General features: G+C 54.9%; 49 protein-coding genes (1 of these 49 running past the window's edge). 29 read left to right on the top strand and 20 right to left on the bottom strand.

Annotated features, from left to right (window positions below; genetic code table 11):
* From IE065_RS05895 to IE065_RS18255, 5 genes are all read right to left on the bottom strand, one after another.
* On the bottom strand, positions 1-223 hold a 223-nt coding region (locus IE065_RS05895; RefSeq protein ID WP_189512833.1), incomplete at its 3' end, for a hypothetical protein.
* A complete protein-coding gene (locus tag IE065_RS05890; protein ID WP_189512830.1) occupies positions 204-2,297 on the bottom strand; it encodes an ArnT family glycosyltransferase in 2,094 nt (697 codons plus the stop codon). The genes IE065_RS05890 and IE065_RS05895, both read right to left, overlap by 20 nt.
* A complete protein-coding gene (locus tag IE065_RS05885; RefSeq protein ID WP_189512828.1) occupies positions 2,294-3,283 on the bottom strand; it encodes a glycosyltransferase family 2 protein in 990 nt (329 codons plus the stop codon). Before IE065_RS05885 ends, IE065_RS05890 begins: the two co-directional genes overlap by 4 nt.
* A 7-nt stretch (positions 3,284-3,290) precedes the next feature.
* The gene (locus tag IE065_RS05880) at positions 3,291-5,189 is read right to left on the bottom strand and encodes a glycosyltransferase family 39 protein (RefSeq protein ID WP_189512826.1); all 1,899 of its coding nucleotides are present in this window, start codon (positions 5,187-5,189) and stop codon (positions 3,291-3,293) included.
* 96 nt (positions 5,190-5,285) lie between these two features.
* On the bottom strand, positions 5,286-5,630 hold the full coding sequence (locus IE065_RS18255; RefSeq protein WP_189512824.1) for a type II secretion system protein: 345 nt from the start codon (positions 5,628-5,630) through the stop codon (positions 5,286-5,288).
* A gap of 425 nt (positions 5,631-6,055) precedes the next feature.
* On the opposite strand from IE065_RS18255, the gene hemH reads away from it, so the two are divergent.
* The 3 genes from hemH (at position 6,056) to hemA (ending at position 9,027) form a co-directional block, all read left to right on the top strand.
* Positions 6,056-7,075, top strand: a complete 1,020-nt coding sequence (gene hemH / locus IE065_RS05870) for a ferrochelatase (protein WP_189512822.1) — start codon at positions 6,056-6,058, stop codon at positions 7,073-7,075.
* 82 nt (positions 7,076-7,157) lie between these two features.
* Positions 7,158-8,015 (top strand): cytochrome C assembly family protein, encoded by an 858-nt coding sequence (locus IE065_RS05865; protein WP_189512820.1) that lies wholly within the window; start codon positions 7,158-7,160, stop codon positions 8,013-8,015.
* Positions 8,002-9,027: a glutamyl-tRNA reductase gene (gene hemA / locus IE065_RS05860; protein WP_189512818.1), complete on the top strand. Its 1,026-nt coding sequence runs from the start codon at positions 8,002-8,004 to the stop codon at positions 9,025-9,027. The genes IE065_RS05865 and hemA overlap by 14 nt, the downstream gene beginning before the upstream one ends.
* Positions 9,028-9,127: 100 nt before the next feature.
* Here the strand turns inward: hemA and IE065_RS05855 are convergent, their stop codons facing one another.
* The 4 genes from IE065_RS05855 to hrpB form a co-directional block, all read right to left on the bottom strand.
* Positions 9,128-10,495: a TIR domain-containing protein gene (locus IE065_RS05855; RefSeq protein WP_189512816.1), complete on the bottom strand. Its 1,368-nt coding sequence runs from the start codon at positions 10,493-10,495 to the stop codon at positions 9,128-9,130.
* A gap of 1 nt (position 10,496) precedes the next feature.
* The gene (locus IE065_RS05850; RefSeq protein WP_189512814.1) at positions 10,497-10,982 is read right to left on the bottom strand and encodes a DUF4231 domain-containing protein; all 486 of its coding nucleotides are present in this window, start codon (positions 10,980-10,982) and stop codon (positions 10,497-10,499) included.
* 148 nt (positions 10,983-11,130) lie between these two features.
* Entirely contained in the window at positions 11,131-14,964 is a 3,834-nt protein-coding gene (gene dnaE / locus IE065_RS05845) for a DNA polymerase III subunit alpha (RefSeq protein ID WP_189512812.1), read from the bottom strand.
* Between the two features lie 146 nt (positions 14,965-15,110).
* Entirely contained in the window at positions 15,111-17,696 is a 2,586-nt protein-coding gene (hrpB, locus tag IE065_RS05840; RefSeq protein WP_189512810.1) for an ATP-dependent helicase HrpB, read from the bottom strand.
* 26 nt (positions 17,697-17,722) lie between these two features.
* Between hrpB and IE065_RS05835 the strand changes: the two genes are divergently transcribed.
* Positions 17,723-19,324, top strand: coding sequence for a S1 family peptidase (locus IE065_RS05835; protein ID WP_189512808.1), 1,602 nt, complete (start codon positions 17,723-17,725; stop codon positions 19,322-19,324).
* Here the strand turns inward: IE065_RS05835 and IE065_RS05830 are convergent.
* On the bottom strand, positions 19,318-21,438 hold the full coding sequence (locus tag IE065_RS05830) for an alginate lyase family protein (RefSeq protein WP_189512806.1): 2,121 nt from the start codon (positions 21,436-21,438) through the stop codon (positions 19,318-19,320). The genes IE065_RS05835 and IE065_RS05830 overlap by 7 nt on opposite strands.
* 6 nt (positions 21,439-21,444) lie before the next feature.
* Positions 21,445-21,687, bottom strand: a complete 243-nt coding sequence (locus IE065_RS05825) for a hypothetical protein (protein ID WP_189512804.1) — start codon at positions 21,685-21,687, stop codon at positions 21,445-21,447.
* 76 nt (positions 21,688-21,763) lie between these two features.
* On the opposite strand from IE065_RS05825, the gene IE065_RS05820 reads away from it, so the two are divergent.
* The 19 genes from IE065_RS05820 (at position 21,764) to IE065_RS05725 (ending at position 35,526) form a co-directional block, all read left to right on the top strand.
* Positions 21,764-22,042: a SlyX family protein gene (locus IE065_RS05820; protein WP_189512800.1), complete on the top strand. Its 279-nt coding sequence runs from the start codon at positions 21,764-21,766 to the stop codon at positions 22,040-22,042.
* A gap of 127 nt (positions 22,043-22,169) precedes the next feature.
* Entirely contained in the window at positions 22,170-22,922 is a 753-nt protein-coding gene (locus IE065_RS05815) for a putative 4-mercaptohistidine N1-methyltransferase (protein ID WP_189512798.1), read from the top strand.
* A gap of 98 nt (positions 22,923-23,020) precedes the next feature.
* Positions 23,021-23,302, top strand: coding sequence for an acylphosphatase (locus tag IE065_RS05810; RefSeq protein ID WP_189512796.1), 282 nt, complete (start codon positions 23,021-23,023; stop codon positions 23,300-23,302).
* A gap of 6 nt (positions 23,303-23,308) precedes the next feature.
* The gene (locus IE065_RS05805; protein WP_189512794.1) at positions 23,309-24,196 is read left to right on the top strand and encodes an ABC transporter ATP-binding protein; all 888 of its coding nucleotides are present in this window, start codon (positions 23,309-23,311) and stop codon (positions 24,194-24,196) included.
* A complete protein-coding gene (locus IE065_RS05800; RefSeq protein WP_189512792.1) occupies positions 24,193-25,038 on the top strand; it encodes an ABC transporter permease in 846 nt (281 codons plus the stop codon). Before IE065_RS05805 ends, IE065_RS05800 begins: the two co-directional genes overlap by 4 nt.
* 2 nt (positions 25,039-25,040) lie before the next feature.
* Complete coding sequence (locus IE065_RS05795) at positions 25,041-25,928, top strand: tetratricopeptide repeat protein (protein WP_189512790.1); 888 nt, start codon at positions 25,041-25,043, stop codon at positions 25,926-25,928.
* A 60-nt stretch (positions 25,929-25,988) separates the two neighbouring features.
* On the top strand, positions 25,989-26,681 hold the full coding sequence (locus tag IE065_RS05790; RefSeq protein ID WP_189512788.1) for an HAD family hydrolase: 693 nt from the start codon (positions 25,989-25,991) through the stop codon (positions 26,679-26,681).
* A gap of 6 nt (positions 26,682-26,687) precedes the next feature.
* Entirely contained in the window at positions 26,688-27,791 is a 1,104-nt protein-coding gene (locus IE065_RS05785) for a C1 family peptidase (RefSeq protein WP_189512786.1), read from the top strand.
* A gap of 42 nt (positions 27,792-27,833) precedes the next feature.
* Positions 27,834-28,628 carry a thiazole synthase gene (locus tag IE065_RS05780; RefSeq protein ID WP_189512855.1) on the top strand — a complete coding sequence of 265 codons (795 nt, stop codon included), beginning with the start codon at positions 27,834-27,836 and terminating at the stop codon, positions 28,626-28,628.
* Positions 28,629-29,243: a hypothetical protein gene (locus IE065_RS05775; RefSeq protein ID WP_189512784.1), complete on the top strand. Its 615-nt coding sequence runs from the start codon at positions 28,629-28,631 to the stop codon at positions 29,241-29,243.
* A gap of 188 nt (positions 29,244-29,431) precedes the next feature.
* On the top strand, positions 29,432-30,652 hold the full coding sequence (gene thiH, locus IE065_RS05770; protein ID WP_189512782.1) for a 2-iminoacetate synthase ThiH: 1,221 nt from the start codon (positions 29,432-29,434) through the stop codon (positions 30,650-30,652).
* A 2-nt stretch (positions 30,653-30,654) separates the two neighbouring features.
* Positions 30,655-31,161, top strand: a complete 507-nt coding sequence (locus IE065_RS05765) for a hypothetical protein (RefSeq protein ID WP_189512780.1) — start codon at positions 30,655-30,657, stop codon at positions 31,159-31,161.
* 575 nt (positions 31,162-31,736) lie between these two features.
* Positions 31,737-32,165 carry a ribonuclease E inhibitor RraB gene (locus IE065_RS05760; protein ID WP_189512777.1) on the top strand — a complete coding sequence of 143 codons (429 nt, stop codon included), beginning with the start codon at positions 31,737-31,739 and terminating at the stop codon, positions 32,163-32,165.
* A 3-nt stretch (positions 32,166-32,168) separates the two neighbouring features.
* On the top strand, positions 32,169-32,729 hold the full coding sequence (locus IE065_RS05755; RefSeq protein WP_189512775.1) for a DUF5063 domain-containing protein: 561 nt from the start codon (positions 32,169-32,171) through the stop codon (positions 32,727-32,729).
* 380 nt (positions 32,730-33,109) lie between these two features.
* Positions 33,110-33,457: a hypothetical protein gene (locus IE065_RS05750; RefSeq protein ID WP_189512774.1), complete on the top strand. Its 348-nt coding sequence runs from the start codon at positions 33,110-33,112 to the stop codon at positions 33,455-33,457.
* A 71-nt stretch (positions 33,458-33,528) separates the two neighbouring features.
* Entirely contained in the window at positions 33,529-33,777 is a 249-nt protein-coding gene (locus IE065_RS05745; protein WP_189512772.1) for a hypothetical protein, read from the top strand.
* Positions 33,778-34,058: 281 nt separating this feature from the next.
* Positions 34,059-34,373 carry a hypothetical protein gene (locus IE065_RS05735; RefSeq protein WP_189512768.1) on the top strand — a complete coding sequence of 105 codons (315 nt, stop codon included), beginning with the start codon at positions 34,059-34,061 and terminating at the stop codon, positions 34,371-34,373.
* Positions 34,374-34,482: 109 nt separating this feature from the next.
* On the top strand, positions 34,483-34,686 hold the full coding sequence (thiS, locus tag IE065_RS05730; protein ID WP_189512766.1) for a sulfur carrier protein ThiS: 204 nt from the start codon (positions 34,483-34,485) through the stop codon (positions 34,684-34,686).
* A 141-nt stretch (positions 34,687-34,827) separates the two neighbouring features.
* A complete protein-coding gene (locus tag IE065_RS05725; protein WP_189512764.1) occupies positions 34,828-35,526 on the top strand; it encodes a phospholipase D-like domain-containing protein in 699 nt (232 codons plus the stop codon).
* A 258-nt stretch (positions 35,527-35,784) separates the two neighbouring features.
* Here the strand turns inward: IE065_RS05725 and IE065_RS05720 are convergent, their stop codons facing one another.
* The 5 genes from IE065_RS05720 to IE065_RS05700 all read right to left on the bottom strand — a co-directional run bounded on the left by IE065_RS05720 (position 35,785) and on the right by IE065_RS05700 (position 42,969).
* Entirely contained in the window at positions 35,785-37,959 is a 2,175-nt protein-coding gene (locus tag IE065_RS05720) for a ligand-binding sensor domain-containing protein (protein ID WP_189512762.1), read from the bottom strand.
* Between the two features lie 4 nt (positions 37,960-37,963).
* Positions 37,964-39,775 carry a hypothetical protein gene (locus tag IE065_RS05715; protein WP_189512760.1) on the bottom strand — a complete coding sequence of 604 codons (1,812 nt, stop codon included), beginning with the start codon at positions 39,773-39,775 and terminating at the stop codon, positions 37,964-37,966.
* A 116-nt stretch (positions 39,776-39,891) separates the two neighbouring features.
* On the bottom strand, positions 39,892-40,827 hold the full coding sequence (locus IE065_RS05710; RefSeq protein ID WP_189512758.1) for a tellurite resistance TerB family protein: 936 nt from the start codon (positions 40,825-40,827) through the stop codon (positions 39,892-39,894).
* A 90-nt stretch (positions 40,828-40,917) separates the two neighbouring features.
* Positions 40,918-41,655, bottom strand: a complete 738-nt coding sequence (locus IE065_RS05705) for an RsmE family RNA methyltransferase (RefSeq protein ID WP_189512756.1) — start codon at positions 41,653-41,655, stop codon at positions 40,918-40,920.
* Between the two features lie 282 nt (positions 41,656-41,937).
* Positions 41,938-42,969, bottom strand: coding sequence for an MlaD family protein (locus IE065_RS05700; protein ID WP_189512754.1), 1,032 nt, complete (start codon positions 42,967-42,969; stop codon positions 41,938-41,940).
* 100 nt (positions 42,970-43,069) lie between these two features.
* Here IE065_RS05700 and IE065_RS05695 point away from each other — a divergent pair, with 100 nt between their 5' ends.
* Entirely contained in the window at positions 43,070-43,456 is a 387-nt protein-coding gene (locus tag IE065_RS05695; protein ID WP_189512752.1) for a cyclic nucleotide-binding domain-containing protein, read from the top strand.
* Positions 43,457-43,486: 30 nt separating this feature from the next.
* Positions 43,487-44,701, top strand: coding sequence for a serpin family protein (locus IE065_RS05690; protein WP_189512750.1), 1,215 nt, complete (start codon positions 43,487-43,489; stop codon positions 44,699-44,701).
* 148 nt (positions 44,702-44,849) lie between these two features.
* Here the strand turns inward: IE065_RS05690 and mutL are convergent, their stop codons facing one another.
* Positions 44,850-46,835, bottom strand: a complete 1,986-nt coding sequence (mutL, locus tag IE065_RS05685) for a DNA mismatch repair endonuclease MutL (protein WP_189512748.1) — start codon at positions 46,833-46,835, stop codon at positions 44,850-44,852.
* Positions 46,836-47,126: 291 nt separating this feature from the next.
* Here mutL and IE065_RS05680 point away from each other — a divergent pair, with 291 nt between their 5' ends.
* Together IE065_RS05680 and IE065_RS05675 are read left to right on the top strand one after the other, a co-directional pair.
* Positions 47,127-49,142 carry a thioredoxin domain-containing protein gene (locus IE065_RS05680; RefSeq protein ID WP_189512746.1) on the top strand — a complete coding sequence of 672 codons (2,016 nt, stop codon included), beginning with the start codon at positions 47,127-47,129 and terminating at the stop codon, positions 49,140-49,142.
* Positions 49,139-49,708 carry a DNA-3-methyladenine glycosylase I gene (locus tag IE065_RS05675; RefSeq protein WP_189512744.1) on the top strand — a complete coding sequence of 190 codons (570 nt, stop codon included), beginning with the start codon at positions 49,139-49,141 and terminating at the stop codon, positions 49,706-49,708. Before IE065_RS05680 ends, IE065_RS05675 begins: the two co-directional genes overlap by 4 nt.
* A 6-nt stretch (positions 49,709-49,714) precedes the next feature.
* On the opposite strand, the gene IE065_RS05670 is transcribed toward IE065_RS05675, so the two are convergent.
* Entirely contained in the window at positions 49,715-52,240 is a 2,526-nt protein-coding gene (locus IE065_RS05670; RefSeq protein WP_189512742.1) for an ABC transporter permease, read from the bottom strand.
* A gap of 47 nt (positions 52,241-52,287) precedes the next feature.
* On the bottom strand, positions 52,288-53,010 hold the full coding sequence (locus IE065_RS05665) for an ABC transporter ATP-binding protein (protein WP_229792064.1): 723 nt from the start codon (positions 53,008-53,010) through the stop codon (positions 52,288-52,290).
* Positions 53,011-53,032: 22 nt separating this feature from the next.
* Here IE065_RS05665 and IE065_RS05660 point away from each other — a divergent pair, with 22 nt between their 5' ends.
* Together IE065_RS05660 and IE065_RS05655 are read left to right on the top strand one after the other, a co-directional pair.
* Complete coding sequence (locus IE065_RS05660) at positions 53,033-53,743, top strand: arylesterase (protein ID WP_189512740.1); 711 nt, start codon at positions 53,033-53,035, stop codon at positions 53,741-53,743.
* Positions 53,740-53,949, top strand: a complete 210-nt coding sequence (locus IE065_RS05655; RefSeq protein WP_189512738.1) for a hypothetical protein — start codon at positions 53,740-53,742, stop codon at positions 53,947-53,949. Before IE065_RS05660 ends, IE065_RS05655 begins: the two co-directional genes overlap by 4 nt.
* Here the strand turns inward: IE065_RS05655 and IE065_RS05650 are convergent.
* On the bottom strand, positions 53,946-54,167 hold the 3' portion of the coding sequence (locus IE065_RS05650; RefSeq protein ID WP_189512736.1) for a hypothetical protein. The gene runs 27 nt beyond the window's last position; the window shows 222 of its 249 coding nt (coding positions 28-249); its start codon lies beyond the right edge, outside the window — the gene reads right to left on this strand; it ends in the stop codon at positions 53,946-53,948. The two genes, IE065_RS05655 and IE065_RS05650, sit on opposite strands and share 4 nt — an antisense overlap.

The following is a 54,167-nucleotide window of genomic DNA, read 5'->3' as shown; positions in this document are numbered from 1 at the left end:
CATAAAACCCAGGGTAATGGTCAGTAGCCGAACGCAGCTCAATCGCCCGTTCGTTCTCACCGGAAACCAGGGCCTCGTAGTAGGCGAGCTTAGAGTCCCCCCCCCCCCAGCGAAAAAATTCGTCCCAGCTAATCCCGTAATCCTCGAACGTCAGGGCAATAACCACCGTGAATAGCGCCAATAGCGCCACTGCACTGACGGCGCTATTGATTGGGCGATGCATTTTTTTCAAGTTGTTCGGCAAGGAATCGGCATTGATCGAATAATTTTCTCGTAGGAAAATCGTCCGGAAAACCAATTTCAGGCATGATCAGCATTTCCTTCACGTCGTCCTCAGTTAGACGGAAAATGAAAATCGTATTACCCAACACCACTTCAGGTTCTCGGGTCAGAAGATGCAATCGTAAGCGCCAGGCACGGTAATGCTCGAAGTTCCGCATTTTGTTATACCATTTCTTCGGGCCTTCGCGGTTCACAAAAGCCAACGCCGATTGCAGATTAGGTGACGCCTTGATGAGGCGGCTCATCTCAGAAATCAAAAAGAGATAGCTGGATTCATACTTCTGATCCCAATTGGAATAGATGGGGTCGTAAACGCCTTGGAGCATTGTCGCGCTGATCGCAAATAGACCAGGCTCAAGTCGAGTAACATCATAAGACTCGCGATTGAAGAGCCCGCGGCTTTCCCAGTAGCGAGCATCCATCTGGAGATAAGTGACACTCGACCACCCGAAGTAAGACAGCGTCACGGTGTCTCGATCTGCCCCGGAGTTGTTCTCCTTTAGCCAATCGTCGAGCAGGTAGAGGTCCTGTCCCCAATCCAATGAGCTGTCCACCAACAAAACGTGGCCATTTTCCGGTCCCCCCACCAAGCGATTGAAAAACGTCAGATAATGCGGAAACGCACTGATTGACTCCACGCAATAGCCAGCAATCAGCACCAGCAGTAAAGCCATTGTGGGCGCGCCGCGCGTCCGTGCAACTCGCCAAAGGCCACCTAGCAGGACAAACAGCACGATGTATATGGGCAAGATGTGCCGATGGCCAATGTTGAGCGTCGTGGTCAGTGCCACCCCACCGTAAACCAAGGCCATCACAATCAGTGGCACCCAGCCCGGCAGGGTCTTACTCCGCCGTAACCAGCGCCTCTTGTTCTTATCCAACAACAGTATGACTAGCAACAGAAGTAGGATCGCCAGCAAGGCCGTGGGGCTTTTCACCAAAAAAGAAACCAAGAAGAAATACCACCAGCCGGTCGAGCTGTATTGCCCCGCCAAAAAGGCGTCACGCGATTCACTGTGTTTGATTACGTGCGCGAAGCCATAGACGTAGGACTCAGGCAAAAGGTGATACTCCCGCGCCAAGTCGATGCCCGCGCCAATCAGTTCATTGTCCGGCTGAAGCTTTTCCCATGATTCAAAAAACTGCCCATAGTGTAGGTCGTCATTAAAGGCGGTGTAGCGGAAACCATAAAAGCTCCAAAGCACAATCCATGCAATCAAGCCCGTGGCAACCAGCGCACCAATCATCGCGCCCAATCGAGATGTCCAGCCTTGCAGCACGCGTTCTCCCCGCAAAAGCAGCGGCGTCTCCTTCGTGTAATATAATTGTGCGGCAACGAGCAGCAGGACCATTGGGACCATCAGCACCGCGTAATATTTCGACACGGCCAACAAACCAAACGCGACACCGGTTAGCCCAATCGACAACCAGGAGATCCGCTTCAGCAGCCACGACAACGCCCAGATAGCCCCGAGAAAGGCACCCGCGCCCAGAACATCAGAAGTGACCAAGCGACCGTGCGCGAGGAAGTCGGGATTAAAGCAATACAGGGTTAGCGCAAGCGCTCCACCACCATAGCCCCACAATCGACGAGCATAGAAGAAGACTAGTAACCCAATCAGCATCGCGGCCACGACCATCATTGCTCGGGCAGTGAACAGCATCCAATAAGGATCGTTTCCAATAACATAAAAAAATATCCATTCCAGATCCCAAACGTTCCCCGTCTTCCAGAAGGTATGATCGTGGGTAAACTGGTTTATGGGCTGAAAAAGCAGCGGGATCGCAGCGATGCGCTGAGGAAAATTGCCGTTTTCCGGTTGGAGCCGGTAGTCATTCGATTGCCAATAGCTGTAGCCCGCCGTCAGGTGAATGCCCTCATCAAAGGTGGGTGCCTTATTCACCGCACTGTAGAGTGCGCACAGACCAAAGACGCCCAGTAGTCCGACGACCAACAGTGCACGCAGCAAACGCATCGGCTCCACCAGCCGTGCGGGTTGCCTAGACTCGCTCATTTGCGAGGTTCCTCGCCGCTGCGGATTGAGACGCTCCCCTCGTCAGACGCAAAACCATGGGTCGCGCGCACAATAAAAAACGGCCGATTTTTGACCTCGTCATAGATCCGCCCTACGTATTCACCGACCAGCCCCAAGCCGATCAAGTTGAATCCACCCAGCACCAAAATAAGTGTAACCAACGTGGTGAAACCCGTGTCAGCGATTTCGATGCCCAAGAGACGCTTCGTAATGAAATAGCCCGCTAAAAGAAAGCCTGCTAACGCAATGACCAAGCCCAGACAGGTCATCATACGAAGAGGCTGGTAGGAAAAACTGAAGATAGAATCTAACGCATAAGAAATCAATCGCCTCAGACTTTGCTTCGGGGTGCCAGCGGCGCGCTCCTCACGATCATAGAGTACTTCCTGACGATGAAAGCCGAGCCAGTCACGCAAACCTGGAAAGAATCGGTGTCGCTCCGAAAGGCGTTGAAAATGCTGAGCAACGCGGCGATCCATCAACCCAAATACGCCAGTATTCGCGGACGAGGGCAAACTCCCAAAGCGTTCCAAGAATAAATGAAAAAAGCCAAAGGCCAAACGACGCCAGCCCGTTTCTGCCCGAGTGCGACGACGCGCTACCACAATCTCCGCGCCTTTCCTCCAAGCAGCCATCATCTCGTCCAACAACTCAGGTGGGTCCTGCAAATCTGCATCCAAAACGGCCACCGCTTGCCCGCTGGCAAAGCTAATACCCGCCGTAATCGCCGACTGATGGCCGAAGTTACGTGAAAGCTCGACAAGGATGATTCGGGAGTCTTCTTGTCCCCATTGCTGAATCATTTCTCGGGAACGGTCATCACTGCCATCATCCACCAAGATCGCTCGCCAGCGAGTCGATGCCTTATCCAGAGCCGCAGTCAATCGTTTGCGAAGCTCCGGCAAGACGTCTTCTTCGTTAAAAACGGGGATCACTACATCCAACTCGAAATCAGTCTGGTCCATCGAGAATTTATGGCAAAAGTCGAGCCAAGCGCTTTTGCTGTAAGCGCATGAAGTCCAGTTGTTCTGAACGAGTCTCCCCTTCATCTGCTTTCATTTCAAAGCGCTCTTTGATCCAGTCTGGTTCTTCAGCCTTGATATCCACCACTTCAGAAATACGGATGAAGATCACGTTATTGAAGGTCTTCTGGGTCATCGGCTCGAGTACGAAATCATCGTCTAGTCGGGCAAAGCGCCCACCTCTCAATACTCCATCAGAAAAGTCCTTCACGAAACCTTCTACCACGTAGATGTGATCGAAGGTCTTATTATTCAGGTGGAACTTCAAAAGTTCCTTTTTCTCGATTGCCCGTGCCTGAGTAATGGCGGGTACTTCATGCGTCACCCAGAGACCGGGTATGTCGATAAAGAGGTTATACTCGCCCTCATGCTCACGAATCACCTCACGTTTCCAATTGGTTACCGCGCCAGGGTCATAGCCCTTGGTAAACATGTCTTTGGAATAACGCGGTGCCACTTCCACAATTAGCGCGAGGCAGGTTAACGCAAAAACCCAAGGAAATATTTTGGCTGCACGCTTGAGTGAACCCAGAGACGCCACGCCGGGAAAAATCATCAACACCACAATTGGCAAGGCCAAACGCCGCGTCATGTTATCGTCGAAATCCCAGAAATAAAGAAGAAGAAGGCCCAGTAGCATCAGCACCCCTAAACTCGTAAAGGCCAACGCTAAATATTCCGCCTTGATCGGAGACTTTTCCCGCGCCTTTCGCAGCAACAGCACCAAAAAGAGGATCATGCCAATGAGTCCAAAAGTCGAAAGAAAAACGGACACTGGCTGCTCGTGACCCGTATCAAAGAACATCGATACACACTGGCCTAGATTACGTGGCAGAAACTCCAGTGAAAAGGGGGAAGCCGCCTCTTTGGACCCCAGTTGCCAAGTATTTTCCGGATCGATTTCAAACACCCGATACAACATCGGGACTGGCACCAGCAGAATAGGCGTCAGGAAAAATCCTCGGGAAAAGATTACCCCGCGCGAGCGATACCAACCCGTCATGATCACCAAGGCCACTGGCAGGATGAACAAGACCGATTCATAGCGTACATTGGCGAGAATCACCGCCGATAGACACAAAACGCTCAATAAACCTGGGCTGGGTTCTCGCAGATAAAGACATGAGGCCAGGAAGACCACCAATATCATTACAACATTCAAGGCTTCAAAACCACCGCCATGACAGCACTGGTTAAACATCGGAAAACAGGCCAGCAGAAGCATCGCCAACAATCCGCCGCGGGCATTCGAAACCAACACGCCCAGCACGTAAGACAGAATCAGCGCTACGGGAATCAGCGTCAGGTTGAGCGCAAAAGCATTCTCCGGCCGATAACCCGTGAAATCATGGATCAATGAGACCAGAAAGGGGTAAAAGAGCGGCCGCTTGTCGACAAAACCATCCAACGGCAAAAACACGCCATTAAGCTCGTAACCCCGCAGAATCGACATCGCCTGCTTGTCCAAGTGCAGATACATGGACGTACCGAGCAGGTTGATTTCGTCCATGATAACCTTGTAACCCACTTCCTGACTGGTCCACAGATAAATACTGAGCACACCGAGCACCGCACAGAACTTCCAATTGAAATATTGGCGAAGCCAGGGAAGTAAGTCCGCCCAGCGTGCACGGGTCACGCAGTAGGTTTCCCAAATAAAGGCCAGCAAGATCGCCAGCATGAAATAGTAGCCCCAATGCTTGATCAGGCCAACTGAACGCATCGCGCTGTAATGGAAGAAGCCGAAGTAAACAGCAAACGCTCCCAGGGCGATAAAGAGCAACAACTTTAGCCGCTTATCCCGCGACTGCAGCACGTCACCTCCAATTTGAAAAAGAGTGGAAATCATGGAATGCCAACACATTGGAGAATCATCCCAGCGCTGTCACTAAACAAAACGAGCCGCCCCGAAGGACGGCTCGTCGAAAAGCAAATTCTTTACGAATTAGTAGGTGAAGACCACTTCCATACCACCGGAAGTCGAAGCAGTGATGGTGCCACCGTTTTCGCCAACGATGATGCTGGTGTAAGTTTCGTCAGCAACATTCTGGATCGCTGCGAAGTAGTCACCTTCGAGCAAGGTGTAAGTAACTTGAGTAACACCTTCTTCAAGGATGTACTGCTGACCAGCGGAAGCAATTTGACGAAGGTTGTTGGTGATCGCCTTTTCGCGGGACTGTTCACGAACCTTTTGGAACGCAGGAATCGCCATAGCAGCCAAGAGGCCGATGATGACAACCACGATCATAATTTCAACGAGTGTAAAACCCTTCTTGGATTGAGTATTCATGATATTCAGGTGTTGTATGATTATTTATTTGGAAAGCCACCAGTCGAAAAGAATGGCAACGGTGTAGATAAAATAGATTTATTCCCTTAGATCAAGCTTTTAAAAAAGACCGAATCAATCTTTAGCGGTTTTACACTTTACTAACCAATAGCTTATGAAATCGACGGTTAATCAATAATTTTCCATCTATAAACTCAATAACATTACCGATACATTCAATCGGGAGATTCCATTTAGATAAGTTGGCTTCCCACTACAATAATCGAAAAATGTATCGAAAGATCGAATAAACTCCAAAACACTGTGCTGTGAGCCGGCCACGCCCATCTTGCGAATCCTCATTTATGAAACTCTGCTAAGGAACGCACAGGACGTAACATAGCATTCGAGGTTGATTCCTAGAATACACGTGCTTCATTCAAGCCATGGCAAAACTTGGCGTTCTATTGCTCAACCTAGGCTCCCCGGCCTCGACCGCAGTCCCCGACGTGCGGGAATACCTCAAGGAATTCCTTCTGGATGAGCGGGTCATTGACTCCCCCCCCCTAGTCCGCAATGCAATTGTCCGCGGACTCATCTTACCTACGCGCCCCCCCAAAACCGCCGCAGCCTACCAGCGCATCTGGACGCCCGAAGGCTCACCGCTCGTCACGGTAAGCGAGAAACAGCGTGATCTCGTCGCAGCTGGGCGGGACATACCCATAGCGCTGGCCATGCGTTATGGTGAGCCTGCCATCGCTAAGGTCATCGGCAAGCTCATCGCCCAAGACGTTGACCGGCTCTTCGTTATGCCGCTCTATCCGCACTATGCCATGAGCAGCTACGAAACCGTCGTGGTGCGCGTAATGGAAGAGATCGCCGCCCAAAAACCCGCCATGGACGTCACCCTGCTCCAGCCATTTTATCAGGACGAAGACTACATCGAAGCCATGGTCGCCAACGCCAAACCCTATTTTGACCAAGGCTACGACCATATTCTCTTCTCTTACCACGGCATTCCCGAACGCCATTTGCGCAAAGGAGACCCTTCGCACGCTCACTGTCTGGCCCGCCCAGACTGCTGTGAGAGCTGTCACCCCGCACACCACACCTGCTATCGGCATCAGTGCTTTGCAACCACGCGCGCCATCGTGGCCAAAGCTGGCATCCCAGCGGAAAAACACAGTGTTTCTTTCCAGTCTCGCCTAGGACGCGATCCCTGGCTTAAGCCTTACACCGATTTTGTTTTGGAAGAGCTTCCAGCTAAAGGCGTTAAGAAACTTTTGGTCATGTGCCCGGCCTTCACCACAGACTGCCTCGAAACGCTGGAAGAAATTTCCATGGAGGGCAAAGAATCCTTCCTTAAAGCTGGCGGCCAGGAATTCGCCCAGATCCCTTGCCTCAACGCCTCCCCCCCCCTCATCAAATTCCTCAACGGGCGCATCGACCAGTGGATTGCACAATGAAGTGCGCAAAGTCCTTGAGTTTAATGATTCCCAGTGCGGAAATTCCTAATTCCGCAATTGGCAAACCGCATTCCTCACTCGAATGAACTTCTGGCAAGATCGTGCATTAACGGGCACTGGCTGTGTATTCTACGGCTTGGCGTTTCTTTTTGCGTTGATTCCGCTGCTCCGACGCAAGGAGTATCCTCATTTGCTATTCTTGGCGCTGCTGATCGGCGGTTTTGTCTTCCAAAGCTTCGGGCTGTATGTACGCGGGCTGGAAGTCCACGCTATCCCGCTGACGAACACTTTTGAGGTCTTCCAAGTCCTTGCTTGGGCCTCTGTCGCACTCAACTTCATTCTGCGGCAGATGTTCCAATTACGCCTGCTTAACTTCTTTTCCTCGGCCTTTGGCTTTGGTCTGTCCTTTGTCTCGCTGGCCGTGGCTAGTTGGGATGACGAAGGGCCACCGCTGGAAATCACTGGCAGCCCCTGGGTCGGTTTTCACGCGGTGCTCGCAATCTTCAGCTACGGCGTCTTTGCCGTTTTGGCGCTGACATCGCTCATGTATTTGCTCCAAGACAGAGCATTGGCCCGCAAGCAGACTGGCGGCTGGTTTAGCATGCTCCCTGCAATTCGCCAATTGGAGGTCATTAACGCCAAACTCATTTCCCTCGGCGTCTCGCTACTGACAATTGCCGTGGCCATTGGTTTCCTCAACTGGGCGCAGGCACCTGGAGCAGTGGGCTTCGTCAAGCTCACCATTGCAATGGGCGTCTGGCTAGCCTACCTGATCACCATGCTCCAGCGCCAGCGCAAGAAGCTCGTGGCGAGGCACTTTGCGCGAATGTGCTTGGCGCTCTTTATTGTCGCGCTGATTTCTCTCTGGCCACTAACGCACCGCACTGCGGCACTGCCTATTGCTCACGGCGTGGATTACCTCGACGATGCACACCATTAAAGGCAAAGCGCTGTTCGTTTTGGGCAGTTCGCATCGCACCGCGTCAATTGAGGTACGAGAACGGCTGGCGCTCGACGTCGTGCGCGCCCAACAGCTCGCGCAACTGCTGCGAGCCCAGCAATCAGTCGACGAATGCCTGATCCTGAACACCTGCAACCGAGTCGAAATCTATGGCGTCGCGAGCGGTGAATTGCGTACACCGCTGCTCAACCAACTATCCACCCTCCATGGTATGCCCGTTACCGAGCTCGAAATGCACAGCTACTGGCTAACGGGGGAGGAGGCCGTGCGCCACGCCTTCGAAGTCGCCTCTGGACTCGATTCACAAATGGTTGGCGAAAATGAGATCCTCGGACAGCTCAAGGAGGCCTACGCCCAAGCAGCTGGCCAGAAGCACACTGGCCAAGTCCTCAACCGCGTTTTCCAGAAAAGTTTCCAAGCCGCCAAATGGGTGCGCACCCATACCGGCGTCAGCAAAGGCCAGGTAAGCATTGGCAATGTCGCGACGGAGCTTGCTCTGCGTGTCTGTGGCGATCTTGCTGAGGCACAGGTCGTCTTGCTCGGCTCTGGTGAGGTCGGAGAAAAAACAACGCAGGCACTGGTTAGTCGTGGCGCTGAGCGCATTATCGTCGCTGGCCGCAACCTCGAACGTGCCCGCACCTTGGCCGACCAGTTTACCGGTGCCGCCGCCAGCCTCGACAAACTCCCCCAACTGCTCATCCATGCGGATATCGTTATTGGTGCCACCGCATCTTCCCAACCGCTTATCACCGCAGAGCTGCTCACGCCGATCATGAAAAATCGACCCACCCAGCCGCTCATCGCGATAGACACCGCCCTACCCCGCGATATCGACCCTGTCGTAGACGAAATCTCCAACGTCTATCTCTACAACCTCGATCATCTCGCCCAAATTGCTAACGAAAATCTCCGCGCCCGCGAAGCCGAAGTCGCCACCGCCCGCCAATCCCTCCTCGAACGAGCCCGCCGCCTCTGGGAAGCGTTACGGTGAGTGTAGCCTTCAAAGCCATTTCTCAACGCAGATGCTTCAATTGTGGGCCGTGAAAGAGTTACAAAATTTATGTTTGGTTCATTTCTTGGGAATCATCATTCTAGGATGATACGTCAGCCAATCTATGTGCGTATGCCCCAAGGCAATGGGAATAAATGCTGTTCATTTTCTTTAATTCGACTTCCATCTCAACAGAAGTCATAGTGTCTTTGTTTTTTTCAATTTTAAAATACACATTAGCCCAATCGTGAAACCATTTCAGTAAATCCGAGGCTTGGCCTTCCTGAAACAGACTTAGAATAATATCAGGATTGGTTATTCCTCTGGCCGCAGAATCCGCATGTATTTTCTTGAAATCTATTACAATTCGCTCATGCAAATCAGCCCTTTCTTTAACCTGCCCTTCAGTTAGCTCGTTTATATTATGCCTTTCAATACCTGCCAAATTAGATACATCCGGAAGATAACGATCTAAGATTCGCCACTTCATATGGAAACACAAAGTCAAAAGATGGAACAAAACATCCAAATCAGATTGGCCCTTTCCATATTTCGAGAATCCGGTTTCCACTGGAAAATAAATCAACTCATATTCAATTTCCCCCGACTGATATTTAAACAATTCACTAACTACTGGCGTGTAGTAATTCATATTCTTATTGTCAGGATACAATATAAATGCCGACTGGGTTTCCTCTGCTTTTATGAGCTTTCGCATAAGAAAAGCAGACTGGGGCAACCATGATTTCTGAACTTCATTCATTGAATTAACCATATCCCCAAAGCACCCTTCCCAAATGGCGCTATTTTGCGTCAACTTAAGCCCGTGTATATCGGCAGCGTTTCTGTTTAATACAACGCTCATGCTTGATGGCATTTCCTCTCTTTCCAACATTGAAACCTCATCCCGATTCAGGCGAAAATATGCTTTAGGCACCAAGACAAAAGGATCAGGTTTAGATCGAAGAATCTCCCAAAGCCTTGATGACTCACGATCCAGCTCGAAATCGTCGTCACCAATGTATCGATTAAATCCTAGCGAACGCTCATTAACAGCGCCATCCTTTGGAGTTGAGAGCACAAATCGCAGAAAATCCTTACATCCGGATTTTGTTGTGGGAAATTGCTGTAGATTTTGAAAGAAATTCTTCCGATTTCCATCCTCATGGATAACTATCCTTAACTTACTGCTATCATCTTTATAAAGCGTATCAAATGCTGAAATTTCTTGCACGATAAAATCTGTATCCTGATTGCTAGATTGAGACATTAACGCGATCAACCAATCCGCATTTTTAATCTTTTCCTGCACTAAATTAGCCCAATCCGCACCGGGGTTTACATCCGAAGATGAAGCAAAAAAATCAAATCGATCAGGGGCAAGCCTCCCCATGTTTTTTTGAAAATCTGACGCCAACCGCCGTTGATTATGCTTATGGCTAATAAATATTTTAATTCGATCATTCATGTCATTCCCGAGAAAACAGTCCATCAAACCCAGTACGCTCTACGCTGATAATTTTTTCTATATTTAATGCAAAAAAAGAAAATTTTGATCGCTCATCTTGAATATCAGAATAATCACCTGCACCTGCGATGAATAAACGGACTTCTTTTTTAATAAGTTCAGAAGCCGTCCGATACAATGGCCAGACATCACCTGGTCTCCATATGGAATCATAGCCTTTAATCATAGTTATAGCTATTCCGATAAATAGAACCATATACTCAAAAACAACATTTGGATCATCACTCACGACCACAACACTCTGGAGAAAAGTGATGCAAGCACTGAAAACTATGATCAAATAACTGATCATCCGACTACGATTTTGTAAGGAGCCCGCCTTCTTCGAATAATACTTTTGCTGATCAACTCTGTGCTCATCGAAATTACAAAGATAAGTCTGGGCCAAATCCTTACGCTTTTCTATTAGCTCATACGATTCGCTCATGCAGGATTCTTATCCTATTCATTCAATGATGCAATAATTTTGTGATTATTATCACCAACAAAATCTAAAAGACCTGATAAATACTTTGACCATGAGATCAACTCAGAAACGCCGGAACATCATCCTCCTGAGCCGCCATACTTATCGCTTACTTCTTTCGATCCCACTTGGGGCGGGGCGGCTCGGCTAAGGCCCGAGCTTCGCCGTGGACCCAGCGAACGCAAGACTCGCTCCTGAGGCGCTTAAAGGCGTCTGGGCGCAATTGGCAATTGAGCGAGACGCCCAAGTCTGCATGCAGCGCCATTTCCGGTGACGTGAGGATCGCCAACTTTACGCTCGTCGGGCCTTCGTTGTGTTGAAGGTAATCCGACAGTTCGTGCACAAAGTGGTCCAGTCGCGCCGCATCGTTATCCACGTAAAAAGTCACTGAGTCGATAAAGGCGGACAGTGATGCATCCAACTTAGCAATGCGGCTCGCGTTCAGGCGCACTTCTTCACGCTCACTGTCGAAGCGTATCTCGCCCTCCACACAGACCACGGTGCCGTTTTCAAGATTGTGCATATTCTGCTCAAAGGCGTCCGGGAAGACGTTGATCTGGTAGGCCGCGCGACGCGTTGACAGCGTAAAAAACGCCCAAGGACGGTTGTCTTTTTTCGTCAGTTTCTTGGCTATATTGTTAATAACACCGCACAAACGAAAGCTCTCGCGATCCCAGTGCTTCAGTTCCTCATCGGGCCCGAAGCTATTAATGATATCATCAAGGCCGGCGTAGGCGTTCATCGGATGGCCCGACACGTAAAAACCGAGCAACTCCTTTTCCGACTGCAGTTTATCAGTCTGCGTCATCTTCGGCCCGCGCGTGTCGTAGTGTCCGCCGTTGGACGCCCCGCCTGGCTCGGGTTCGGGTTCCGCCAGCATGTCAAACAGATTGCCCTGCCCGGTCTCACGGTCTTTCTGCAAGTCTGAGACCTCGGCGAGAATGCCCTCCAGCGAATCGAGCAGATGCTGGCGATCCATGCCCGAGTAATCAAAGGCGCCGGTCTTGATCAAACACTCCAGCACGCGCCGATTAAGCGCCTTCATGTCCACTCGTGAAGCAAAATCATGGAAATCCTCGAACGGTCCGTTCGCGTCGCGCTCAGCCAAAATGACCTTCGCCGCGGCATCGCCTACGCCTTTAATAGCAGACATACCGAACCGAATGCGACCGCCGCCTTCGGCGGAGCTTAAAGTTGAAAGATCAAAGGTTAAAGCTTCGGAATCATTGGTTGAAGGTTGGCCGTTAGTATCGACCTCTTCTTTAACCTTTGATCTTTCAACTTTAACCTTCCCATCCGCTTCGCGAATGGGAGTAAACATCTCGCGCGATTCGTTGATATCTGGCCCGAGCACTTCGATTTTCATCGTCTCGGCCTCTTCAATGAAGTGCGAAACCTTGTCTGCGTTGCCCAACTCAGAAGAGAGCACCGCAGCCATAAACTCCGTGGGATAATTCGCCTTCAAGTAAGCCGTCCGATAGGACAACATCGCGTAGGCCGCCGAGTGTGATTTGTTGAAACCATACTGTGCAAATTTCTCCAAAATCCCGAAGATTTCCGCCGCCTTACTTGCCGGTATATCGTTGGTTTCTTTGGCACCCTTGATAAAAATATCTTTCTGGGCGTCCATGACCGACTTGATCTTTTTGCCCATCGCACGGCGGAGGATGTCCGCGCCCCCGAGCGTGTAACCAGCGATGATCTGTGCGCTCTGCATCACCTGCTCCTGATAGACGAGCACGCCGTAAGTTTCCTCAACGAGTTCCTTCAACAACGGGTGCGGAATCTGGATCGTGCTGCGATCCTTCTTGCCCTTAATGTATTGCGGAATGAACTGCATCGGCCCTGGGCGATACAAGGCGATGAGCGCTACAATTTCATCGATGGACGACACTTCAAGCTGACGGCACAGCCCTTGCATACCGCCAGACTCCAATTGGAACACGCCGACGGTTTTTGCCTCCTTGAGCAGTTGAAAAGTCACCGGGTCTTCCAGCGTCACCTTTTCGATATCGAAGTCCGCCATGCCCGGCAAACGGCGTACGTTGTCTTGCGCGTCAGAGATAACGGTCAACGTTTTCAGCCCCAGAAAATCGCACTTGAGTAAGCCCAAATCCTCGCTTGGCCCCTTCGGATACTGGGTTGTCAGGTCGCCTTCCTGCAGCGTCACGGGGATCAGGTTTGTGATCGGCTGGTCCGCAATAATAATCCCGCACGCGTGCTTACCAGTGTTACGCACCATGCCTTCGATCACCTTGCCCTGTTCGATGATTTTCTTCGCAATCGGGTTGATCTTGATCTCCGCGCGCAGCTCGGCAGATTTCTCCACGGCATCGTCCAGCGAGATGTTCAGCTCGTCCGGAATCATCTTTGCGATTTTGTCGGCATCGGCAAAGGCCACGTCGTTCACGCGAGCCAAGTCACGGACAATCATCTTCGCCCCGAAGGTGCCAAAAGTGATGATGTTCGCCACCCGATCCTTGCCGTATTTTTCGCGGACGTAGTTCACCACATCGTCACGGCGGCGCATGCAGAAATCCACGTCGAAGTCCGGCGGGCTAACGCGCTCCAGGTTCAGCATTCGCTCAAAAAGTAGGCCGAAGCGAAACGGGTCGATGTCGGTAATTTTCAGCACATAGGCCACCACGCAGCCCGCACCAGAACCACGCCCGGGACCAACCGGAATTGCGCGGTCACGCGCCCACTTAATGAAGTCCCAAACGATCAGGAAGTAGTCGATGAACCCCGTACCAATGATGATCGCCAGCTCATAATCCAGTTGGTCGCAAACCTTGCGCGCATACTTTGTTTCGGGGCTATCATCCTCTAAATCAGACGCGGCGCGATAGACGTCGTAGTCAATGCCATAGCGCTCCTTGACACCTTCTTTGCAGAGCTCAAACAGGTACAGTCCGTTCTTGCGAAAGGTCGTCCGCTGCTCATCGCTAAGCGAGATTGGGTTCTCACCGTCACGCGTGAGCACGGTGTTTTTGGCAACCTCGTAAATACCCAGAATGCGCGAAAAATTGTCCTCATCCTCACGGTACGTGATCTCAATCGCACGCTCGTAAACTGGGTAATGGTCCTCGCCAAAAGGTAACTTGACCTCGCACATCTCGGCGACGGCGTTGGTGTTGACGAGGCAATTTTTGTCGTAGCGGTCGAAAACCTGAGCCATCTCTTCCCGACTCTTCAGGAAGAACTGCTGGCTGTCGTAGCGCATACGTTTCTCGTCATGCAGCTTGGCTCCAGTCTGGATGCAGATCAGCGAATCGTGCGGTGCCCAGTCACCCGAGTTGACGTAGTGCACGTCGTTCGTGGCGACGATTTTCAAATCAAATTCCGCCGCCAATTTGAGCAATCCGGGAATGATCCGCTGCTGCTCCTCGATGCCGTGATCCATCAACTCGATGAAGAAAAATTCTTTGCCGAAAAGATCAACGAACCAACCGCACGCCTCCTTGGCTCCGGCGTAATCTCCCTCCATCAGCCGCTGCGGAATGACCGCGGCCAGACAGCCCGAAAAGCCGATCAGTCCCTCGGAATGCTCCGCCAATTGCCGACGCGAAACGCGCGGGTTGCGGTAAAAGCCCTCCGTGTGGCCCATGCTGACGAGCTTCGTTAGGTTCTGGTAGCCCTTGAAATTTCGCGCCAGCAAGCCCATGTGATGGCTTTTCTGCTTGGCTTTTTCTTCGTTAATTTGGCCCAGTTCGTCCTCGAAAATCAAATAAATCTCGCAGCCGAGCAACGGCTTAACGCCCGCCTTATCCGCCTTCTTGTAAAAGTCCGCCAGCCCAAAGAGCACGCCGTGATCCGTGATCGCGATCGCCTTTTGGCCGAGCTGCGCCGCCTTCTCGCACAGACGGTCAGTGCGGCTACAGCCGTCAAGCAGGCTGTAGTCGGTGTGGACGTGCAAATGGACAAATTCGGGATCGGCAGGCATGGGAAAAGCCCAATAACTTGAACCCAGTTTTCGCCCAGCGCAAGGGGAACCGATTCACTGCTTATTCACCGAGTTATTCACACCCAAAATCTGTCTCACAGCCATTCACACCATGCGCAAACTCTCCGGTCCAGCGAGGACGCTGGCTAGCGCCATTCGTGCTTGGGGTAGCGGCCGCGGAGTTCTTTTTTCACGCCTTCGTAGGATGTCTTCCAAAAGTTCACAAGGTCCTCAGTGATCTGGCAAGGGCGTCCATTGGGGGCGAGCATTTCAATGACCATCGGGATGCGTCCACCGCCAAGGGTGAGTATCTTTTGATCGACGTCGTAAAAGTCCTGAAGCTTGCTGGAGATCACAGCACGCGGGCCACCGGGCGCGTCGGGCTCATAGCGGATGCTCGCGGGTTTGCGACGATTCGGCAGGTCGAAGGTCTCCGGAGCCATGTAGTTTAGTGCGGCGAGTTGTTCGCCCGTCAGCCAGTCCTTGAGGAACGGCCACGGGTCCTTGTCGCGGATATCCTTGTAGCTCACGCAGCCATAGCAAAACTGTTCCAAGATCATCGCCCGCGCATCGGCGTCAATGGGTTCAATTTCCAATTCCGGGAAACTCTGTGATGCAAAATTCACGCGCTTAATCCAGTCATCACGCTGACTCGTCCAACGCTTCAGCTCCAGTTTTCCGGCGACGATCTCACGCGCCAACAGGGCGGCGGCTTCGTCACTGGAGGGCTCACCGCGATCCGTCGCCGACAGCACCAGATCGCGAAAACGACGCTCTTCGCGGCGGACGACTCGACGCAGTTCCTTGTCATAAACAACGTCGCTTTTCGTCACAAAGTCGTCCGGAAAAATATCTTGCAGCCATTCCTCTTCGATCTCCGTAGCGAGAGACAGGATGATGTTCACTTCGCCGCGCGTTTCGATCTCATCAATCTCAGCCGCCACGAAGAGCTCGGCGTCACGAGCCGCGCTTTCGCGGCGCAATTCGCCTCGGCGACCATGGACAATCGAGCAGCGCAGCGTGCCACGGCCATCCCGCTTGGCCAGATGATCGGAGAAGGCCATCAGCAGACAGCGGCGCAGGGCATCTTCGTCCAATGGCCCAGGCCCAGCGTTGAGGCCTTGGCCTTCGGCGATGCGGCGGAATTGCTCGGCGGCGTGATCAGCCTCCCGCGCGGCATTGGCGTGGATGCCCCACTGGCGGCAAAACCCGTGGTTAAAGTTCTGCTTGCGCGCCATGCCCCAAGCCGAGAGCCAATGGAAAAAGTCCGAGTGCGCATCGCCGAGAATCGACTCACGCTCTTCACGTTGACGGCGATCCTTGATCGGCAACAAGATAGCCCGCCCCTGTGCGAAAGCGGCCAACAGCGCGGCATGCCAGACGCAACCTTCGTCGTGCGCAGCCAGAAGCAAACGAGCCCAACGCGGGTGCAAGGGGAAATCCGCCAGCTTCCGCCCAATGTCGGTCAACACATATTCCTCGTTCGGGTTGTCTGAAAACGTTTCTTTGCGACGCAATGCGCCAAGATCCCACAAAAGCTCGATGCCACGTTTGAGTGCGGGTTCCGTTGGCCGCTCGAACCACGGGAATGCGCGAAAATCCGTGATCCCGCTCTTCCCGAGCGAGAGCAGGGTTTCGCTCAAGTCCACACGACGAATTTCCGCGGTTTCGCGCTCCTCACGGTGGGCATGCTCATTCTCGCTCCACAAACGCAATACATGGCCGGGTGCCGTGCGACCCGCACGACCGGCACGTTGATCAGCAGAGGCGCGGCTGATCTTCTCGATAAGCAGCGTATTGACACCTCGATGGGCGTCATAGCGAGCAATGCGCGCCAGCCCGCTGTCGATAACCAGCCGTATGCCGTCAATGGTGATCGAGGTCTCGGCGACATTAGTTGCAACGACCACTTTACGCTGATCATACTGGGCAACAGCGGCATCCTGCTGATCAGGCGGCAGCTCTCCATACAATGGGAAGACGAGGCAACCACGACCCGCGCCAGTCGTCTGGATTGCCTCCACCGTGCGGCGAATTTCATACGCGCCGGACATGAAAATGAGACAATCGCCGTCATGGGTTTTGGCTAAACGGTCAAAATGATGCGCGGCCTGTTCCCAGACTGGAGCTCCAGCAACTTTTTGCGCGCCGGCAGAATATTCAATGGTCAGCGGATAGGCGCGCGACTCGACGGAAAGCACCTCGGCGGGTTCGAGATAGTCCGCCAATGCATCGGTGTCGAGCGTGGCGGACATCACGACGATTTTCAGGTCAGGCCGAATCGTTTCCTGGAGTTTCCGGATCATTGCGATGCCCAAATCGCTGTAAAGGTGTCGCTCATGGAATTCGTCAAAGATAACCGCACCGATCTTGGGCAAGGTAGGTTCGCTCAGCATCTGACGGAGTAAAACGCCTTCCGTAACAAGTTTGATGCGGGTTTCCGGCCCGAAGTTACGGTCAAAACGGATGTGATAGCCCACTTCCCCGCCGAGCTGTCCGCCGCGCTCATGGGCAATGCGTTTGGCCAACAGACGCGCAGCGAGGCGACGTGGTTGCAGAACCACTATTTGCTGGCCCGGTGCCACCAACCCATCATCCAGAAGCATCTGGGGCACTTGGGTCGATTTACCCGAACCCGTCGGCGCTTGCAAAATAGCCCGCGGGATTTGCCGCTCCAGCGAGTTTTTCAACTGGACGCGTATCGAATGTATGGGCAATTTGTCGGACAGCATACTAGGACAAAGGAAACACTAAAATCATGAGAAGCCGCCAGCATGCAGCAAGCCCCCCCCTTGGGAGAAGCAAATTCCTCGCATATCTCTGCTGGCTTGTATTCCTGAGCGTGCCAAGTGCTTGGGCAGAAATCGTCTGGTCCGCACAGCCGCGGCAGTCCTTTATCGCCAGCTTTCCGACCGGAGCCGCGTCCGTAAGCGTTCCGGCAAAAACCGCACACCCCATTGCGTGGGAAAAAACCGACGCTTGGTTCATCGAAGTCCAGATCGACGGCAAAACGCGCATCGTGCGTACAGCCAAGCAAATCGATAAAAGCCCCTCCGGCATCGTCCAAGGAAAAACCTTCGTTGCTGCGCGTGACCTGCAGCTCGACGCCAACCTCCAATACGCGGTCCTCGCCAAAGGCGAATCATACCCAGTGCTCAAGCGAGAGGATGAAAAGCTCAGCCTGGCCATGCCGGATGTCAGCCCCGTGGCCACGTGCGTATTTCCCGAAAAATATTTCGAGCTGGTCATGGGGAGCATTAAAAATCCCGGCGAATCCAGTGACGATCTCCTGCGCGGCTCGCAGATCGACTTGATGGAGGAAATCGACGCCCTGCGCCAAGCCCATGCCTGCGCCGACATCCCCCTTGCCCAGAAACCCGAGGACTACGTTTGCCTGATTGAGAGCCCCGAAGGCGCAGGCTCAGGCTTTCTTTTGCGGGAGGGCGACAACGTCTATTGCTACACGGCCTTTCATGTGATCGACGGCATGCGCGAGCCGATCATCCGCCTGCTCAGCGGCGAAACGTTTGAGCCCCTCACCCTCGAAGTCTCCAACCGACGCGACATTGCCCGCATGCTCGTAAGCGGCTGCCCCCCGGCGCTCACTGGGTTCCGCCAACCAGTTATTGGCGAGAAGCTCACCGTGTGTGGCAACTCGCAAGGCCGAGGCCGCGTGACCTTGCTCAAGGGTGCGGTTACAGGCATCGGTGATAACGAAGTGGAGACCGATGCAGGCTTCACGCTGGGAAACAGTGGCAGTGCCCTCGTTGCGGAAAAAGACAAATACGTAATTGGCGTCGCCAGTTACATCGAAGAACTCTCTGACTCCAACGACTTTGCCGTGCGCGGCACAAAATTTTCCACACCAAGACGAGTCAGCGCCTGCCTTGACGACCAAATCGAATGGATACCCGCCGAGCTCGATCACTTGGCCTCCGCCAACCGGCGCTACCACGACCATTCACACTTTCTGAACGAAAGCTTCGTGCTCTTGGAGCGTATTTACAGTAACCCGACGAAGCAAGTCAGCACCACAGGGCTCTCCAACATCAGCCTAGTTCGTTGGGCAAAGTTCCACAATGAGAACGTGGTAAAAATGCTTGAACGCGCACGCATAGGAATCGCCAGCGAGGCAGACCTCAGCCAGTTCGTCCAGACTTCCTTGGTCAAGATGACCGAACAGCATGCCCAATTCCGCCGGATGTGTCAGATGCGCGGATCCCAAATCCGCGCACTTCGCAATTACCCTGGCACTGAGTTCCAAAAGCAGCTCAACATGCGGCTGCTAAAGGAGTGCGAGGATCTCAACTACGTCAACGACCTCATCCTCAATAGTCTGCAACAGCAGATTTCTCATTGAGCCACTGTGCCAGCGCTTAGCTTGCTCCAGTTCGCATCGCTCGGTGCGATGATCCATGTAAAGGTCGTTGGCCCGCTGATCATCGTCTTATAAATTGCCTGCGTCGCAGGCTGCCGTGTCGTGAAGCGCGTGCTTTGCCATCCCGCCTCCACGGGTTCGCCCTGACCGCAGTAAAGTTGCACATCCCAATCCTTGTCACTCATGAGTGCCATCCGCAGATTCGCGCCTTCCGGGTCCACCGTGCGCAGTCCGTCAGTGGTCTTTTCCACTTCACGATCCGGGGCAAACAGCCAGCGAACCGACACCTCCGTAGGCCCAAAAGCAATCACTTCGTCCGTCACAATCCAGCCAATGCCACGACGGTATTCGACCCTCCGCTTGTGCATACGGGGGCCTTGTCCAAGAAGTGGCCGGGCGGGGAATTTTACGCTGGCCGCGAAGATGTCTTTTGCTGAGGTGATTTCCGCCGTGACGGGCATAGGGGCGGAGACTTTTTTCGGGCCGGACAAGGGCGCTTGATCATCCAGAAGAACAACGTTGTGGCCATGCGGGCCTTTAAAATAATCTCGTGTCGTGCCCGGTGTGTAGTCGTAGCGCCCGCTGTCGACAAGGAAGTCCTTGCCACCGAAAGAGACGGATAAATGCAGCCGGTCGTTGTGCTGGTGATCGCTGCCATAGGGGCCAATGTCGAAGAACGCCCATTGCGCCTGCTCATCCCAACCGTCCCGCATGATCGCGTGGCCCGCATAGGGAAAAAAGCGCGACGGCGGGCCCGCCGGTTCAGTTCCCTCAGCACCAGCAGTGGCCAGGTAAACCCAGTCTGGCCGGTCAAACCAAGGGACAGACTGGGCAAGCTCAGCGCGATTATTTTGTAGGTCTGAGTCGTTGTTGAGTGGGCCCATGCCATCGGGCCGCATCACGTAGGCAAAGTAGTTCCACATGCTTTCCACTGTGGGCTTCACGCTGTCAATAAGCTCCGTTTGATCGCCGCTCTCAAGCAGCTCCAGAAAGCGCTGAAAGCTCCCCAGCGCAACGAGTTGGTAATGGTTCGTCAACTCTTCGTAGGCACCGTCAGGGTAAACCTGCTTGGCCATTAAACCAACGACGGTTTGCACGGCGTCCTCCAACCAAATAGGCGCATCCTTGAACTCGGGGAAGGCAATCGCAAGCTCGGCAAGCATCACCTTTTCTGTGAGCAAGTGGTTGCCAGAGAACGACGGGTAATTGAGCATCGCGTCTGCATGGTCGGGGATGCTGGAGAGCATGAGTAAGCGCGACTCAGGCGTAAAATCCGGCGAGTCGCTCAGGCGGATAATCGCGTCGAGCCAAGACTTATCGATCCGGCGCGCAACCTCCAGCGGACGCCATTGCGCAGAAAAGGAACGGACTGCCGGATAGGGATTTGCGCGGACCCAGTCCGCCAAGTGGTCATTCACGAACTGCGCGTAACGCCGCCCTCCAGTCGCTTCCCACAGGGCGGTCGCTGCCTGAAGATAACCCATGCGATTGATCCACCACGCCCATTCGGGGTCATCGCGCGGGCCGCCGTTTTTCCAGTCCAGCAGACCATCAGCCCGGCGTGGTTGACGCCCAAACACCTGCCCCTGAGTAAAAATGTCGATCATCGCCATTTCCACGATGATGTAGTCGAGGTGGTTTGCGGGCTGTGAGTCGTAAAAAACATCCGCCCACTTGCGCGCACGATAATACTCCACCAGCGCCAAACCGGCCTGATCAAGGTCGTCCTGCTGATAATACTCGCGGACCTGCTCCAAGCCAGGATGGTCGAGATTGAGTTGATCCATTAACTTCCGCAAGCGCTCAGGCTCGATGTCGAGCTTCGTGCCTGGTGGGCGAAGCGGCTCCTCAGGTGGCAGCGCAATGCCATTCCAGTTAATGTTTTCCACTGGTGCCCAAGCATTGGCCTGCTCAATGATTGGGGCGATGAGCGGCATCAGGCGCTCGTCCCAAAAGGTGTCCGGGTTGTCGACAATCGGCTCGGCTGGTTGGCCAACGTCAGTTTTTCCGGCAACCGCCTCTGCCCAGCATGCCAACGGCACCAGCAAACTGAACAGCCCACAAATCAACCCGCAACTACGCAAAACGCCGCGCATTGCAGATTAAGAAAGGCCTCGCCCCAGCAAACGCCCCAACGGACCGCTAAAGGCCCACAACAACAGCCCCAGCACGACCGCGATCAGCGGGCGGGCGACTTGGTTCACTAGAAAATAAGCGATGTAGGACGGGTTAAAATCGCCAAATCCCTCGACCAGATTGGCAACTAGCAGCCACAGACCCAGCACGCCGATAAAGAGCGCGCAAAGGCGGACGCCAAGGATTGCATGGGCGGTGGTGGAATTCATAATCGCCCACCGTAGTGGGTGGAGATTAAAGGAAAAAGATTAAAAATTAAAGATTCTGATGGGGAGGCTAAATTCGATGATTCTGACTGAGCCTACTTACTTTAATCTTTCATTTTCAATCGTTCGCCCCACTCTCGCCATCGTGGAATCCGACGACCAACAAGACGCTATCATCCGCCTGGAATCTCGCCTGACCTATCTGGAGCGACACATCGAGGAGCAAGACCGCGAAATTTACCGCCAATCCGAACAGCTTCTAAAGCTTACCCGCGAATCGGAAAACCTCCGCAATCGCCTGCAAAGCATGGCTGACGCCAAAGACATGCCCTCCGACGAGCGCCCCCCGCATTACTGAGCTAATCGGGCACGCAAAGCGAATACCCAAGGCATTTATCCAGCGGAGACGCGAAGGAGTTCGGCTGAATAAAAAACCGGCTGTGATCAGGGCTTGGCGCGGGCAGATTTTTACCTACGCTGACCCCATGAATGTCTACGAGACTGAGCCCCTGCTCGCGCAATACCTCATGTTGCATTACGGCGCACCCGAAGAAGTATTGCCCTATGCCTTCGGCCCCAAGAATGCTCTGGACTTCCCGCGACGCTGCGTTGAAGACCTCGTGGCCCGCCACGAGGTGCCCTCGGGCGCACGGGCGCTTGATGTCGGCTGCTCGGTAGGGCGCACCAGCTTTGAACTTGCCCGCGTGTGCGAAGAGGTGATCGGTATCGATTTCTCCGCAAGCTTCATCAATGCAGCGAATACGTTGCGGGAAAAGGCGCAGCTCGACTACACCCGCCCCCATGAGGGTGCCGTCACCTTGCGCAGCGTAGCCGCTGCCCCCGAAAACGTGGACCGCACGCGTATTGCCTTTGAAACTGGTGACGCCATGGACCTGCGGCCCGACTTGGGAACTTTCGACGTCGTGCTTGCCTGTAATCTAATTTGCCGCCTGCCTGAGCCAATGCGCTTCTTGAGCCGCTTAAAAGAGTTGGTCAAGCCTGGCGGCCAGCTCATCATCACCACACCTTTCAGTTGGATGGAGGAATACACACCACGCGAAAACTGGCTCGGCGGATGCGAAGGCAAATCAGATTCATTTCTGGGCCTGAAACACGCCTTGCAGCCTGATTTCGAGCTACAATTGGAACATGATATGCCAATGCTGATCAAAGAGCATGCTCGCAAATATCAATGGACTGTCGTCCAAGGATCGCGCTGGCTTCGACGCAACACTTGATTTCGCAGTCGATTGGAAATTGGCGTTGAAACCACCACAAGCACCCTTAAATTAGCAAGTGAATATCTCCCCCTCCCCCCCATTACGTTTGTCCCACAATGCCTGATTCAATATACCGCGAAGAAGTCCACTTTACGGGCCGAGTCCAAGGCGTGGGCTTCCGTTATGCGACTCTGCAGGCGGCCAAAGAATTTGAGGTCACGGGCGAGGTTAAAAATCTGCCTGATGGACGCGTCCAACTGGTGGCAGAGGGTAAAGAGAGCGAAGTCACTGCCTTTCGTGAGGAAGTCCAAGACCGGCTCAAACCCTTCATCCGCGAGATCGACCTGAAGCGCGAAACCTGCCCCCCAAATTACCGAAGCTTTGAAATTACCCGCTAAAAAATCATGAGCGAACCCGCAATACGCATTAAAAACCTGACGAAGGACTTCCGTATCGGCGTCCGTGGGGTCAAGCTGCGCGCCGTGGACAATGTTTCGCTGGAAATCGGCGACAACCAGATCTTCGGATTACTCGGCCCCAACGGCTGTGGCAAAAGCACCACAATGAAGATCCTGCTTGGCCTGCTGGAGCCCACCAAAGGCGAATGCTCGATCTACGGCATCAACAGCCACTCCGTCAAATCTCGCCTCAACGTGGGTTTCCTGCCTGAGGCCCCCTATTTTTACAAGTTCCTCTCCGGCCGAGAGCTCGTGCGCTTTTACGCCCGCGTTTGCGGCGTGCCCAAGAGCGAAATCAGTGACCGCACCGAAGACGTCCTGACCCTCGTCTCCATGCAAAACGCCGCGCATCGACGCGTCGGCACCTATTCCAAGGGCATGCTCCAGCGCATTGGTATTGCCCAGGCCGTCGTGCATGACCCCAAGCTGATCGTGCTCGACGAGCCCACCGCTGGCGTCGACCCCATCGGCTCACACGCCATTGCCGAGCTGATCATTGCCCTCAAGGAGCGCGGCAAAACCGTCATGCTCTGCTCTCACCTACTCGCACAAGTCGAGGGGCTTTGCGACCGCGTGGCAATCATGAGCCGCGGCAAACTCGTCCTGGAAGGCGGGGTAGATGAACTATTGGAAAAAGAAGACCAACGCAGCCTGATTATCCGCGACTTCAACCCGCAAGCCCAGGCCGAGATCGAGGCCGTACTCGCCAAATACGGCTCTAAGCTGGACAAGGTTGAAGCGCCACGTATCAGCTTGGATCGACTATTTTTAGAAAACACCGACGGGGCCGCCATTGGCTCCGGACAAGACGTTAACGACAAGGAGGACGCATGAACGGATCATCCTTTGCTCGCCTGTTGCTGATCGCTCGCAACACCTTTCTGGAGGCTGTGCGCCAGAAATTCTTCAACGTGCTCGTGGTGCTTTCCATCGCGATGATCGCCAGCGCGAATTTCTTTCGCCAGTTCGATTTTGGCAGCTCAGAGCTCAAGTTCATTGCGGACTTCGGGATGGGTGCCGTGCTGCTCTTCGGCTCGATTTTATCTGTGGTCGTTACGGCCCAGCTCTTCTTCAGTGAAATCGAAAACCGCACAGCGTTGACGATGCTCGCCAAGCCGGTTCACCGGTGGGAATTCATTACAGGCAAGTTCTTGGGCGTGTTCCTGGTGCTGATGGCCTTCGTCTCGCTCATGCTCTTTCTGCTGGCCGCAGTGCTCTACTGGCGCGAGTCCAACCTCATGACTTACCCACGCTATGCGGATGACTTTGCCAACGGTCGAATCGTCAACTATACTGGCATCCTCCAACTAGTGTTCAGCGAGTTGTTCAAGTTTGGGCTGCTGGCCGCGGTCACGCTCTTCATCGCAAGCTTTTCCAACACCAACCTCTACACGGTGATCATTTCGTTTTTCGTCATGATCATTTGCCAGCTGCAATACATTGCGCGGGACAGCTGGAGCGACTTGGACAACCCCATCCTACGCGGAATCGTCTGGATGCTGTCCCTGCTCTTCCCCAACCTGCAAATGTTTAACGTCGGCGAGCAGCTAGTCTTCCCCACGGAGCAAGTCACGCTTTCGATGGGTGGTTACATTGGTTTGCTGGGCTACGGCGCAATTTACATCGCCGTGCTGCTGGGACTGTCCGCCTACACCTTCCGCCGCCGGGAAATCTAGCCATGCCTCTCGACCGTGAATCCTGGCTCTACCGCACTGGACGTCGCCTCGCGCTGACGGCTGCCGTGCTGATGGGCGTCGGCCTCGCCTGCGCACCCCTACAAAATCGTGTCTGGGGCGAAGTGAAGTCTTTCCAGCCCGAGATGAATCTGCGTGATCTCGAAGATGCCCTTGGCCAAGGCGTAATCATTGGCCTGCTCGGTGGTTTTCGCACCTTGGTGGCAGATTTTGTTTACCTGCGCGCCAGCTACTATTGGGAGAAAAGCGACCGCCCCAACACCGAAGCACTTCTCGCGCTAACGACCTCCATCGACCCCCGACCCCTGTATTTCTGGCTCAACGCTGCCCGGATCATCTCCTATGACATCCCAGTGTGGCGCGTCCGCGAACGAGGCGATTTCGAAGATGTTCCCCAAGCCTATAAAGACCACATCTACCAAGAGCAGGTGGACCGCGCCATGGGCCTCCTGGACCGCGCCCAAAGCTTTCACCCTGACAACATGCAAATCCCACTGGAAAAAGCGCGGATCTACTACGACAAGGTTAAAGACTACGAAAACGCGGCCAAATACTATCATCAAGTCACCCAGATGCCCGACGCGCCCTACTACGCCGCTCGCATCTACGCCAATGCACTCGACAATCTCGGCCGTAGCCGCGAAGCCTATGAATTTCTACGGGAGCTTTACCCAACACTACCGCCCAGTGAAGAAGTCCCCCAAGCCAGCCGAGAAGTCGTGCTCGAGCGTATCCGCGAGTTTGAAAACGATCTCGATATGCCACTAATCGAGCGCTTCCCGCCACAATCAATCGAACTTGCAGCCCCAGATCCCGTTAACCTCACCCCATTCAGTACTACCGGGGAAGGGACTTCCGCCTCTGAAGACTGAGCGGTCATTCCCTGATTTCCACGTTGCAAATAGTGGAGAGACTACCAATATGTAACATTTATGCCATCCATGCAGCAATTGGCCAGCGTACGCGGAGTCATTTTCGACATGGATGGGCTGTTGTTGGATACTGAGCGACTTTTCAAAAAAGCCTACCAGAGATCGGCCTCCCAGCACGGCATTGTACTGAAAGACTCCGTTTACGATATGATGATCGGCCTGCGCTCTGACGCCAGTCAACGCATCCTGCGCGAACAATTAGGCCCTGACGCTCCCAGTGCGGCCATTATCGAGGGCGCACGCCATTATTATTATATGCAAATCGAGGAGGAAGGCATTCCACTGCGCCCCGGCGTCCGCGAAATGTTTGACTATTTGGACGAGCTTGACTTCCCCCGAGCAGTCGCGACTTCCACCCATCATAAGCTCGCAACCCTTAAGCTACGCTCGGTCGGCCTGCTTGACCGCGTAGTGGGCATTGTCAGTGGCGATCAGGTCGCACATGGTAAGCCCGCACCCGACATTTATCTCGCCGCCGCCAAGCTGATCGGTATCCCGCCCGAAGAATGCTTGGCCCTGGAAGACTCCCCCCCTGGCGTAATCGCCGCCCGCAAAGCCAACTGCGTAACGATCATGGTACCTGACCTACAGGCCCCCAACGCCGTCACCCGCTCAATGGCCAATTTTATTTACGAATCCCTGCACGACGTCGCGCTCGCACTCAAAGGTGCCCGCGCCATCCCGTCTTCCTGACGCCCCATGAAACGCTTCGGCCAACTCCTTTGGTTGGCGTTGCTCTTGGCCGCAACGTTCGTATCGGCGGCAGACTGGCGAATCGGCGATCGAGTCTACCTCGACGTAACGATCAAGCAAGTGACGCCCCGCGCGGTCATCATCCAACACCGTGGCGGCATTAGCCAAGTCCTGCTGGCTGACCTCCCACCCGAAGCCCAAAAGCAATTTGGCTACGACCCTGCCACCGCTCAAGCTGACGCCCAACGCATCCAGCGTGAGCATGGTGCCGTAATGGAGCGCCTAAAAGTCCGCCGGACAACTGCTGCCAAAAACGGGCAATCAAACGACTCAACGGGCAAAATAGATGCGCTCCAGAAATCATTCTCCCAACAGCCGATCATTCACGAAGAAGTTGACCTGCGCCCGGCCTTGCGCGAGCTAGGGCTATTCTCCAAAAGCCAAGGCCGACGGCCGAGTTGCTCGGTTTTTGCCGTGGTCGGCGCACTGGAATACCTGGCCGCGCAACAAGGCGACCCGACTCAGTTTTCCGAAGAATACGCCATTTGGGCCACGCGCCAATACTTGGCCAAAAGCCAAAACGAACGCCTCACCGACTTCTCCGAGGGCGACGCCGGCTTCCGCTTGATTGACGTAATCGAGGCAGTCAATAAATACGGATTGGCCCGGCACGAAGAAATGCCGAATACCTTCGGGACTGGCATGGACGACATTGAGCCGCCGTCGCCTAAGCTACTCGAGCAGGCCAGAAAAAATCTCCAGATAGAAAATACCATCCAAATTGGCCAAACCGCGAGCGCGGTGGATCGCATCACCCATGCCCTGAATGCCGGCCAACCCGTGGTGATCGGCGTTGCCTGGCCGCATGAAAATACGTTGCGCGCCGCGCCCATGATCTCCGGGCAGACCCCAGTAAGTATGCACGCCGTGACCCTTGTTGGCTACCGGGCCGACCCCGATGGCGGCAACCAGCGATTCGTTTTTAAAAACTCCTGGGGCCCACAATGGGGCAGCGGCGGCTACGGCTGGATCACCGCAGACTACCTCCGCCAACACCTCTCCAGCGCATACCTGCTCGCCCCCACCTTCCTGCACGGCGGCGAAGGATGAAGATTGACGTCCCGCGCCTTCTGGCGTCGAGTTATGCAAAGCATGTCGCAGCCACTTTCCAACGAACCACTGATCATCGCCGGGCGCGAATTCCCCAGTCGCCTGCTGGTCGGTACGGGTAAATTCTCCTCCAACGAGCAAATGCGCGACAGTTTGCGCGCCTGCGGCACGGGCCTCGTCACGGTCGCCCTCAAGCGCGCCAACTTGTCCAGCAAGGCGGATCCGTTTGCCGATATCCTCGATTTTCTTGAGCCCGAGCGCTACCTCGTCTTGCCCAACACCGCCGGTGCCATGAACGCCGAGGAGGCCGTCCGCCTCGCACGTCTAGCCCTCGCCGCCGGTCTGCCGCAATGGGTGAAGCTCGAGATCCACCCCGACCCGAATTACCTGCTCCCCGATCCGATTGAGACGCTCAAGGCCGCCGAAATCCTCGTCAAAGAGGGCTGGACAGTCATGCCGTATATCAACGCCGACCCCGTCCTCGCTCTGCGCTTGCAAGACGTTGGCTGCGCCACGGTCATGCCGCTCGGCTCGCCCATTGGCAGTAACCGTGGACTCGAAACCCGCGCCCAGTTGGAAATCATCATCGAGCAGGCCCGCGTCCCCGTCGTCATCGACGCTGGCATCGGCGCACCTTCCCACGCCGCCGCCGCCATGGAAATGGGTGCAGATGCAGTCCTCGTCAACACCGCCATCGCCGTCGCGAGCGACCCGTCCCTCATGGGCCGGGCCTTCGCCGCCGCCGTCGACGCTGGCCGCGCCGCTTACGAACTCGGTCTCGGCGCTCAATCCCGCAAAGCCGAAGCCACCAGCCCGCTCACAGCCTTTTTGGGGTAAATGGTGAAGCGATTGGTAAAGATATTACTGGCTCTCTTGATCGGCGGTAGCGTGCCAATCCTGATTATTCTGGCTGATGACATTTTCCGGTATCAAAATGAATCAACCGATTGGCCTTACCCAGTCCTCATTTACCAAAAAGTCGAAGGAATCGAATATCTCAGAAATGACAGATATGACAGCGATGCTGCGCTTGATTTCTATTGGGATGAGCTAACATCCAGCAAAGCATTCGACTTGCAAGTTAGAAGCTTTCTTCAAACGCCTCAGGAACTTATGAATAGTTCGCGATTTTATTTATCGGAGTATATCAGTCACTATGGCTATAATCTCGAAGACGGGAACCTGTACTTTTGCATGCAGGCTGATCGGAATCCTGAAGACCGTCTATTTGCAGAATTCAATGCTGGCAAGCGTGCCATTACTGAGGAATTAGCAAAGAAAGGACTTAACGCCAGTTTCGCTGGAGAACCTAAAATGATCGAGAAAGACCGATTCGACGTCTGGGATATTAAGCGCGCGTTAGCGGGAAGTGTTATATCGGTATTGGGAGTTTTGGCAGGCGTTTCCACTTATTTTCTGCTGAATAAATTTTGGCTAAAACCAAGGGCATAATCGAACGCATATTCAAAAACTCTCTGTGCCTCCGTGAGAAAACCCCATGCACTGCTGGCTTCCCGCCCTTCCCGGTCTTCCTGTTTAAAACCCACGCTTCGCAGTACCACAGCTGACTTCGTTTTCACGGTCGTTCTTTCCGATCTTCCTGTTTGAAATCGCGCTCATTCCTGCGAAACTGACGTCATATGTCCGCACCACGCAAATACCACCATTGCCATGAAGCACCTGCCGGGAGTTTTTCCGAGGCGTTTGCGCGGTTGCCGTTGACCGAGCTCGCGGAGCAATCCCGCGCAACCAATTTGCCCCAGGTCGACGCCATCCTTCGGCGCGGACAGGTGAGGACGCTGGAGGACTTTGCGGCGCTGATTTCGCCTGCGGCCAGTGAGCGCGTGGAGCAGTTGGCCGGGCATTCGCAACGGCTGACCCAACGCTTTTTTGGCAAGGCCGTGCGCCTCTTTGCGCCCATGTATCTCTCCAACGAGTGCGTGAACGTGTGCAAGTATTGCGGCTTTTCGCGGCACAACGACATCCCACGAATCACGATCCCGGTGACAAAGGTCGTCGAGCAGGCCGAGCGGCTTGCGCGGCAAGGTTTTCGTTCGCTGCTGCTGGTGGCGGGCGAGCACCCCAAATGGGTGTCCAACGGCTACGTGGCCGACTGCATCCGTCAAACGCTGCCGATCATGCCCGCAATCAGCATCGAGCTCGGGCCATTAGAAACCGTGGAATACGCGCCCCTCGTGGATGCCGGGGCGGAGGCCCTGCTCGTCTATCAGGAGACCTATTACCAGCCGACCTACGAAGAACTCCACACCGCTGGCCCCAAGAAATATTTTGCCTGGCGAATGGACACGCCCGAGCGCGGTTACGAGGCGGGCTTCCGCCGTCTAGGAATCGGCGCATTGCTCGGCCTGCATGACTGGCGTTACGAGGCGCTCGCCGTCGCCGCACACGCGCAATTTCTTCTCCGCAAATGCTGGAAAGCGCAGGTCTCGGTGAGCCTGCCGCGGATGCGCCCCGCCACCGGCGGCTGGCAGCCCAACCCCAGCTATGGCATGAACGACCGCGAGCTCGTCCAAACAATCTGCGCGCTGCGAATGCTCCTCCCTCATGTGGGCATTACGATTTCGACCCGCGAACCACCATCCTTGCGCGACGGCATTGTCCCGCTCGGCGTGACGCTCATGAGCGCGGGCGCCTCCACCGAGCCCGGCGGCTATGATCACTTTGACGAAAATCAGTGGAAGCCGACCCGCGAACAGCCCGGCGAACAATTCCACATTGCCGACGAACGCTCCCCGTCCGCCATCGCGGCGATGATCCGCTCCCACGGCTACGAGGCCGTCTGGAAAGACTTCGACCAAGCCCTCGTCACCGCGCCGTCCCCTGCCCTCGCGCCCGCCTAGCAATGAAATCCAAGTGGGTCATAATCGCGCTGGTCGTCATTGCGGTGATTGGCGGAGTCATCTTTTTCACCCGGGATAAGATCGACCGCGGCCTCTCGTTCCCGGGCAAAGTAGGCACCGCGGCGGACTATTATTTTTTTAACGGCACGCTATCCGCTGAAGCCAGCGAGCTCGACATCACCGCCTTGGTGCTGCTGCTCCCCGATGGCAGCCAATGGAAAGTCGTTCAGGGCATCGAGGAAACGTCGATTCCGTCCTGGTTGATCTGCATGATCCAAGGGCCTGAGCGCCAGACTTACGTGCTCGAACAATCCTTTAACCAGACCGAGCTGGAATGGCTTGGATACAGCTTCTTCAATTTGGCGCTCAACCAGATCGAATCCGCCTCGCCGGTTAAGGAAACCCCATACCCACCGGACTCCCCCTATCAAGACATCGCTGACGCCAAAGGCACCGCCGACTTTGAGGCAGCGCTCCTCAAGATCGGTTTCCGCAAAATGACGCGCTAAGCGCCACGTAAATCCCATTAGCGCATAGGCCCCTCTTTCGGTTACTCGAACCAAAGGGTGGAGCCCGGTGTCCCGACCGGGCACATGTTGCCTCAACGCTAGCCGGATGAAACTGCCCGATCGGGACACCGGGCTCCACCTTAAACAAACAAAACGCAACTCCCCCACTGAACCCACTCATTCCCCCAAGGTAACGCAGGCGCGTCCCCGCGCCGCATACGTATTGCTGGCCAACAAGACACGCCGCATGAAGCCCTCCATTGGATTGAGACAAAATCTCGCCGGTTAGGATTGCTGTTTTTGATATACGCCAAGCCTCAATCGCTCTGTAGCCCTGTGTATTGCGAGGTTTTCGGCCAAAAGCTGCGCCACCACCACAATCACCCCAAAATGCCACTGAATTGGTCACCTCGTACCGCAAATTGATATTGATAAGGCACTTCGGCAATGATTGAATCACCCTCAATGAACGCGACACCAACCAGTGACAAAACCAGTAACAATCGCATCCTGCGCGTATACTAACCTGTTCTACGAAAAAAATGTGTAGAGCATTCATAGCAGCCTTTATAACCATGAGCATCTTCTCAAATCTCTTTGGAGCAAACCAAGAAAAGGTAATCCCTAATAAAGTGATCACCTTGGAAAAACTCGAAGAGATGTTTGAACGCATGAAAGAAACCCCAGGGTGGGATCTGGATGCACCTTTACTTTGGGGCTACTTCTTCACAAACGATGAGCCTCAGAAACTAGAGAAGACGAAAGAAATTTTAGAAAAGAAGGGCTACAGATTTGTAGATATCTACATCAGCGACAAGGAAAACGAATCTGATCCAGACCAGTTTTGGTTACACGTAGAAAAGGTCGAAACTCACAGCCCACAATCACTTGATAAAAGAAATGATGAGTTCTATCTACTTGCCCATGAGTTAGGTTTGAAGTCATATGACGGCATGGATGTAGGACTAACCGAAACTAAACCAAAGGAGATCCAGACGCAGTAGCCAATGCCTTTCGCGCTCCGCGCTACAGGCATCGGCTATGCTCCACGTTCACTGAAAGAAATGTCACTAGCATCCGAAGCATTCACCGAGAACGTAATCGCCTTTTGCGAATGGGCAGAAGGAAAGAAACACTCTCTTCTCGAAGCTAGACAGAGGATCCTAGCACTCATGTCTAGCATCCCTCATTTGGAATCATTTCGCGGTGCAATCGAAAGCGATGAAGAGCATGAACGGCGAGGTCACGAAGGATGGAAAGAAGATTGCGAAAGGCTTTCGGATTTACCCTTTCAGTATTACAATACCATTTTTGACCCACACGACTTTGAAGAAAAAGAGAAAGCAATCGTTGGTGATTTGAGCGACGACTTGTCAGATATTTATGGTGACCTGTTTCATGGTCTATCTGCATACAAAAAAGGGAGCAAAAGAGAAGCCATCGGAATATGGGTTGATTCATATTTTTACCACTGGGGTCATCATGCATCACAAGCATTATGGGCAATCGACCAGTTCTACAGAAACAACCAAGGGAGTGAACCAGTCGCTACTGGGCAACGTCGCTAACGCGCCGTCGCCAGAGCTCATCGTTGAATGGCGTCTGCGAGGATGGGCTTAAATCAGGGGACGAGGCTATCTGGAAAAAGGAATCATAGTCGATTTTCCGAGCTGCGGTCCGGCAGGCGACCTAGTTCGCAAGACCGGACGGTCTCGGAAAATAGGAGTAAATGGATAAATGCTCAACGCTGTTTTGACCGAAAGCAAAGCAAGTATCTGATGATCAATGAAATCAAAATCTGAGATAAAAGAGGGAAAGAGACGATGAAGCTAAAAACAGAAGGGCTTGGCCTCAGGATTTCGCTTTCAGGCTCGCCAGCCTCCACACAACAGCTCGATAATCGGGACTCGTAAACTCGCACGATATCTTTGACTGTTCTACGAAAAATATGCTTTTTATTATCATTATATTGTCCGTGCTGATTAGTATCTGGGGAAGTAAGAAAGAAGCATTTGTATATTTCTTTTTAGCCTTTATTGGTTTTTTGGTGGCGTTAATTGGGGAGGATAGCGTTACTGGTGTCGGTCATTGGTGTGGTGTATATTTAGCTGTAGTGAGTATTGTTTTTACGTTTAGATTACATCGCCACCTTAATTGGAGGCCTTCTAATATATCGGATTATTATGCAGATGAGCATGTTGATTTTACTCCTCTTGAACATGGCGGAAATGATCCGCGAATATTGTCAAAACATCCGATTGACGGAGCTGATCCGAGAAAACAGCGCAAAAAGTAGAACAAATCGGTGGATGTAACTCCGAGTCGCTGCGCCACTCTTCGCACATCACCTAAGACGTTAGTATAGAAATGGAATTGAAACAAAAAAAAGGAAAGTTGTTTGATTTGCTCTCTATTGAAGGCGACCGCATTCTCCACAAGTGGCATTTGACAAAAGAAAGCGGCGAAAGCTTCGCTCCGATCAGCAATATAGATCCAGAATTTGGTAAGGTCGTTCAAAAGACCGAAGGAAGACTTCCCTATCTGTTACTTTCTCTATTGCCGCTCTTTTTCTTGCTATTTTTACCATCGCTAGAAGCACCGGAAGGCAGCCAATAGTTCTTGATTGCCAAAATTTTAGGCATCTCGATAGTTGCTATTCTATTTATTGCTTTAGTCTGGATTGGCCTTTCCATAAAAGCGAAAGAAACCGTTACGGTGCTTCGATTTAAATCTGGAGAGACGTTCGCTGTCATTCGAGATAGCTGGATTGATGATAAGGCTTGTGATCACTTCCTGAATGCCCTGAAGCAAAGAATCGCCAACCATGACTGAGAACAAGACGACTCAGGTGTGAGAACCGTGCCGGTTCTCACACCTAGTCTTAGCGTTAGCATATAATGAAAATATTCAAGTATTTTGCCGCAGTCCTATCCTTCATCATCGTATCGATATTTGTCGCGGTGGCTTCAGGAGCGCTGATTGTAATCCTCTCTAAGCCCAACCCTGAGTCTACCGGCTGGCTATCTGAGGTGCTACCAATCAGTATCGATCTTGGCCTTGTGATAGAGACAGGAGAAGCGGGACATCCTGTTGGGATAGGGTTTCAGTGGTGGAATTTGCCTGGGACCATCCTTGGCATTCTGGGTGGAATCGGCTCGGCAAAGGCTTCAATTTACGGCAAACAATCTAAGAAAGCTAACAAAACGAGATAGCTGACCCTTTATTCCGCGCCTTCCGGCGCTTCATTATGGTCAGCTACTCTCCGCGTTGCGCAAAATTTTCATTCGCGTTCAGCGGCGCAATTCGTAGTTAAACAAGAGCATGATCAAGATCACCGCCAATGGAGAAACCTTCAGCATTGCCGAAGCCCTGCCCTTGCCGGACTTCCTGGCCGAGCGTGGGCAGGCGCCGGAACGCGTCATTGTCGAACGCAACGGCGAAGCGCTGACCCAATCGGAGACCAAGGCCGCCACCCTCGCCCAAGGCGACGTCCTGGAAATCGTCCGCATCGTCGCGGGCGGGTAAGTGTGCAGGCCGATCATTTTTGATCGCCGCAAAAAAGACGCAAAATCCTCAAAATTGGAAAGAGGAATGGTAATCTCACAATAGGTTAAACCGCATTTGCGCATTCTGCGCCTTTTTGCGGCAATTCCATCACCCAAAATCATGAGCGATCTTGCCCCCATTACCGCCGCCTTTGGCCAAACCTTGGCCGATGGCAATATCTCCCGCAGTGAGCTGCAAGCCGTGCGCGAGGTGTTGCGCGACGCCGATCTCGACAACCGCGAGCTGGCCATTCTGCGTAGCCAAATCTTTGACCTCGCCCGCAAACGCCTCAGCGCACACAACGCGGCGGCGCTGTTTGACTGGCTGGAGGACGCGAGCAAGGTCATTTTAGAGATCAGTCGCAAGCCCCCGCAGCGCATCCGTAGCGACGCCTACTTTAGCCCCGGAGACGATTGCCTGAACGCGATCATTGGCAACATCCGCAGCGCCCGGCGCACATTGGATATTTGCGTGTTCACGATTACGGACGACCGCATTGTCGAAGCCATTCAGGCCGCCCGGCAACGCCGTGTTGCGTTGCGCATCATCACCGATAACGACAAGTCCTACGACGGCGGCTCCGACATCCACCGACTCGACCGCAGCGGCATCGCGGTGAAGATCGACCAGACTTCCAGCCACATGCACCACAAATTCGCCCTCATCGACGGCCAACGCGTGCTGACCGGTAGCTACAATTGGACGCGCAGCGCCGCCATGAACAATCAGGAAAACATCCTCGTGACTGACGAAAACAAGCTCGTCGCCAGCTACCAAGCCGAGTTCGAGAAGCTCTGGCGCGCCATGGCGGATTATTGATCATTTCGAGCACTTTTCATTCATTAAGGCCGATTCAGCCCGCCGGAGGTCGCCGCGCCAAAGTCAAAACTTTGCTGTAGTTTCCATTTTTGCCCCCAAAAGCGCCCAAAAAGAGCATAAAAGTATCAGTGCTATTATTGATAATGGATTCCCATAAATGAGGAATCCCGCACGGTATCTAGCTCGCAGGTCATTTTCAAAAAAAAGCCACTTTTGCCCCCCCCTTCGTTTTTAGCAGAGCGCCCCCAAAAAAAACGCCTATTCGACCGTGAAGCTCGCCTTGGCCAAACCGCGATTTCCGCGTTCATCAAGCGCCTCAAAAACAATGCTATGCGCACCGGGCTTGAGCTCAGGCAGGATCAGACGGAAAATTTCCTCATTGGAGTCGAACAACAGGTCCGTCGGGATGGCCTCCACGGCCGGTTTGCCGTCGAGCCGATAGCTGGCGGAGATGATATTGCCCCAGGAGTCATCAGCCGCAAACACAAGTACCGTGTGGCCTACAGCGTTTTTGGTCTGGTTGTGCAGGGTCACCGCCGGGCTGGTATTGTCGATGAGAAACGGCTGGCTGACCATCATGCCCGTCCGCGCCTCAGAGGGCAGGTTGCTGGGGGCGTCGCTGGCAGTGATGCGGAAGCTGTAATAGCCGTCGACAAAGCCCCTGGTGGGCGTGGAGAAGGCATCATCATTGAGGTCTTCGGCCATGGTGATCCAGTCCTCCTCACCGTCTTGCCGCAGCGCAACCGAGTAACGAAGCGTGTCGCCATTGGGGTCAAACGCCTTCCAAGCCACCGAAATGTGCCCCGTATCATCGGACACCACGACCTTCTGATTGACGGGCTTTTCTTTGCTCAAGGCCGCTCCAGTCTTGGCCGAGCTGGCTAGTTCCTTGGCATTGAGGGTGGTGGGATTGGAGTTCTCCGTCGTAAAAATGCTCAGCCCGACCGGTATCACATTGATCACGCCCACCAGCGGAGCGAGATTCCGCGCGCCATAGTAGGCGGTCAGCCCGCGCAACGCTGCAGCCTCCGCAAAGACAACCTTGTATTGCAAGTAGCGAGCGGCCGGAGAGGCCGATGCCCCCTCGTCCAGCGGTGCCCAGCTGCTCCAGGTGTCATCCGGCTCAGAGGCGTTTCCAGAACGGGTTTCGATGGTCAGCCCCTCAGCCTGCGTCGGCGCACCAAGCGTCCTCAGACGCCCCCAGCGGGCGACAGAACCAGCGTCAATTGGCTCAGCCGTATAGAGCGATTCCTCGGTCTTTGGATTGAGCCGATAGACCGCGGCGGGGTTGCTTGTAATGACGAAAGTAGACTCATCCGGGCCAACGTTTGGCAGGATTGCGGAGACCTCCCCCCCACGTGGCGCTTGGTTGAGCAGCATCCACTGATCCGCATCGACCACGGAGTAGAGACGGCCTTTGACGTCGGAACCGACCAAGAAGGCATCTCCCGCCCGCACGGTGTATTGCAGGTTTTCGCCACCGGGAGACCAAACCGGCGATACAAAGCCCTCGGCATCTAGCTTAAGCAGGAAACTCGGTGCATTGGCGGCAGGCGTTTTTTCCTTTGCGTCGTCGTCATCGCTGCTGCTGGAGCTGGCGGTCTTCATCTGGAATTTGGCGAGGAGCGTCGCAAGGTCTTCGGGCGGTTTTTCATCCCCCCCCGCCTTGTGCCAAGTGCTGAAATAGATGTCCTCCCCGTCAACGATCACGTTGGCAATTTCGTCTGTGCCAGCGCTGTAGAGCACCTCGCCCTCCTCCTCGCCAATAATGCGGTAGAGGTAGGCATTAGGCCCGGAACCGGCGATCAAGGCACCGCTTGCATCCCAAGCCAGCCGCGTGAAATGAGTGCGATCGCTCTCAAAGTAGGGCTTGGCTATGGCATTAAGCTGGTGGTCGGGCGCGAGCTTGTAGATACGCGCTTCGCCGCCAGTGGCCACGTAAAGGCTGCCCTCGGCGTCGAAAGTCATGTCCCAGATATAGAGTTCGTCCGGGTCGAAAAACACCTCTGGCCGACCGCCCGGCGCAATCCGGTAAACGGCTCCAGCGGGCGACGTGCCAACGAAAAGATTGCCGTCAGCGTCCAGTGCCAAGGCACGTGTCATGATCGAATCGGGCTTGAAAACGACTTCGGCCTCCGGCTCTTCTGCACCGGGGGCGAGCTTGTAAACGACGCCATCGTTACCCGTGCCAAGGTAAAGATTACCGTCTGCATCGGCGACCGCAGCCCAGATATTGGCGTCGTCGAGCACCACAATTTCCTCCAGCTCTGGCCCAGCGCGGAGCGTTCCCTGGTTGTCGAGGGAGACGTTCGCTAGCTCGCCAGCGAAGAAATCGGCGTATGTGTTCTGAGTCAGCGATTCCGTGCGCACGGCGTGGACGTGGAGGGCCGCCAAAGTGGACAGCGCAGACATAATGAGGCGCGATTTCTTCATAGAATTATTCTTCGACGGGCAAGCGGAAGCGGTGCGAGCCGGTGAAGGCACCCGCAGTTTCAATGGAGGTTTCCCAGAGCGTGATCTCGCGCGTATCGGCCAGCGGCTCAACGGTTTGTGGTGAGTCCAGCAAGGAACGGGCGGACGGCGGAAGATCGTTGAGGGACTGGCCTCGCGCCCGCACCCCACTGGCCGGACGCAGCAACTTCACGTAAAGACGCTGGTTGTCCCGTCGGGTGCGGAAGTAGTCAAGGATCTCGCCGAAGGTCGAGACCGTAGGCGAATAGCCGTCGTCAATGCGATCCGCCGCGGAGGCGTCACCGACAAAAAGCGACAGGGTCTGCCCCGAGGAGCCAGAGGGAATGGGTGCTTTGACCAACTCGCGGGCCGAAGCGTCGCGGAAGCCTTTCAAGCGAATGGCAAGCTCGACTGGCTGCCCCGATTTAGCTGGGCCACTGAGGATTTGCAATCGGTCCATCGACGTCGCTTCCCGCAGATCCGTCATTTTCAGCTCGAACCGGAGAGACTTGAGATTAGTCGGTTCAAAGGGGTTTTCCACCAGCATGCCAAGCATGTCCCAGACTTCAAACACAGCGCCCAATAATTGACCGCTACCAGCCGCGGTCCGCGTCCATTCGAGCGGGGCATAGCCGTCGAAGTCAGCGTGGACCGTCAGGTGGTAGGTCAGGTTCTCCGCCGTTTCCAAAGTCGAAGTTGCGCTGTTGTAGAGGCCAAGCACTGCGATGTAAGGCGACATCGATTCATTCTGAAATAACCTCCCCGAATAGGTGCGAGTGACGCCCGAGGGGTCCGTCACCAACACCGAATAGTCCGTCATCTGCGCTAGGCGGCCGACTTCGCCTGCAACTGCGGTAAGCCGGTCCTGATAGATTGAGCCCACGATCGGACCGACATTAGCCAGCTTGAACGAGCGCTGCACCGAACGGATAACGGTGATCACCTCCGCCGGAGCAATCGGTATATCCACCGCACCGCCCTTGAGGAAGGGATGCCCGAAGGCAAGGAAGTCGTCTCCTTCGCGCCAGGTGCAAGTACCCGTGGCGACGACGGAAAAGTCTCCGTCGAGCAGCACACCGCCCACTGGTGAGCCCGGCTCGATATCGCCCGCTGTCAGGGTCGTCGCCGCACCCACTGGCGCACTCATAAGCTCAAGATTCATCGCTTGGGCATAGGGGCGAAAGGCTTCAATAGTCTGCGCGGAAACTCCCGCCGCCAAGAGGGGGGTGGGCGCAGGCTTGAGGTCTGTCATTGCTCTACTCGAAGTCTGACCAAACTTCGTTTCGCCGACTGCCTGAAACCGCTTGGAAGGGCGCGGTAAATCGCCAATGAGCATAGCACCGCTGGAGCCGTCCGGTGTACCACCGCCCGCTGCATGTATGTCCGGGCGACCTTTTTCAAAGACCTTAAGCATTTCCTCGATGGGCGTAATGCCAATGATAGCCTGCTCCTTGGGCCAGAGATAGCCATAGGCGTAGGCCCCGATCAGCTCACCGTCGATATAGCACGGACTGCCGCTCATCCCGCCCACTGGGCCACTGAGTATCTGTGACGCATCCAGCGCCTCAGCAATGATGACGGGGGAATTAGGCCCAGCAAAGTTCTGCGAAACGCCTAGGATCTTCAGATTAAATTCTTCGATCTCGTTGCCGCTGACAACAGTCCGCCAAGTACCCGTCATACCGGGTTTGATTTCCGATAGGGGCAATATCGCTGTTTCGCGAGCAGACGGTTTGCCTAGAGCCACCAAGGCCAAAGTGAGATAACTAAGGAGGGTAAGGATGCCTGCGCGTGTCATTCGTGATTGAAAGCTAATGACTTGCTGCGACAGCGCAACCGAAACTCGGTTCCTCAACGGGATTCTTCCACACAGATATATCCAAAGCGCAACGAGCCAATATGCGCTACCTCTCCTTACTGAATATTATCGGGGTGACTAACTTCCCGGTGACGCGGGATATGAATAAGTGCGTCTTCAATATCTTCTGCGGGAATCTTCAATAAACGGGCAATGCGATAGCATTCGTCTATCTCTTCCTTGAGAATACGTCCGTCCGCAGCGGAAATAGCCAAGAGAGTTTTCAGTAAAAGCGCGCGGTCTGCGTCGGTTGTTGCTTCATACAGTCGGCGAACAATGATCGCCAAGTCCAGATCGCGCGCGGGATCAGAAATCATGATCTGCAAGACGTAGCTCGCAACCTCGGGCGGAAATTTCCAGCGACGCAGTAAGAAGTCCTTGGCAACCTGCTTTTCGCTGGGGTCTAGCGAGCCATCTGCATTGCCAACGACTGCCAACAGGCAGCCAATCAGGCAAATGCGGTCACGCTCTTCGTCGGAAACATCAATGACCATCCCCTGTTCAGCAAAAAACGTGCTCACGGACTCTGGAAACCTACTTGCTGATTCGTCGGCGACTCTTGCAAAAGGCGAAGAGCTGTAATTGGAGCGCAGTCGGGCGAGATGCGCTTTGATCACATTACTCATCTCTTGGTCAGAATCCTCCTCAGTGCCTTGCAGGATACGAGTGATTTGCCGAGCGGCCTTTACCTCTTCGGGTAAGACTTTCCCGTCGGCCATAAATACCTGACGAACGGACTTGGTGACCAGATGCAATTGCGTATCGCGGGTTAACAGGCGGCGCAGCTCCTGAAGCAAATAAATGCGCTCAGCGTCATCTACTGGCTCTTCAAAATAGGTTTGGAGATTCGCCCAAGTCGATTCGTCCAAATGCGGTAAACTAAAAACGAAATCCTTGAGGAAATCTCGTTCGGCTGGCTGTATTTCACCATCTACCCAAGCGGCAGAAATGAGCATTTTGGCGAGAGCGAGAGAAAATTCTGGTGAATCCATTGGCGAAAAGCAGTCAGTTTAACCGTGTTTAGATTAGGGATTATCATGTAGGGAACTGGTTGTAAACCCTCATCCAACAGTAATCTTGTTTTAGTCGCCTCGTAAACAGGCCGCATGGAGTGCGCTGAGCGCATAAACACAGGCCGTTTCTGCCCGCAGTACGAACGGGCCCAAGCTAACTGGGAGGATGCGACGCGCGGCAATCGCCTGATACTCAGCGGAGGAAAAATCGCCCTCAGGTCCGATCAACACCTCGATCCGCTTTGGGTGGCCACTCAATGAACTCAGCAGGGGGGGGGTATCAGCCTCGAGACTGGCGACAAGGCGAAGCGTTTCTTCGCTCTCTTCAGCCAGCCACGCCGATAAAGGGAGTGGGTCGCGGATCGAAAAAGCAGCCAGATTACCGCTCTGCTTGGCGGCCTCAATGGCGGTTGTGCGCCAATGGGCGGCCTTGGATGCGGCGCGATGCTCATCCAGCCGCACCTCGCAGTGTTGGGTTTGCAGTGGAATAATGCCTGCCGCACCGATCTCCACCGCACACTTGATGACGGCGTCCAGCGCCTTGCCCTTGAGTAAGGCGACGGCGAGAAAAAGTTCGACCGAGCGGTTGAGGGGGGGGGGGAGGTCTTCGATATGAACCTGGGCTGTGCGTCCGGCATTGGCCAAAACGCCGCACCAAGCGCCACCTTGGCCGTCGAAGAGCGTCACTTTGTCACCCACCCGCGCACGGAGGGCTTTGAGCAGGTGTCGGCTCTCGGCGGCGTCCAATTCAACGGTTTCACCGACTTTAAGCCCACCAAGGGGATAATAACTGCGGAATCCAGCCACGCCACCACACTAGGCAAGCGCGACACTGACTGTAAAGACCGCTCCACCGGGCAGAGCTAAAAAGGCCCCAAAGCACGATCGTTAGACAAAGAAAAGGACCGCCCCACTGGGACAGCCCTTCTCTAACCTAAATGCAAACTACAAACTAAACTGAAACTAACGCTTACTAACTGGTGTTAGCTACATAGATTAAGACGACCCTAATTCACGATTCGTTCAAAAATTTGTTAGAAAAAATATAATTTTTCGCAATAAATCCATAAACAGCTGATTGTCAATCACTTAAAAAAGAGCGCTCGCTAAGATTCCGACGGCAGTAATTGGGCCGCTGTCGTCAAATCGACTGACGGCACCATTCACTTTGCTCAATGTATCCTGAGCTTGGACGTATAGGTCGTCGTCGGACAGGAAACGGCCCAAGGAATTGTCCTTGGAGTTCAGTTTGCTTGAAAAATCCTTCACGTTGGCAATGGCCATCTTAATGTCAGTCCCGGTCTGCTGGTCATAGATAATCGCGCCCAACGCACCATCACCCGACTTAACGTGCTCCATGATGCTCTCGGCTTCCGCAATGAGCTTAGAGGCGTCGTTGGCCGTCTTTTGGATATCGGCGGCGGTGGCGAGTAGTTGGTCGTAGGCGGCGGGGTCTTTGATCAGCTTGCCGATCGTGCCTTGGCCACTAGCGATCTCCGCGCTGATCTGGTCGAAATTGGTGAGGGTGCGCTTGATCGTGTCCCGATTTTCGACAACGAGTTCGTTCAGATTGGAAAACAATGCGCCGGGGCCGCCTGATTTTTCGCCAGAATCGGAGCCACCGCCAGTCAGTCCGCTGAGGCCGTCAAGCGAGCCCTCAACCTTGGCGAAAACCTGATCTAGCCGTTCGCCGAGTTTGCCAACTTCGGCAACGACTTCATTAAAGCCCGGCGTGGCGAATGTCTCAATCTTGCCACCTCCTGCGAGTTTCTCCGGCGATGTTCCAGGCACAATGGCGATATAATTGGTCCCCAGCAGGCCCGCCGTGGTAATCGTTGCCTGAGAGTCAGCAGGAATATGATACTCATCCCCAATGAGCAAAACGGCGACGGCGCGCGTGCCATCGAGCCGAGTGTTGGCTACATTGCCAATACGCACCCCGGCCATGCGAACTTCGTCACTGGTCTTGAGCTGCTGTAGGTTGTCAAAGGTCGCGTCGAGCCGGTAGCCGCTGGTGCGTTCCAACCGTGCGCCCGACAATGTTTCGTAGGCGATCCAGATGAGGGCGACGCCCAGCACAAAGAATGCGCCAACGCGGATGGACTGGCTTGCGTTGTTCATGAGGCGCTAAGATAAGCGCTTTATTGCAAGAAGCAAGCGAGAGATAGCTTGCGCCGATGGATGATTGCCATATCCATTTTATCTATCAATATTGTTGGACATGGATCGGGAATTTGAAGTCGAAGCCGGTAACACCATCATCGAACAAGGTGAGCAAGGTCAGGGTTTCTACATCCTGAAAGCTGGTGCTGTCGAAATCTATAAAGACGGCCTCCTGCTGAATGTATTGATGTTCCCGGGCACCATTTTTGGCGAAATGGGCGATATACTAGGCAAGCCCCGCACCGCTACTGTGCGCGCCAAAACAGATTGCCGCCTAGTGCATTGCGGAGACTCCGATGTCGAAAGCCTGATCCAACAACGACCACAGATCGCGGTGAAGATCATCAAGACCCTTGCCGCCCGCCTTGAGCGCACGACACAAAAACTCGCCGATCAGTTCAAGGAGCCGCCTGTCTGGTCTGTCGAGCCCGGCCCCAAAGACTAGACGGCTCTGCCCCATACCCTCCCTCAATCGTTGCCAAACATCCCCTTTTCCATCACCCGAGCGATTAATTCAGCCCGCCGGCTGGGCTGGCTTCTGGTGCTACTGGTGCCCCTGCCCGCTCTAGCCGACGTCAACACCTCGCTCAGCCTCCTGCAAGCCGTCAAAACTCAGGAAGAGCCGGCCTTCGCGCCCATGTCGGTTCTCGATATGCTCGGCCTGCTTTACTATGGCTCCAGCGGAAAAACCGAGCAGCAGATGGGTGCCCTCTTCGCTGGCCAAACGCGAGAGACCGTCGCCAAGGAAGCCGCCAAGGCCCAACGCGCCCTGCCCGGCTACAGGCGCATCGACTCGGTCTGGTTCTCTGAACGCGTCCAGGTGACGAACGAATTTTTCCAAGCCGCCAGCGACCAATGGAAATACAATGTCAGCGCCATTCCGCTGCGCACCGATCCAGCCAAGGCCGCCAGCCTCGTCAACTTCTGGTACAGCGAGCAGACCAATGGCTATATAAAGAGCGTCGTCTCTCCCGCCGACCTGGACGGCAAACCCGACATGCTCGCAGTGCTCGTCACGGTGTTTATCTCGCCCTGGAAAGGAGATTACTTCAGCAACGCCACCACATCGCCAATGATGTTCTATCGCTCATCCGATGAAAAGTTTCTGGTGCGCATGATGAAGACAAAGGAGCGCTTCCCCTACTATGAGGACGAGCAATTCCAAGTACTCACGATTCCCTACAAGAGTGATGACTTCACCCTACTCGTCTTCCTGCCCAAGGACGCCCGGCAATTTGATCAGGCCCTCGGAGCATTGAACGGGAAGTATCTCCTGCAAGCCGCCAGTAAGGCCAAACCCGAACTCATTAACCTACAATTACCCCGGGTCGACTATGACACCGAAATAAGCTGGCGGGATATTTTCCTGAAATCAAAACTGTCCGAGCCCTTTACGCCGGGCAAAGCGAACTTTTCCGGCATCAACGAAAACCACCCCGAACCGCTTTTCATCGCCAAACTCATTGAGAAAGTTGAAATCAAGTGGAATGAAAAAGGGACAGAGGCACGCTCGACAGTGACAGCTTCGACCGACCCATTTGGCCCCGCCCCAGAAAAACCGAAATCGCCAAAGAGCATCGACTTCAACGCCAACCACCCCTTCTGCTTCGTGATCTACAACGAAAAGGCCAGGGACGCCGCCTTCGCTGGCATCATCACCGCTCCCGGCCAGATGGAAATCGTTCAGTAAACGGCTCGATAATCGTGCAGTCGCTAGCGTCCGCCATCTTCGGTCATCAAAAAAGGTAGTGCTGGCGCGTCCCAGCGCTACGGGGACGCGGCTGCGCTACCCTCGTAACGCACAAGTCCGCCAAAACGCACAAGTCCGCCCAGACTCCTCAAGTCAGCCCAAAACGCTTGCGCAGCTCGCCGCTCGACAGCTCGACAATCGTAGGACGACCCCGCGGACAAGCCAACGGTTGACGGCATTCCAGCAACTGCTCGGCGAGTTTTGTAATCGCGGCTTCGGGCAAGTCGTCGTCATAGCGAACGGCCCGCGTAGCTGCTAACCGAGCCAATTGCTCATGAGCCAATTCGGTGCGGCGAGGGTCGATTTCGCCCTCGCGCAATCGGTCCACGAGATCGCGGAGAAAAGCCTCGGCCTTGGCCTCGGGGAGCCAGTCCGGATGCGCCTGTAGTCGATAAAAATTCCGGCCAAATTCCTCCAGCGAAAACCCGTGCGCATCGATCCATTCCAAATGATCTTGCAGAGCGGCGGTGGCGCGGGGTTCAAACTCCAGTGGCAGCGGAAACAGCAATTGCTGCCGGGCAATACTCTGCGATGCAAAATATGCGGCAATGCGCTCAAACCAGATACGCTCATGAGCGGCGCGCAGGCGCAGCATTGTTAGCCCCGCCTCGGTTTCAAAAAGCGCATAGTCCACCTTGAGTCGACCGAGAAAACGCCAACGGAAACGCCGCGGCTCCGGCGGCAGACTGGCTGGCTCAGGGAAGTCCTCGGAAGGCAATGGAACAGCGTCAGGCGCATTATTTTGCGGCGCAGAGTCATCCTCATCCGAAGGCAACGACTCTTTACTTTCCGATACGGAGTTTTGGGCGGGCGCGGCTTTAGAAGGCGTCCAGGGCCGGGTGGTTGGCGTCGGCTTGGGGATGTATTTGGCGCGAAAATCTTCCGACGCTGGCTTCGGCTTGGTAATCGGATAGGCGGGCGTGGGGATCTCGCGTGGCTCGGGTATTGCCTCCCGAGCGCGGAGTTGGGCGTCGGCCTGGCGAGCGGCCTCGTCCACTAGTGTTTCGGGGACGGCTTTGGTGTTGAGCGAAAAGCCCGTCAACTCGCGCAGACGCTCCTGCACATGAGTTAGCACGAAGCGCCGCACCGCACCCTCGTCACGGAAGCGGATTTCGCGCTTGGCCGGGTGGATATTGACATCGACCGCCGCGGGATCGATTTCCAGAAACAGAAAAGCCAGCGGGTAACGCCCCTTGGGAATGAACGTGTGGTAACCCTCGATCAGCGCATAATTGAGCGTGCGGCTGTCGACCGCGCGACCGTTCACAAGCGCGATCATTTCCTTGCGCGTGGTGCGGCCAACGCCGGGCTTACCAATGAGGCCCGTCAGCCGCAAACCATTCTCACCCGTCGCCACGGGCAGCTCGACCAGTTCTCCGGCGACTTGCCGCCCCCAGATTTCGGCCACGCGGTCCGTCATTGTGGGACACTCGGGGGACTGAAAGACCGTGCGCCCGTCCTCGATCAGCGTGAACGCCGTCCGTGGGCGAGCGACCGCCAGCAGGCGCATTAGGTGGACAATGTGCGCGGCCTCGGTGTTGTCCGTTTTGAGGAATTTTCGCCGCGCTGGTACGCTATTAAATAGGTGCGCGACCTCGATCCGGGTGCCCGCGGGCATGCCGCATTCGCGCTGGTGGATAAATTTGCCGCCATTGATAAAGATTTCCGTGCCGTGCTCCCAGTCTGGCCGACGCGTTTTCAGCGTGAACCGGCTGACACTGGCGATGGACGGCAATGCCTCCCCACGAAAGCCCAGACTGGTGATTTTTAGGAGGTCGTCGGCCTCACGGAGCTTGCTGGTGGCGTGGCGCTCCAGCGCGATCAGGGCGTCATCCGGGCTCATGCCCGAGCCGTTGTCTTCGATGCGAATGTAGCTCTTACCGCCGTTGCGAAACTCGACCTCGACCCGCGTGGCTCCGGCGTCCAGAGAATTTTCCACGAGTTCCTTGACCACAGCTGCCGGGCGCTCAATCACCTCCCCCGCCGCGATCTGATTGATGACGCGGTCGGGCAGCACACGGATGCGCGGCGGAGCAGCAAGACTGTCGATGGAATCGGCCAAGGCAACTATCATGTAGCGAGCGGTGCCCCAGTCTCAAGCCTGCGTTACGCTTTTTCTCCAACGAAGTCTGGGCAAACTTTTCGCTGGTCACAGCGGGCGCGTCAGGCAAGCTTGCGGGCGATGAGTCAGAAAATATGCAAAGACTGCGAAAACCCCTTGCCCGATGACGCCGATTACTGCGGTCGCTGCGGCGCCGGAGTCCGCCAAGTCCCACTGGGCTGCATCGTCGTTTTTTTGCTCGCAATAGGCATCGCCGCCTTATTTGCCCTACGCTTAGTGAAATCCGCTCTTTAACAATTGACCATGTCCAACCGCCTTGCCGAATCGCCCAGCCTTTATTTGCGCCAGCACGCTGAAAACCCCGTGGACTGGTTTCCGTGGGGAGAAGAAGCCCTCGCCGAGGCCTCACGCCAAGGCAAACCCTTGCTCATTTCCATCGGCTACAGCGCCTGTCATTGGTGCCATGTGATGGCCCACGAATGCTTTGAAGACCCTAGCATCGCGCGCTTGATGAATCAGCATTTCGTCTGCGTGAAGGTCGACCGCGAGGAGCATCCCGATGTTGACCAGATCTACATGGAGGCCGTGCAGATGATCACTCAACGCGGCGGCTGGCCGCTCAATGTATTTTGTCTACCGGACGGGCGGCCATTCTTTGGCGGCACGTATTTTCCGCCCGAAGACCGTGGCCAAGGCCTCGTCCCGTGGCCGCAGCTCATTATGCGCATATCGGATTATTTTCAGAAGAATCGCGAAGAGCTGGAGGAAAATGCTGACAACATCCTCAAGAACATGGCCGAGGGCAACAAGCCCATCGGTGCCACCGGAGACGACCTCCTCAGCAAAGATTTAATCACCGCCGCCGAGGGCATTTGCACGCAACACGACGACGAATGGGGCGGCTTCGGCGAGGCTCCCAAGTTCCCGCCTTCGATGTCGCTCAACTTCTTGCTGGGCATCCGTGGAACCGCCGCTTGCGACGCCAAACCCGCCCTCGCGCAACGTCTGGATCAGGTCATCCAGCTCACGCTCAAGGGCATGGCCCACGGCGGGATTTTTGACCAAGTCGGCGGCGGTTTTTCACGCTACAGCGTCGACAAGCTCTGGCTGATCCCCCACTTCGAAAAAATGCTCTACGACAACGGTCTGCTGCTCGATGCCTACGCGAAGGGCTGGCAGCGCTACCGCGATCCGATGTTCCGCGCCGTGGCCGAGGAAACCGTCACTTGGCTGGAGCGCGAAATGCGCTCTCCTGAGGGTGCTTGGCGCGCTGCGTTGGACGCCGACAGCGAGGGCGAAGAGGGCAAATACTACGTCTGGCGTCCCGAGCAAATAGCCGCCATTCTGGGCAAGGAAGACGCCGAAATCTTTTGCGACGCCTACAACATCACCGACAAAGGCAACTTCGAGCACGGCACCACCAACCCCGCCTTTGTCTACGACAGCTTCGAGAAACGCGAATCGCTCAATGAGTTGCGGCAAAAAGTATTGGCGGCGCGTCAAAAGCGCACGACACCGGGCCTTGACGAAAAAATCCTGTTATCCTGGAACAGCCTCGTCGTGCGCGGCTTGGCGGAAGCGGCGTTTGCCTTTGGTCATCGTGAGTGGATGACCCGCGCCATCGAAGTCGCTGACTGGCTCTGGGAAGCCTTTACGGAAACCGACAATGATGGCCTCATCCGCCTCCGATCCGTTTACTACTCGGGCGAGGGTGCACGCTATAACGGCCGTCTCGATGACTACGCTTGGTTCGCCGAAGCGCTGCTTACTTTATCTGGAAAAGTCGATTGGGTCGAGCCGAGCGCATCTGCCCGCTATCAGGAGCGCGCAGTGAAGCTTGTGCAAACCATCCATGCCCGCTTTGCCGACCCGCACGCGCCAGGCTGCTTCTTCACCGCTGAGGATCAGACAGATCTAGTAACACGCAAGAAAACGTGGTTCGACAACGCGACCCCTGCCGGAAACTCGGCGCTGGTCCATGTCTACAGCGCGCTTTATGCGCTGACTGGCGATGCGAATTACGCCGCACAACTCAACGCGCTGCGCCCGGCCTATACCGGCTTGGCCACTCGTGCCCCTGGTGCCGCCGCGCATGCGCTGGCAGGCTTCACCCAAGATGCCGTTGGCGTGGCTGTCATCAAAATCAAGGGCAAACAAGATCTCAGCACCCTCCGCGATGCGCTGAGCAAACGGCCTTGGCGACCCGTCTTCCTGCGCACAACCGATGACGATGCTCAACCGGACGGATTCCAACTTTGCGTTGCAAAGCAATGCTTAACGCCGACCCAAGACCCCATCGAATTAGCGGAAAACTTATGAAGACGAAACGTTGCGCCTGGTGCGGTGAAGATCCGCTCTACGTTGACTACCATGACCGTGAATGGGGACTGCCCGTTCACGACGACCGCAAGCTGTTCGAATTCATCATCCTCGAAGGCGCACAAGCCGGCCTGAGCTGGATTACCATTTTGCGCAAACGGGAGAACTATCGCGCTGCGCTCCACAACTTCGACTTCACCCGCATCGCACGTTACACGCAGAAGGATTTGGACAAGCTGCTCACCAACGAAGGGATCGTCCGCAATCGGCTCAAGGTAGAATCACTCGTCAAAAATGCCCGCGGCACACTAGCGGTCATTGAGGAATTTGGCAGCCTCGACGCCTACCTCTGGCGCTTTGTCGATGGCTCGCCAATCCAGAATCGCTGGAACCAGTTTTCCGACATTCCCGCGAAGACCAAGGAGTCCGACGCGATGAGCAAAGATCTAAAAAAGCGCGGCTTTAACTTCGTCGGCTCCACTATTTGCTATGCGTTCATGCAAGCCATGGGCATGGTCAACGACCACACCACGGACTGCTTTCGCTACAAAAAAGTGCAGCAGTAAATGTCTTCAGTTGGCAGCTTCGGCACGGAGCACGGCTAGCGGCGGGCTATTGGAAATACCGCGACTGTTCGCTAGCCCCGTAGCAAGCGTCAGCGCGGTGGTAACGATGATCGTCGCGATGGTTCCCCAGATCGGGACCGGTGCATTGGTTTCAAAAACCCAGATCGCCAATCCCGCTGCGGCGGCCCAAGCGAGCAGTGCACCAACCACCCCGGCAAGCAGCCCTACCGCCAAATACTCCACGGCCATAATGGCGCGAATTTGTGCAGCACTGGCACCAATCGTCCGCAGGAGCACGCTTTCTCGATAGCGCTGGTAGCGACTGGTGATCACCGCGGAAGCCAGCACCACGATACCAGTCAGCAGAGTGAAAGACGCCATGAAGCGCAGCGCAAAAGAGACGCGGCCCAAAATATCACGCAGACCATCGAGCACCACGCTCAGATCAACCGCCGAAATATTAGGATGCGCCTCAACGACTTTGCGCTGCAAAGTCGCGAGTGCTTTCGGGGTGGGCGCACGAACAAAGGTAATATGCCAAGTGGGAGCGCCTTCCAACACACCCTCGGGGAAAACAGCGAAAAAATTTGGTCGCATACGCTTCCAGTCCACTTTTCGAATCGATGACACTTTGCATTGCAAAGGTAATCCCTGAATATCAAAAGTAAGCGTGTCGCCGACACCAACGCCAAGGTCTTTTGACATATCGAGCTCAAGCGATATCGGCACCGGTTCGCGTAGGCCATCCCATTGGCCGACAAACTCACCGGCAATGACTTCCTCGGTAACGGAGGGCTCAGTCCGCCAGGTTGAGCGCCATTCTCGATTGAGTATCCACTCGTCAATTTTTTGCCCCCGATCCGATTTGATCTCTGTCACTGATCGCCCGTTAACCGCCGCCAATCGCATGGTAACGATGGGCGCGCTGTCCGCAACGGTCAAGCCTTCGCTCTCCACGATGGCCGTAAAGTCATTGAGTTGATCGCTCTGGATATCAAAGAAAAGAACATTCGGCTCGGTATCGCTGTCAACCAGTTCGGTGTCGCTGAGCAGCACGCCTTGGATCAAGAACAGAGTTTGAATGAGGAACGCGCCCATGCCCAGTGTCACGACCAAAAACAGCGTGCGATTGTTCGGCCGGTGCAAGTTGGCGAGCCCTTGGCGAACGACATAAGACCCTCCCCGCCCCACCGCCAACGACAATACTTTGCGAAGCAAAGTAGCGGCAGCAGTAAAGATAATGAGCGCGACGCCCAAGCCCACAGCGAAGGCCCCACCATGCCAAGGCGTCTGCGTTTGCGCGGCACAATAGCCAACGAGCAAGACGCCGATCACCGCCCAGACCATCGCGACGAGTGGATCAAATTTTCGTTGCGGTTGATAACTGGCACGTAAGGCACGGAGCGGACTTATGCGACGCAGAGGCAAGAGCGGCAGCAGGGAAAATAATGCGGCAATCAACCAACCGAAGCCCAACCCCTCGAACACACGCGGCCAGCTGACAAAGCTCTCAATCTCAAAGGGCAGCAGCGGGCCAATGACCGCGGGCAACCAGACTTGCGCAATCACGCCAAGCAACGCACCGATCAGCGCGCCGACAAAAGTCACCGCCAGCACCTGCCAAAGAAACACCCGGCAGGCTGCACCGACGGAACAGCCCAGACAGCGTAGCACGGCGACCGCCTCTAGTTTCCCGCGTAAGTATGCCTGCACGGCACCAGCCACGCCCACGCCGCCAAGTAGCAGCGCAATCATTCCGATCAGATTAAAGAAGCGGTAGAGGTTTTCCAACGACTGACCGAGGTCTTTCTTTTTCGTAGCAACGGTGTTGTACTGAATACGTTCCTCGTCGAGCAGGAGCTTGGCGTTCGCCGCGATGATGTCGGCGTCGGCACCGGGCGGTAGCTTGAAATCGACGCGATGAAAAGCAATCGTTCCGTAGCCCACGAGACCCGTTGCCTCCAGATACTCCGAGGGAATGTAGACGCGCGGGGCAAAGAGGCCGGCAAAGGCAGACTCGCCGGGCACTTCGACAATGGCTCCGGCAATGGTAAAAGTCTGCTGCCCAATCGTCATCGGATCACCCGGCTTCAGCTCAAACAAGGCAAGCAAGACGGGATCAACGATCGCAATGGGCTCGCTCGCACCAGCCACATCAATGCCTGCTGGATCGGTTTCGAACTCACCGTAAAAAGGGAACCCACCGTCAACCGAACGAATTTGCACCAGGCGCGTATCGTTGGTCGTGGGGAACAGCGCCATCGAATTAAAGCGCGTTTCGCGAGACTGCTCGCCGCCGAGCTGCTCGAAGAAGACTTCGGCGCGAGTGCTAAAGGGCGTGCGCGACGCAAAACGCAAATCGGACCCCAGCAGCGTAAGCGCCTTTTTATCCATCGTGGCGCGCAAGTTGTCGCCAAAGGAATTAATCGCCACCAGCGCCGCCACGCCAAAAACAATCGAGATCGCGCACAGCAACAATCGCTGGTGCTGAGAACGCGCGTCGCGCCAAGCGGTGAGCAGAGTGAAGGACATCTTAATGACGAAGGCTGAGTTCTAAAGTTCTTTTACCGGTGATTGCACTAGGCGTTCAATTGCGCGATTTGGCCGCTTCGCATGGCGAGGCGACGTTGGCAACGTGCGGCAAGATCGTGGTCGTGGGTGACGAGGACGAGGGTGGCACCATGGTCACGGTTGAGGGCGAAGAGAAGCTCTTCAATGCGCGCGCCAGTTTCGGGGTCGAGGTTACCGGTTGGTTCGTCAGCAAAGAGGATCTTGGGATCGTTGATGAAGGCGCGGGCTAGGGCGACGCGTTGCTGTTCGCCGCCAGAGAGCTGGATCGGGTAATGATCCTGCCGATCGCTGAGGCCGACCTTGGCCAGCCATTCATCGGCTAAGTGGCCCACTCCGCGTTCACCACGCAGCTCCAAAGGAGCGAGCACATTTTCCCTCGCGGTTAGGGTTGGGATAAGTTGGAAGTTCTGGAAAACAAAGCCGACGTGCCGATTGCGGTAGGCGGCGCGGCCGTCCTCCGTCATGCTGTCCCATGCAACGCCCTGGAGCTTGATTGAGCCGGAGCTGGGATTGTCGAGTCCAGCGCAGAGGCCGAGCAGCGTCGTCTTCCCGCAGCCCGAGGGGCCAACGATGGCAAGGGTCTCTCCGGCACTGAGACGAAAGTCGACGCCTTTGAGGATTTCGAGTGAACCATGCGCCGAGGCATAGCTTTTGCGCACATCGATAGCCTCGAGCACCGGCGCAGGGTTGGCAGACTGATCACTTTCGGACATTGCTCTATGGTTGAACATGGTTCAGGGTGTTTTGCAAACGATGACTACAAACAACGCACAAATCCGCCCATCATGGCGTCGCAGCCTAGCGGCATTATTCGCCATTAGCTTGGGCTTACTGACAGCGTTGCTCTCTCCAAAAGCTGAAGCCCGCCCGGAAACCATTATGCTCTACGGCGACAGCCTAACCGCCGCGCATGGCCTGTCCCGCAACGAAGGCTACCCAGCCCTAATTCAGCAGAAAATTGAAGCCGCCGGACTGGCGAGCGATTATGTCGTCCAAGCCTCGGCAATTAGCGGTGAAACCTCGGCAGGCGGATTGAACCGCATCAAGTGGTCACTGGCCGGGCTGGAGCGTTCCCAGCAGAAACTGGGCGTATTCATGCTCGCCCTGGGGGCCAATGACGGCCTCCGTGGGCAATCGATTAACGCCATGAAAGCGAATCTGCAGGGGATTCTCGATCTGGTCAAAGAGAAGCACCCAGATGCACGATTGATCGTGGCAGGCATGTTTATGCCGCCCAACATGGGCGACGATTACCGGGCGCGTTTTTCAGCAACTTTCGATGAACTGGCCGAAGCCAATCATGCGACGCTCATTCCATTTTTGCTGGAGGGCGTAGCAGGCAACAGAGAGCTCAATCTCCCTGACGGCATTCACCCCAACGCCAAGGGCCAACAAGTCATTGCTGATAACTTGTGGGTTATACTTGAACCAATGCTGGAAGAGCCAGTAATGCTCCAACCATGAAGTACATTGCCTTATCCATACTAATCGCACTGGCCTTGGCCGGCTGCACCTCGGATCAAACCCCAGCTCAAGAAAAGCAACAGGGCAAGGCCAATGCTGCCATGGGCGCAGGTGCTACAAGTTTGGAAGCTTCTGGGGTCGTCGATTCAGAGGGCGGCACGAGTTTATTGAACCCGCCCAAATCCGATTTTTCGATCGACCTTTAATTGCTCCGTTCGCAGGTGCCGTTGTCACCCGAAGATGCTGACTGGTTTTTACTACGCCGCGCCCGAAATTCGTTCAGTTGCTGAAGCAGATCGGATTCGAGAAATTCCTCCAACGTCATATCATTCAGACGCGCCCAGCGCTCCAAATCAAAACGTTGCTTTGGGGTCATATCGCTGGGGTGCTCAGACTCGGAATACTGATCCATCATAACAAGTGG

This window comes from Cerasicoccus arenae (genome assembly GCF_014651635.1).
In the GTDB taxonomy this organism is placed as follows: domain Bacteria; phylum Verrucomicrobiota; class Verrucomicrobiia; order Opitutales; family Cerasicoccaceae; genus Cerasicoccus; species Cerasicoccus arenae.
The sequence above is the reverse complement of the archived record's forward strand: the minus strand, read 5'-3'. Positions and strand labels throughout refer to the sequence as shown.

What these genes read in the sequence shown, in the direction of transcription:
- IE065_RS05890 (WP_189512830.1), bottom strand. Translation starts at nt 2,297, where the DNA reads ATGAGCGAGTCTAGGCAACCCGCACGGCTGGTGGAGCCGATGCGTTTG.
- IE065_RS05885 (WP_189512828.1), bottom strand. Translation starts at nt 3,283, where the DNA reads ATGGACCAGACTGATTTCGAGTTGGATGTAGTGATCCCCGTTTTTAAC.
- IE065_RS05880 (WP_189512826.1), bottom strand. Translation starts at nt 5,189, where the DNA reads ATGATTTCCACTCTTTTTCAAATTGGAGGTGACGTGCTGCAGTCGCGG.
- IE065_RS18255 (WP_189512824.1), bottom strand. Translation starts at nt 5,630, where the DNA reads ATGAATACTCAATCCAAGAAGGGTTTTACACTCGTTGAAATTATGATC.
- hemH (WP_189512822.1), top strand. Translation starts at nt 6,056, where the DNA reads ATGGCAAAACTTGGCGTTCTATTGCTCAACCTAGGCTCCCCGGCCTCG.
- IE065_RS05865 (WP_189512820.1), top strand. Translation starts at nt 7,158, where the DNA reads ATGAACTTCTGGCAAGATCGTGCATTAACGGGCACTGGCTGTGTATTC.
- hemA (WP_189512818.1), top strand. Translation starts at nt 8,002, where the DNA reads ATGCACACCATTAAAGGCAAAGCGCTGTTCGTTTTGGGCAGTTCGCAT.
- IE065_RS05855 (WP_189512816.1), bottom strand. Translation starts at nt 10,495, where the DNA reads ATGAATGATCGAATTAAAATATTTATTAGCCATAAGCATAATCAACGG.
- IE065_RS05850 (WP_189512814.1), bottom strand. Translation starts at nt 10,982, where the DNA reads ATGAGCGAATCGTATGAGCTAATAGAAAAGCGTAAGGATTTGGCCCAG.
- dnaE (WP_189512812.1), bottom strand. Translation starts at nt 14,964, where the DNA reads ATGCCTGCCGATCCCGAATTTGTCCATTTGCACGTCCACACCGACTAC.
- hrpB (WP_189512810.1), bottom strand. Translation starts at nt 17,696, where the DNA reads ATGCTGTCCGACAAATTGCCCATACATTCGATACGCGTCCAGTTGAAA.
- IE065_RS05835 (WP_189512808.1), top strand. Translation starts at nt 17,723, where the DNA reads ATGAGAAGCCGCCAGCATGCAGCAAGCCCCCCCCTTGGGAGAAGCAAA.
- IE065_RS05830 (WP_189512806.1), bottom strand. Translation starts at nt 21,438, where the DNA reads ATGCGCGGCGTTTTGCGTAGTTGCGGGTTGATTTGTGGGCTGTTCAGT.
- IE065_RS05825 (WP_189512804.1), bottom strand. Translation starts at nt 21,687, where the DNA reads ATGAATTCCACCACCGCCCATGCAATCCTTGGCGTCCGCCTTTGCGCG.
- IE065_RS05820 (WP_189512800.1), top strand. Translation starts at nt 21,764, where the DNA reads ATGATTCTGACTGAGCCTACTTACTTTAATCTTTCATTTTCAATCGTT.
- IE065_RS05815 (WP_189512798.1), top strand. Translation starts at nt 22,170, where the DNA reads ATGAATGTCTACGAGACTGAGCCCCTGCTCGCGCAATACCTCATGTTG.
- IE065_RS05810 (WP_189512796.1), top strand. Translation starts at nt 23,021, where the DNA reads ATGCCTGATTCAATATACCGCGAAGAAGTCCACTTTACGGGCCGAGTC.
- IE065_RS05805 (WP_189512794.1), top strand. Translation starts at nt 23,309, where the DNA reads ATGAGCGAACCCGCAATACGCATTAAAAACCTGACGAAGGACTTCCGT.
- IE065_RS05800 (WP_189512792.1), top strand. Translation starts at nt 24,193, where the DNA reads ATGAACGGATCATCCTTTGCTCGCCTGTTGCTGATCGCTCGCAACACC.
- IE065_RS05795 (WP_189512790.1), top strand. Translation starts at nt 25,041, where the DNA reads ATGCCTCTCGACCGTGAATCCTGGCTCTACCGCACTGGACGTCGCCTC.
- IE065_RS05790 (WP_189512788.1), top strand. Translation starts at nt 25,989, where the DNA reads ATGCCATCCATGCAGCAATTGGCCAGCGTACGCGGAGTCATTTTCGAC.
- IE065_RS05785 (WP_189512786.1), top strand. Translation starts at nt 26,688, where the DNA reads ATGAAACGCTTCGGCCAACTCCTTTGGTTGGCGTTGCTCTTGGCCGCA.
- IE065_RS05780 (WP_189512855.1), top strand. Translation starts at nt 27,834, where the DNA reads ATGTCGCAGCCACTTTCCAACGAACCACTGATCATCGCCGGGCGCGAA.
- IE065_RS05775 (WP_189512784.1), top strand. Translation starts at nt 28,629, where the DNA reads ATGGTGAAGCGATTGGTAAAGATATTACTGGCTCTCTTGATCGGCGGT.
- thiH (WP_189512782.1), top strand. Translation starts at nt 29,432, where the DNA reads ATGTCCGCACCACGCAAATACCACCATTGCCATGAAGCACCTGCCGGG.
- IE065_RS05765 (WP_189512780.1), top strand. Translation starts at nt 30,655, where the DNA reads ATGAAATCCAAGTGGGTCATAATCGCGCTGGTCGTCATTGCGGTGATT.
- IE065_RS05760 (WP_189512777.1), top strand. Translation starts at nt 31,737, where the DNA reads ATGAGCATCTTCTCAAATCTCTTTGGAGCAAACCAAGAAAAGGTAATC.
- IE065_RS05755 (WP_189512775.1), top strand. Translation starts at nt 32,169, where the DNA reads ATGCCTTTCGCGCTCCGCGCTACAGGCATCGGCTATGCTCCACGTTCA.
- IE065_RS05750 (WP_189512774.1), top strand. Translation starts at nt 33,110, where the DNA reads ATGCTTTTTATTATCATTATATTGTCCGTGCTGATTAGTATCTGGGGA.
- IE065_RS05745 (WP_189512772.1), top strand. Translation starts at nt 33,529, where the DNA reads ATGGAATTGAAACAAAAAAAAGGAAAGTTGTTTGATTTGCTCTCTATT.
- IE065_RS05735 (WP_189512768.1), top strand. Translation starts at nt 34,059, where the DNA reads ATGAAAATATTCAAGTATTTTGCCGCAGTCCTATCCTTCATCATCGTA.
- thiS (WP_189512766.1), top strand. Translation starts at nt 34,483, where the DNA reads ATGATCAAGATCACCGCCAATGGAGAAACCTTCAGCATTGCCGAAGCC.
- IE065_RS05725 (WP_189512764.1), top strand. Translation starts at nt 34,828, where the DNA reads ATGAGCGATCTTGCCCCCATTACCGCCGCCTTTGGCCAAACCTTGGCC.
- IE065_RS05720 (WP_189512762.1), bottom strand. Translation starts at nt 37,959, where the DNA reads ATGAAGAAATCGCGCCTCATTATGTCTGCGCTGTCCACTTTGGCGGCC.
- IE065_RS05715 (WP_189512760.1), bottom strand. Translation starts at nt 39,775, where the DNA reads ATGACACGCGCAGGCATCCTTACCCTCCTTAGTTATCTCACTTTGGCC.
- IE065_RS05710 (WP_189512758.1), bottom strand. Translation starts at nt 40,827, where the DNA reads ATGGATTCACCAGAATTTTCTCTCGCTCTCGCCAAAATGCTCATTTCT.
- IE065_RS05700 (WP_189512754.1), bottom strand. Translation starts at nt 42,969, where the DNA reads ATGAACAACGCAAGCCAGTCCATCCGCGTTGGCGCATTCTTTGTGCTG.
- IE065_RS05695 (WP_189512752.1), top strand. Translation starts at nt 43,070, where the DNA reads ATGGATCGGGAATTTGAAGTCGAAGCCGGTAACACCATCATCGAACAA.
- mutL (WP_189512748.1), bottom strand. Translation starts at nt 46,835, where the DNA reads ATGATAGTTGCCTTGGCCGATTCCATCGACAGTCTTGCTGCTCCGCCG.
- IE065_RS05680 (WP_189512746.1), top strand. Translation starts at nt 47,127, where the DNA reads ATGTCCAACCGCCTTGCCGAATCGCCCAGCCTTTATTTGCGCCAGCAC.
- IE065_RS05675 (WP_189512744.1), top strand. Translation starts at nt 49,139, where the DNA reads ATGAAGACGAAACGTTGCGCCTGGTGCGGTGAAGATCCGCTCTACGTT.
- IE065_RS05670 (WP_189512742.1), bottom strand. Translation starts at nt 52,240, where the DNA reads ATGTCCTTCACTCTGCTCACCGCTTGGCGCGACGCGCGTTCTCAGCAC.
- IE065_RS05665 (WP_229792064.1), bottom strand. Translation starts at nt 53,010, where the DNA reads ATGTTCAACCATAGAGCAATGTCCGAAAGTGATCAGTCTGCCAACCCT.
- IE065_RS05660 (WP_189512740.1), top strand. Translation starts at nt 53,033, where the DNA reads ATGACTACAAACAACGCACAAATCCGCCCATCATGGCGTCGCAGCCTA.
- IE065_RS05655 (WP_189512738.1), top strand. Translation starts at nt 53,740, where the DNA reads ATGAAGTACATTGCCTTATCCATACTAATCGCACTGGCCTTGGCCGGC.